We start from the raw sequence: 55,947 nt of genomic DNA on the forward strand, positions 1-55,947 counted from the left end.
ATCGTTTTCTGAGCTTCTGTAATCTTCTCTTTCAGAAGGGCGTCGATACTGTTCCCATCCTGTAATGACCATACCCTGTCGTCCGTGGGTTTTAGAGTATATTCTCTTTCTTTTAAATCTCTTATGTTTTCGTTGAAATCTTTCGTAAGTTTCTCAATCGTCGTGTCCAGAGGAAGAGCGTGATACAATTTTTTTCTTTCATGAAATGAAATTAGTAATAACCCTTTATCGGCGAGCCGGTTCAGGACTTCATAAACTTTAGATTTAGGGACACCTGAATATTTCACGACAGATGTGGCATCTAAAGGGAGAGCACTGCTGGTCAACACTTCAAAGACCTGGCTTTCGTATTGGGTAAACCCGAATTTTTGCAGCATAAGTTGAACTTCCTTCCGTCTAAACTCTAAGGTAAGAATACATGTTTTTAATTGAACAGTAAATTGTCTTGTCAAAAGTCTTTAATTAGGTTACCTTTATAGTGGTAACCTAATTAAAGGGAGTAGTTGTAGATGAATAAAAAAGTATATATGCTCGCTATAGTTTCGTTTGTAGTTGGAACTGTAGAATTAATAATCGGAGGGACCCTTGACTTAATAGCGGTAGACCTCGGAGTTACGTTGGGTCAAGCGGGGTTGTTGATAACGATTTTCTCATTAGTTTTCGCTATTGCCTCTCCTTTATTGTTAACAGTAACGGCGAAGTATGAAAGAAAACAACTGACTCTTGTTGCATTATTTGTTTTTTTCCTTGGGAATTTGCTGGCTTTTTGGAGTCCTACTTATACCGTTATACTTATTGCGAGAATTATTTCAGCGGCTAGTGGTTCTCTTCTCGTTGTTCTGGGAATCACAATGGCCTCAGCCATCGTACAGAAAGAGTACAAGGCAAGAGCGATCGGTATCATTTATATGGGGATCAGTGGATCATTAGTGCTAGGGGTGCCTATTGGACTTACAATAGGAAATGCGTTTGGGTGGCGTGCGCCTTTTCTGCTAATTGCCATTCTTACTCTCGTTTCTATGGTTGGAGTAGCTTTATTTCTGGAAAAGATCGAACCGAAACCTGGTCTGCCGTTAAGGCAGCAGATACGAACGTTGAAAGATAATAAAATTTTTACTGCGCAGTTGACCTCCTTTTTGTTCCTAACCGGTCATTTAACTTTATATGCCTATTTAACACCTTTTTTAAAAACAACGATGGGCTTAGATGGAACTTGGGTCAGTATAGTCTATTTCATATTCGGAGTTGCAGCTGTACTTGGTGGTGGAGCAGGAGGTTTGATATCTGATAAATGGGGCGCTGAGCGCAGTATTCCAGTGATCATCACTGCGTTTGCCATTTCTATATTCATCATTCCATTTGTCACGTTCTCGTTACCACTGTTTTTGACTGTAATGGTTATGTGGAGCATGTTAAGTTGGGCGATTACCCCAGCTCAGCAAAGCTACTTGATTGCTTCAGCGCCTGAGACTTCAGATATTCAGCAAAGTTTGAATAATTCAGCCTTACACTTTGGCATAGCATTTGGGTCTACAATTGGAGCTATAGTGATTGAACAGTCATCGGTGATCCATAACGCTTCTGTAGGCGGAGTTTTTGTTCTGTTTGCTTTGGTTACAGCCGTTTATTCAATCACGAGGTCAAGTGGAGTAGTTTCCGCGAAAACGTCACAATCTTCATAGGGATATTAACAACCGGAGAAATCCGGTTGTTTTTTTTATGAGAGGGCTTGCATTATTGTCAGAATTGTTTTAACCTAAGGTACAAGATGGATCCGAAACGTTTTGGAGGAAAAATTAATGACAACAATTAAGCATATTGCCAGCCAGGCCGGAGTATCAGTTACTACTGTTTCTCGTGCTCTTAATGGGTATTCAGACGTCAATGCTGAAACACGAAAGAAGATTGAACAAGTTGCTAAGGAATTAAATTATAGTCCTAATTCACTGGCGAGAAGTCTTGTTAAAAACCAATCGGAGACCCTCGGTTTATTAGTTTCAGGTTTTAACAAAGAGAGTGTCAAGGACGGTTTTACAGTAGAAGTCATGTCCGGGATCAACAGCTATATTGCAGAAACTCAATACGATTTAGTGCTGTTCAACACGGATTCTTCCAAACAAAGAAAAAAAACATATACACAACTCTGTAAAGAAAGAAGGGTAGATGGAGTCATATTGCAAGGGATCAAGACAGACGATCCTTACCTTGAAGAAGTAATGGAATCCGATATCCCTTGTGTGTTCATAGATATCCCAGTCAGTTCGAAACATGTTGGGTATGTTTCAACAGATAATGTTGAAGGTGCAAGGAATGCGGTACTTCATTTACTAGAGCTAGGTCATCGCAATATTGGAATGATCAATGGTCATAAGCAGGCTTTCGTAAGTAAAGAGAGGTTAGAAGGTTACAAACAAGCTCTTCTAGAATATGGCATCAGTTTTAAAGACCAACTTGTCAAGGATGGTTCTTTCGGAGAAAAAGAGGCTTACAGAGAAACAATGTCCTTACTTAAAGAACAGCCCGATGTGACCAGCGTTTTCTGTGCAAGTGACTTAATGGCAATTGGAGCGATCTCAGCAGCCAAACAATTGAATTATTGTGTCCCTGAAGATCTTTCTGTAGTCGGTTACGATGACATCCCCTTATCCAGCTACATATCACCTTCTTTAACAACTATCTCGCAAGATAAATTTGCTCTAGGCTATAATGCAGCCGAAATGTTAGTGAAAATGCTGAAATATCAGCAGCCGCCTGAGCAATGCATCTTGAAAACCGAATTAAAAATCAGAAGCTCCACAAGCGCCACATCTTAATTTTTTTAAACAAATCCGAAACGTTTCGGATGAAGAAAAAGTATTTGATAGGAGGAGAGTAATAATGGATTATCGAGCAATAAAAGAAAATAACATGTTTTTACTTACAAGCCCTGACGGAAATATTTACCCAGGTGGATCGAACGGGCTCGGACTATACATAAATGACACGAGGTTCTTAAGCAGTTTAGAGCTCTTTATAAATGGTGAAGCACCTATTTTGATAGATTCAGATGGTTCCAGCAACTATGTTTCCAGAATGATACTTACGAATCCTCATCAAGAGCAGGACGGAAGCATCGAGTTATGGCGAGAATCGGTAGAAATATCTCGTGAACAATTTATATATGAAGAAGTATTTTATGAAAAGATCATATTGAAGAACTACAGCCCGCAGCCTATCGATTTTACTTTCAGCTTAAAAGCTGGAGCGGACTTTAAAGACATGTTTTTAATTAGAGGCTTCCAGTCAGGGAACATCGGCAGAATATCAGGAATAGATTCTGAACAAGATTACGTGAAGTTCAGCTATGAGGGAGCGGACCAACTAGAAAGGTCTACTAAATTGCAATGGAGCAAGGCAGCCGATGCAGATGCATTTGACCAGCAGCTATACCATTTCCCTATTTCCTTAAAACCCCAGGAGCAAGAAGAACTTATAATCAAAACGTCCGTCGAAATCAAAGGTCAGCTTAAGGGGCTGCCTCTTGATTATGAAAAAGCTTTTACACTACTCAGTCAATCGCATGAGAGCTGGAATAATCAATTGCCGACCATACATTCAGATTCCGAAGCTTTAAATAATTCGTTTCGTCAGGGGCTGAAGGACTTAAGAGTGCTGCTTACAAATCTCGGTCATGGGCAGTTTCCTGTAGCAGGTTTACCATGGTTCGGAGTGCCTTTTGGTAGAGATAGTCTAATTGCCGCGTGGCAGCTGCTCCCTTATTACCCCGAATCTGCTCGGGGAACTTTATATACGTTAGCTGATCAGCAAGGTACAAAAGAGGATGAGTGGAGAGACGAGCAACCAGGTAAAATCATGCATGAAATAAGATACGGAGAGCTTGCGAACACGAACCAGGTTCCGTTCACTCCTTATTTTGGAACGATCGACGCTACACCATTGTTTTTAGTTTTACTTTGCGAATATGTGAAATGGACTGGAGATCTTGAGACTTTCGAACAATTACAGCCAAATGTAGAGCGAGCGCTGGAATGGATAGATAAATTTGGGGATAGAGATAGTGATGGATTTGTTGAATATTTCCAGGAATCTTCTAAAGGAATTGCCAATCAAGGGTGGAAAGACTCTGCCGATTCAATCGTTCATCGGGATGGACATTATGCGGAACCACCTATTGCATTATCAGAGGTACAAGGATATGTATACCATGCCAAAACGGGTCTTGCAGAAATTTACGATAGAAACAATCAAATGAAGAAAGCTGATTCTTTAAGGAACGAAGCTGATGAACTAAAGGTCAAATTTGAAAACGCTTTCTGGATGGAGGATGAGCAATTTTATGCTGTTGCTCTTGATCAGGATAAAGCACAAGTAGGATCGATAACATCGAATCCTGGTCACACCTTGATTTCGGGAATCACAAGTTCTGTTAGAAGCCGGGCTGTTGTCGATAAGCTTTTATCTGAACCTATGTTTTCCGGTTATGGTATACGGACGATGGCGGCAACAGAGAAAGCGTATAATCCGATGAGTTATCACGATGGAAGTGTATGGCCGCATGATAATAGTATCGCCCTGTTAGGCATGAGTAAATTAGGATTTTCTAAAGAAGTAGGAATAACAGCTGATGCGTTATTAAAATCAGCCTCCCAGTTTGAACATTACAGGCTGCCGGAATTATTTTGCGGCTATGACGAAAAGCGTGGCCGATTAATCGAATATCCTGTCGCGTGTTCTCCTCAAGCTTGGGCGGCTGGGACTTCGTTAACGATAGTGCAATCGCTGTTGGGAATTTTCCCTAATGTTTTACAAGGTGAAATCCATTTGAATCCTGCACTTCCAAAGGGAGTGGAGTATTTAAAGATAGAGCGTTTGCCAGTGGGTAAGGGTTATTTGAGTATAAAAGTAGTTACGCAAGAAAATGGAGTCGAAGTGGATGTGTTAGAAAATACTACAGGTTTAAATATTGTCTTCACACAGCCTGTAGAATCTAAATAAAATTTTAAGGAGGAAATTAAGTATGAAAAGAAAAGCATGGGTGTTTTGGAGTGCATTAATGTTTCTTTTATTTGTGGCTGCAGGGTGTTCAGGGAATGACGGTACGACTTCTGGTGATGGTGGTGGAGAATCAGAGGATGGTACAACAGAACTGACCCTCGCAGGATGGGCTTCTTCACCTGAGGAAGAAAGTTTACTTAACACTCAACTGGAAGAATTTGAAGAGGAAAATCCAGACATTACAGTAAAACATGAAGCAATTGCTGATCAATATATGGATGTTATAAAAACAAGGTTAGTGGGCGGAGAAGGCCCTGATGTATTTTACTTAGATGCTGTTGAAGCACCAGCTATAATTGAAACCGGTGTTTTGGAACCGCTGAATAGCTATGTGGACGATGAGTTCGATACCGGTGATTTCGAAGACACATTAATTGAAGCTTTTCAGGATGAAGAGGGAGAAACTTATGGATTTCCTAAAGGATATTCTACGCTTGGGCTATTTTACAATAAAGAAATGTTAGATGAAGCAGGTGTGGATGTTCCTACAAATTGGGAGGAGCTAGAAGAAGCCGCTATTGAACTGACTACAGAGGATACTGTCGGATTAGGAGTAGCGCCACAAATGGCCCGTCTCCAGTTTATCGGTGAATCTGCTGGTGGAGATATGGTTGAAGATAATCAGGCGGCTTTTGGCAGTGAGGAAGTCGTACAAGGATTGCAGCCATTAGTTGATCTGCGTACAGAGGAAGGAGCAGCTGCCGCTCCTTCAGAATTGGGATCTGAATCAACAGGTGAAATGTTAGGCCAAGGGCGTGCTGCTATGGTTATGGAAGGTAACTGGAATGTACCGTACTTTGAAGAAACGTTCCCGGAATTGGAATATGGCGTAGCTGAAATTCCTGAAATAAACGGAACGCAGGGAACAATGGCTTTTACAGTTTCTTATGTTATGAATCAAGCCTCAGAAAAAAAGGAAGCGGCTTGGAAGCTGATCTCTTATTTGACAGGTAAAGAAGGTATGAAAACTTGGACAGAAACTGGAATTGAGCTGCCGGCTCGTCAGTCTGTTGCGGAGGAACTAGGGTTTGAAGATGATGAGCTTCGCGGACCGCTAGTTTCTGGAGCTGAATATGCTACGACGTGGTCAGACGGCCCCAACCTGCCGACGATCTACAACAACTTCGATAATGAATTTTTGTCCGCTTTCTTAGGAGAGAAATCTCTCGAAGACGCACTTGATACAGGAGAAGAAGTCGCTAACGATGAAATCGGTGACTAATTGATTGATCAGGATAGCCTAAAGGCCGTTGATTAATGGCGGTCTTTAGGAAAAATATTAAAGGAGGGCCTCTTATGGAACGGGCTGAAACCTCAAGCACTTCTAAAGTGAAAGAGAGTAAAAAGAAACGAAGAAGCAATAAACGTCTGCTGAGGGACATCATTCAAGGCTATGGATTTATGCTGCCGACTATATTAGTGTTATTGACCTTTATCTTAGGCCCGGTTCTATATGCGGTCTTTTTATCCTTTTTTGATGTCACTTTACTCGGCGGCACCGTTTTAGACTTCACGGGTGTAGACAATTACTTAAGGTTAATGGATGATGCAAGAGCGAAACGGGCTTTACTGAACACAGGTCTATATGTTGGAATCGTTGTTCCTGTTCAAACCTTTTTAGCTCTGTTCTTAGCAGCAACACTCAATGCGGGATTAAAGGGAGAAAAAATATTCAGGATCATTTATTTCCTGCCAACTTTAACTTCTTCAGCTGTACTTACTCTTATATTTATGTGGATGTACAACCAAAATGGTCTTATTAATAACATGCTGGAGACTGTAAATCTACCTACTTACAATTGGATTGGGGATCCTAATATTGCCCTTTACTCCATCATGATTATGAACATATGGGCAACAGCTCCACTATTTATGGTGATATACTTAGCAGCTCTTCAAGGCGTGCCTAAAAATTTATATGAAGCTGCTGAGCTTGATGGAGCCAATGTGATACAAAGGTTCTGGTATATAACAGTTCCGCAACTGCGCCCGATCACATCCTTTGTTGTCATCATGGGGTTAATCGGAACTTTTCAATTGTTCGACCAGTCGTATATTTTCTCAGGCGGATCTGGGGGACCTTCAAACTCTACTTTGACTGTGGTTCTGTTGATTTATCAGTATGCTTTTAAATCGTTAGGCACCATGGGGTATGCCACAGCTATCGCCTTTATGTTAGCTCTGATTATACTGGTCGCTAGTATTTTACAGCGTGTGTTGTCTAAGGAAGAACAATTCAATTGATGGAGGGATTCTAATGAACAACAAAAAAGAATGGTCAAAGAAGTTACTGTATGTCGTTTTAATTACTTACGCAGTCATTACATTAGTGCCCTTCGTCTGGGCTCTCTCTTCCTCATTCAAAACATTCGCTGAAATATCTAGTGGAGTAATGAGTTTCATTCCGAATGAATTTACGTTTGAAAATTATAGGCAAATCTTTATCGAAGAAGAGCTATTCTTTAGATGGCTGCTCAACTCTGTTGTTATAGCCGGGGGAGGGACCGCTCTCAATTTGATATTCAATTCGATGGCTGGCTATGCTCTGGCCAGAATCAGCTTCCCGGGGAAGAAAGTTTGGTTTATGCTCATTCTTGCTGTCATCATGATTCCGGTCCAAGTTACTATGATTCCTAATTATTTGATCCTCAAAGAGCTTGGATGGCTGAACAGTTATCAAGGAATGATTGTTCCAGCAATGATAAACGCCACCTTTATCTTCATGATGAGACAATTCTTCATCAATTTCCCTAAAGAACTGGAGGAAGCCGCATCATTAGATGGTCTGGGTCGTTTTGGAATGTTTATAAGAGTTGTCCTTCCATTAGCTAAGCCGGCTTTAGCTGCACAAGCAATATTTGTTTTTATGGGATTCTGGAATGACTTTATGCGTCCTTTGATCATTATGACTGATGCGGATATGTACACGTTGACAGTCGGACTTAATTCTTTCAAAGGTCAATACGTCACTTACTGGAATTATATTATGGCAGCTTCCATGGTGTTCACTTTACCTGTTCTGGTCATCTACATGTTCTTCAATAAATTTTTCATGAAGGGAATGTCTTTCACAGCCGATAAGTAAATAGATTCCCAACCTTCTAAATGATAGAATGGTTCAAAGAGGAGGGGGAACCATGTTTAAAAAGATGGCTACAGACGCACTAGGTTTAAGTGATATTGGAAGTGTTATCCAGCCGGAGGATTATGATAAGGTGGACGCTGATGATTATGTCATGCATGAAGATGGCGAAAAAATCTACTTCCTTATAAAATCGAAAGCGGATGAATACTGCTTTACGAACAAAGCCCTCATTCATGTGGATGGAACGAGTGCTACAAGCAAAAAACGCACACTTCGCAGATATTCTTATCATAAGAATGATTTTGTCAATATCGAATTAGAAACCGCAGGCACAATTGATTTAGATGTAGAAATCAAATTCCAATTAGGCAATGAAGAATTTGATATCGATGTTCATAAGAAATTTATTGAAGAAGTGAAGGATTTATATAAATCCCTTCTGAAAATTTCAGAGATTACTGAAGAAAACAAGATGTTTACGGAGTACGCGAACCAAAGTCTGCACACCGCATCAACTACTTTGCAGAACAGCCGTACCAACGAAACCCGTTTATCTCATGAATTCAGAGATATAAATGAGACGTCTTTTAACTGGCTTCTTGAAACAAAGAATCAGTACCATATCAAAGATTTCGGTTATGTATTTGAATTGTTCATAAAAAACTGAAGCAGAAAAGCACCGCTTTGTCTTTTGCAGACGGCGGTGCTTTTTTGGATAAGCACTGTTAAATTTCATTGTTGGTATTCATATAAGCTATTTTATGTTGAAGACTTAGTTTCGAGACAAAGTGGGAGTTTAGGGGCGGAAGGAAACGGTTCGCTTTCCGTGGGGCGGGCGCTGAGCTTTCTCGAGCTTTCGCTCTGCGGGGTCTCACCTGTCCCGCTCATCCCGCAGGAGTCTCACCTTTTCCTTCCGCACCTCTGCCAAAAAAGCATCTCAAAACCGCTTCAAGAAAAAGCAAACATTTGCAGATTTTCTTACCAAGTTTCCTTTGTTAAAAACCTTGATGTAAAGCGCTATTTCTGACCGGACAGGCATTTAAAAGGCCCTTCCCCTATCCTGCCATATTGGTGAATAACTTTTTATGAGAAATCAACAACGAGATTAACATAGCTATTCGATAAGCTTTAATCCGACTGCTGAAGCTATAATTAGGAAGACGCAAAACACTCTTTTCCATTCTGCAGATTCTTGGAAAAAGATCATCCCCATAAGTGCTCCGCCTGCCGCACCTGTCCCTGTCCATACTGCGTAAGCAGTACCCATTGGCAGGTTCTCGAGGGCCAAGGATAAAAACAAGAAACTGAGTAGAAAAGCGAGGATGAGTAATGCTAATGAAACGATGGACTTTGCCCGGTGATATATATTAATCATTAGCACTCCGGTCATTTCAAATAATCCCGCTGCTACTAAATAAAACCAGCTCATTGAACTTCTGCCTCCTTCCCTTCAGATACAAACTTCAGACCGATCACACCGCTTAAAAGGAAAGTGATAAGAAATAGCTTGAGCCATTGAAAGGGAACACCAAAAAATAATACTTCTGCAGCTACGGTACCAGCTGTCCCAAGGCCAGTAAATACGGCATAGGCGGTACCAACAGGTAACTTTTTACCAGAAGCGATCAGCAGGTGGAAGCTGATATAAATAGCAATAACAGTGGCCGTCCAGTGAGTTAGAGACTCTGCGTGATTTAAACCGATCACCCAGCCAACCTCAAAAATTGCCGCAATAAAAATCTTCATCCATTCCTTATTCAATTTCATATCCTCTCCCCCTATAAAAAAAGGAGATATTCTTTTACGAATATCTCCCGGGCTTTTGTCCCTCCGTGTCATAGCTTTCTGCTACGTGTCTTCTCTCGGACCAGTCCTCTTCTCAAAAAAAAGAGCGGAACCCTAGAAGAGCCATTTGCTAAATTATGCTCATTATAGAATAAGAATTTTATTGTAGCAAATCCTAAACGTAATTCTTGAAGGAGGTCAATAACATGGGAAGAGATGAACATAAACATTCAAATCCAAAGAAAAAACAAAAGTTGTCTCAAACTCCTGGTCACGCTAAGTTTGACGGCTTTGACGTGGAATTTTCACAGGATATGGCTGATCATGATGATTTAGAAGCGATCAGAAGAAGCGAAGCAGCAGACCGCAGAGCAAATCACGAAAATAAAACAAAAAGATAAGCATAATAAAACCATCTTCATATGAAGATGGTTTTATTCCCATACATGATGAATGTGTTGTACAATTTTGAGCTTTCGACAGAATGTGATATAATTTGTAATTGAAATGCAATTCCCGTGTAATTTTTTTTAATACTTTTGAAATGGAGGAATGTTTATGAAACATACACGTATTTGGCTCACAGCTCTGATGCTTGGCGCATTACTGGTGCTAGCTGCTTGTGGAGGAACGGATTCTTCCGAAGAGGGTTCCTCGGACGAGGGTTCTTCTGAAGATAAAGAAGTGAGTATCGGTATGAATAACTGGGCAGAAAATATAGCAGTTTCTAATATGTGGAAAGTTGTCCTTGAAGAAGAAGGCTACGATGTTGAACTTCAAAATGTTGAAAAAGGGGTTCTTTACGAAGGGCTAGAAGCTGGCGACATTGACATCGGAATGGAAATTTGGCTGCCTAATACTGATGCATCATTCTATGAAGAGTATGAAGAAGATATTGACTGGCGTGAAACTTGGTATGAAGGAACAACTCTAGGTCTTGTCGTCCCTTCTTACATGGAAGATATTAATACGATAGAAGATTTAAACGAAAACGTTGATCAATTTGATGATGGACAGATTTACGGTATCGACTCCGGAGCAAGTATTATGTCTTTAACGGATGAGGCTATCGATACGTATGATTTAGATTATTCTTTAGCAGCTTCTTCTGAAGGTTCTATGATGACTGAACTAACAGGGGCTGTTGAAAATGAAGAGCCTATCGTGGTAACGCTATGGACGCCACACTGGGCATTTTCAGAAATGGATTTGAAGTTCCTTGAAGATACAGAAAATGTCTATGGTGATTCTGAGAACATCTCCTACGCAGCTCGTTTAGGTTTAGAAGATGATCAACCAGAATTAGTTGAGATGTTTGATAAGTTTATGCTGGATGACCAGCAGCTTGGTGAATTGATGGCTTCTATTAACGAAGCAGATTCTGAAGAAGAAGGCGCTCAGGCTTGGGTTGACGAGAACCAAGACGTTATTGATGAATGGATTCAATAATAAGCAAGGTATGATTTCATAAAAAACCAGAGGGACGGGGAAATTGTCGTCACCTCTGGTTTTTTTTCAAGTGTTTTATTAAAATTAAAGATTCTAAATATTATAGAGTTATTCAACGTTATAGCAGGATTGTTGAAGACTTGAATTCGAGATACGTGGTGAGTAGATCAAGGCGGCGGGGAGGCTCGCTTTCCGTGGGAGCATAAGGGAGCTTATATGGAAATCAATACGGAAATTTCACAGGACTTATGAAAAATGTATGGCGCTTCTTAAAATAAGTCTAGTTGCAGGCTGCTCCGTAGATAGCGAAATTTTAATTTAATAGCTCTTTAACCAATTAAGTAATATTTAACAAAATGCTATTGCAAAGGAATAAAAAACATGTAATTTCTCTAATTGTTTAAATCATAAGTTTAACAAGCCGCTTTAGCGGAAACATACAGACTAGAATAGAAATATTATTCTAATAAAAGGAGTAGATGTAGCTTATGGATTTAAACAAGGAAATTAAGAAATTAGAGAATGTTCACCTGGAAAAACCCCAGCGTGTTTTTACTATGTATTTAAATACGGATCCTTCTGATCCTGATCAGCAAGGCGGCGAGTGGAAAATACACTTGAAGAACGGTTTAAATAATTTTGAAACTTATTTAAAAGAAGACGGAGATCCAGACGAAAAAAGGAATTATTGGGCTGTGAAAGAAAAAGTCCAAAACTACATTGAAGAAAATGAGCAGAACTTTGCTAAAAGTGTAGTTATCATCGCTTCTGGAGATGATACTGTTTGGTTCGCGGAGCGTTTCCAAATGCCAGTGGAAAGTGAATTTTACTGGGAAGAATCACCTGTGCTTGATCAGCTTAAGCAAATGAGAGAAAAATTCCCTAAAACGGGTATTATTCTTACTCAAAAGGAACAAATCAAGTGTATCGATGCACAATTAGGGATGGTAAACGATACACAGTTGTTTGAACTGGACTTGAACACAGAAGATTGGAAACAACATCAGGGTCCTCACCAAGGAGATGCATCTATGGGATCTGGTGGTGCGAAAAGCTCTAAAAAAGATGAGTATAAAGAGCGTTTCGAGGAAAACCGTTACCGCTGGTACAAGAGCGTAGCTCCGAAGCTTGACAAGCTGGCCAAAGAGTATGAATGGGAACGTATTTATATGGTCGGTGATAAAGAAGAACTCAAGGATTTAGATGATAATATGAATAAGCCTGTAGATGAGTTTGTAAATAAGAACATGCTTGATCATGAAGAAACAAAAATTGTCAATGAAGTAGCCTTTAAATAACTTCATTGCTTACAGTATAAGATATGAGGGAAGCTGGTTTATACCAGTTTCCCTTTTTTGTATTTACTAATAAAAGCCTGGAATTTATATAATCAGTAAAAAGATTAATTATGAGTTTTGAATTATGGTCATACTGCATCCATCCTTTACCCTAGTCGAGAGAGATAGTCTTTCTGGTTATACAACTTCTTTATTAATATGATAGAATACTATTTAGTAAAAATAATTGAAGAGGAGCATTGTATTATGTATATTGTCGATTCAACCGTTGTTGTTCCAGAACATAAAGCGGATGAATTAATTTCTATTTATCAAAATCGCTCCCGCCTCGTGGATGAGGCCGAAGGCTTTTTAACGTTTCAACTACTTCAAAATGAACGTAAGCTTGGTGAATTGACTGTTCATATGGAATGGGAGGATAAAGCTTCTTATTTGAATTGGGCGCGCAGTGATCAATTTAAAAAAATCCACGAATTAGAGAAGAATTATCCAGATCAGGAATTACAGGGAATTGTACCGCAAGTGAAGAGATATGAGGTAGTAGCTCAGTGAATAATAAGGAAAAGAATCAAATCGCTCAACAAGTTACAGAAGAAATTTATGAGGCTTATCCAGCACTCTGGTCCAGGTTCGGACAGAACGGTCGAGACCGTACAGAGGAAGATAACCATCATCACCTGGACCATCTGTATGCAGCTCATGAAATGAAGAACGCCTCTTTTTTTCTTGATTATACCGTTTGGTTGAATACTTTACTTACATCACGAGGGGTAGGTACGAACCTAATTATCGATAATTTTCAACGATTGATCGAAAATTTGGAGAAATTCCAGTGGGAAGATGAAATAGAAAAAGAATCGTTCATCCGCTATCTTACTTTAGCAATCGATCAATTACGCAAGCTCCCGCAATGAGAGGTGAATTCATTTGACTCCACATCATAAAACGTTAGCCCGCTTTTTTCTCGAAGGAGACGAAAAAGGGGCAATTGAATATATCGAAAACTTAATAAGCGAGTATCCTAGATTATATTTGTATGAAGATATTATTACTCCTGCCATGTATTATGTTGGGGAGCTCTGGGAAAATAATAAAATTTCAGTAGCTGATGAACATTTAGCCACTGCCATTTGTGACTTTGTTCTATCAAGAATTGAGGCACAAACGAAAAAAATAAGTGGCGAGCATCAAACCACTTTTAAAGCCATGCTTTTTGGAGTAGAAGAGGAGCAGCACTATATAGGTTTGAAAATGGTTGCTGCCACATTTAAAGAACACGGGTGGCGTGTGCGTTACTTAGGCCCTAACTTGGGGTTACAGCATTCATATTCGCAAGTGCACAGTTATAAGCCTCATGTCATCGGTTTATCTGCATCGCTCTCCTATAGGCTCCCGACTTTAAAGAAGCTTGTCGAACATTTCCGAACGTTAGAATGGAATCCTTTGATTATGATTGGAGGACGAATGGCCAAGAAATTTGAGCTCGAAGAGTTGGAATCAGACCAAGTAATGATTGTAAAGGACTTAAATCATTTGAATCAATGGTTTAATGAGGGAAGGGAAGGCGCCATAAATGAAACAAGCTGACCGGACATTTCCTTTACCTTTTTTTACGATTAATAAAAATTTTACTATCCTGACTTTTTCACAAGAAGCAGAAAAACTGTGTGGAACACCTGCAAGCTTATTAGAGGTATTCGATCAGGGAAGTTTAGAAAAAGTTAAAAAATGGGTGACTCCCGAATTGCATAAAGCAGCTTTAGAGGTCCATTTGAAGCCGGTTGCTGAGGGAGTAGAACCGTTGACAGTTGATCTCTATGTGACATGGGATAACGATTTATATGCTCAAGCCCTTATAATACCTAAAGATGACAAGTTGACAAAAGTAACAAAAACCTTGAATCAGCTTAGGGGAAGGTTAAATGATACGAACTTTGAACTATTGGATGAAAAAGAAAAACTGGAAAATGCCATTAGTCAAAATAATCGTCTCTCTGCTCCTTTTATTCGTTTGACTGAAGATACTGCTCTGATTCCGCTATTTGGAGATTTAACTCAAGTGAAAATGCAGGCTGTTGAGGATAACCTTTTGAAATCGTCTCAAAATGACGATATTGATCGAATGCTGTTCGATTTTACCGCTGTCGGAGAAATGAACAGAGAGGGAATTCAAGTGCTGACTAACATGATGACCTCTCTGTTTTATATGGGTGCTGAGATCGTTATTATTGGAGTAAAGCCGAAGCAAGTGAAGGTACTACATGAAATGGTCATTCCTTCTCAAATAAGGTTTATGAATTCTTTGCAGCAGGCTATCCATAAATATTGTGTCGAGTAAAGCGTGATAAACCCATAAGGAAAGCGGAGTCTACTGCAGGCTCCGCTTATTAGCTTTGTTCCCCTATACAGTTGACTTTTTCAGAAGAGAATTATTCAATAATATGGCAGGATAGTGGAAGACTTGATTTCGAGACATTTGATGAGTGGATAAGGGCGGCGGGGAATGGCTCGCTTTCCGTGGGAGCGCGGTGAGCTTCCTCGGACGTCCCGTCCTGCGGGATCTCACCAAGCACTCTCTTCCCACAGGAGTCTCCCCATTCCCCGCCGCCCCTCACTAAAGATGTGCCTTCTCGAAATCATTTGAAAAAGACTTTGATAATACTAATAGGAGCATCAAACTCCAGTGGTCTAGGTATAGCATTTTCAGTTCTAAGATCCTCTGCACTTTAAGGTAATATCAAGCACCTTTGCATACAAAAGTCTCACTGGTTATTATTCAAAAGCCGTTATTTATTATGTGAAGCAGCGCATATGATGTTTCCGTTATCCTCACAAAAGCAAGAAGGGCCGGGAAATTGCGAGACTCCTATGGGATGACAGTACATGGTGAGATCCCGGAGGGCGTTAGCCCGAGGAAGCTCACCGTACGCCCATGGAAAGCGAGTGATTTCCCGGCCCTTCACGCTCTATTTTTGTGGCGGAAACAGCACGGATGTCTCGAAACTGAGTCTTCCACTATAGGGAGCTTATGTGAATATCATCTCTCAGAACTTTTTATTTAATTCCTTAGGATGAGACTCTATATTACATCTAAAACAGGATGATTACATAGCATCCAGAGATCGTTACTACAACAGAACTAATCATATAGAACGCAGCTTTTGCGTGATATTTTTTCTGTATCAGTTCAATCACTTCGTAGCTGAACGTAGAAAATGTAGTGTAAGAGCCGCAGAAGCCTACGCCAAGCAGAAGCCATAACCACTCGGGAATCATTGGTTCATTACGAATGAGCAGCCCGAGCAATAGGCCACCTGTTGCATTAGCTATGAACGTACCCCATGGGAGAACACGTAAACGATTCAGTCGGCTGAGTTCAAATCTCATGATGGCTCCGATCATACCACCTAATAGCACACTCAGAGTCATCATAAGAACATTCTCCTTCCCGCCTTCATACCGGCGATTGTAAATAATAATCCGGCTGCTACTGTAAGGATAAGATAGGTGAAAGAAAGAACTATGGACTGCTGAGTAAGGGAAACAACTTCTATTGATAAAGTTGAGAACGTAGTAAGTGACCCAATCAGACCAGTAGCCAATCCTTTTTTTACGAACTCTGATAATTTCTTAGATGTAAACCACGTATATAAAAAGCTTAGAAAAAAACACCCTATAAGATTGGCAAGCAGCGTCCCCCAGGGGAAACCGGTACTCGAGTTAAAAGTCAGGGCTATGCCATATCTCATAATAGAGCCTAACCCTCCTCCACCAGCAATACCTGTATATATATGAATTCTCATGAGAGACTTTCCTTTCTTTTGGTTCTAAAATAGATGGAATCTTCATTGAATCCATACCAGAATACTATTGTATCATTAATTTTTAAACAGCTTTTTTGAATACCTTACAGGGGTATGGTAAAATCATCTTATCAATATGAACAGGATGTGAGAGTATGGATGATACACTTCCGGAAAACAGTGGGAAAGAACCAGTAAAAAAAAGGTCTGATCATGAGAAAACTCAAATGATCAACCGTTTAAAAAGAATTGAAGGTCAGGTACGTGGAATTCAAAATATGGTAGAAAACGATCGGTATTGTGTGGATATTCTCGTCCAAATTTCAGCTATTGATTCTGCGCTGCAAAAAGTCGGTTACTCTTTAATGGAGAGACACGCAAAGCATTGCGTAAGTGACGCTGTAAAGTCAGGCAATGGTGATGAGGCTATGGACGAATTAATTAAAGTCATGAAACAATTTTCTAAGTAAAGGAGGGGTCAGCATGCAGCGACATGTATCATTCCCTATATCTGGAATGACCTGCGCTTCCTGTTCTTCTCGAATCGAAAAAGTATTGAACAAAAAAGAAGGCGTGAAGGCACAAGTTAATTTAGCTATAGAGAAAGCGGACATAACGTATGATGATGAGCTGCTTTCAGCTTCACACTTAGTAGAAGAAGTCCACCGGCTCGGGTATGAAGTACCAAATGAACGTAAAGAATTTGATGTATTTGGTATGACCTGTGCGGCTTGTTCGACAAGAGTTGAAAAAGTGCTTCAGAAAACGGAAGGTGTACAGTCGGCTAATGTTAATTTAGCGAACGAAACGGCAACTGTATCTTATAAGGAAGGCTTTTTGAACGAAGAGAAAATCATAGAGAAAGTTCGCCATTTAGGGTACGATGCTTCCGTGAGAAAAGGGGAGGAAGCAAAAGCTGTAAGGAAAGAGAAAGACCTTAAGAAGAAACAAATCCAATTGATTGGGGCCACAATTCTTTCTTTACCTCTTTTACTGACGATGCTTGACCATTTATTTGGTCTTCCTGTACCTATGCTATTTATGAACCCCTGGTTCCAGTTTCTATTAGCGACTCCTGTTCAGTTTATTATAGGCTGGCAGTTTTATCGAGGAGCGTACCATAGCTTAAAAAATAAAAGTGCGAATATGGATGTGCTTATTGCTTTGGGCACAAGTGCAGCGTATTTCTACAGTTTGAGCGAAACGCTGAGATATACTTTTGGCCGTCATGACGAGGTTCACTTATACTTTGAAACGAGTGCGATTCTTATTACATTAGTTCTGTTAGGTAAGTATTTTGAAACGAGGGCAAAGGGGAGAACGACCGAGGCACTATCAGCCTTATTAAATCTTCAGGCTAAAGAGGCGACTGTAATCCGAGAAGGGAAGGAAACAACCATCCCTTTGGAAGAAGTGGCCCAAGAAGATATTCTCGTAGTAAAACCGGGAGAAAAAATACCAGTTGACGGTGTCGTTATATCCGGGCAGTCTTATGTAGATGAATCGATGATTACTGGGGAGTCTATGCCTGTAGGCAAAGAGACTGGTGATGAAATCATAGGTGCGACCATCAATAAACAGGGACACTTGAGAATGAAAGCCACTAAAGTCGGTAAAGACACCGCGCTGGCAGGCATCATTAAAATAGTCGAAGAAGCTCAAGGTTCCAAAGCTCCGATCCAGCGTATGGCTGATGTGATATCGGGGTACTTTGTTCCGATAGTTGTCGCCATCTCTGCACTTACTTTTATAGGCTGGTTTACTGTAGCATCTCCTGGGGTCTTTACCACTGCGCTTGTGGCAGCCATCGCTGTTCTAGTCATCGCCTGTCCATGCGCCCTCGGCCTGGCGACCCCCACTTCTATCATGGTTGGAACAGGAAAAGGGGCTGAGCTTGGCATTCTATTTAAGAGTGGAGAGCACTTAGAAAAGGCGCAGAGTATCGACACCATAGTGTTTGATAAAACAGGGACGATAACACAGGGAAGACCAGAGGTTACGGACTTCACTGCCGATTTCGACACATTGAGCTTGGCGGCAAGTGCAGAACACTTATCTGAACATCCATTGGCTGAAGCAATTACAGCCTATGCAAAATCTCAATCAGTTCCTATATTGGAAGTAAGTGATTTTTCAGCAGTGGCTGGTCATGGAATTAATGCTTCTATACAAGGAAATTCTGTATTAATTGGTACAAGGAAGTTATTAAAGGAAGAAAATGTGGAATACAGTTCATATGACCCAAAAATGACTGAGCTTGAAAGTGAAGGTAAAACCGTCATGCTAATAGCAGTCAATGCTCGTGTCAAAGGGATTGTAGCAGTGATGGACACCATTAAGGATTCGGCAAAACAAGCTTTAAATGACCTCAAGTCTGAAGGCATAAAACTTGTTATGCTGACAGGAGATAATGAGAGGACAGCTCGCCACATTGCAAATGAAGCAGGGATCGATGAAGTGACTGCTGAAGTACTTCCTGAAGAAAAAGCCGAAGAAATCAAGAAGCTTCAAGCAAAAGGTCACCGGGTAGCTATGGTAGGGGACGGTATAAATGATGCTCCAGCATTGGCCGTCAGTGACATCGGGATAGCGATCGGCACAGGGGCGGATGTAGCGATTGAAGCTGCTGACCTTACCATTTTGCGAGGAGACCTGACGCTTATTCCGAAAGCCCTCTTGTTAAGTAAAAAAACAATGAAAAATATCCGCCAAAATCTTTTCTGGGCCCTCGCTTATAATACAGCTGGCATCCCGATAGCGGCATTAGGGTTATTAGCTCCATGGGTTGCAGGAGCCGCGATGGCATTCAGTTCAGTAAGCGTAGTATCAAATTCATTAAGGTTGAAAAGAATGAAATTATAATAGCGAAAGGATGAAAATTATGCAACTGACATTAGAAGTAAATGGGATGACTTGCGAACATTGTGAAAAAGCTGTTAAAAACGCACTGAATACGCTTGAGGGAGTTCATGGTGTGAATGTAGATATTACAAGTGGTAAAGTAGATGTCACTTATGATGATGCTTATGTGACTAAAGCAATGATGAAAGAAGCAATTGAGGCTCAAGGGTATGAGCCGGTAGGATAAGCATTGAAAAGCCTGGTCTTTTAAAGACCAGGCTTTTTTGCAGCTTTATGAAAAAGTTGTTTTATTGAACAGCATAAGGCAGTTGATTTTTGTACCCTGAGAATTGCTGGTAGGCATTCTGAACTTTCGGCTGCTCAGCTTGATCTACAGCATACCAGCCATTTTTGAACATAAGGTTGTACAGGTTTCTCTGGCAGTCCTGAGTTTCCTTGAATATAGTGGCTAAATCTTGATACAGTGTTTGGTTGCTAGCTTCATTTAATGCAACATTATAAGAACCAGTCATGTATTTCTCAGTAGTCAGCATATCATTCAAAAAATCTCTTTCATTCATTTCCGGTGTTTTTGGGACACTTGTTTCTGGGTTTTGGATCTTGTTGGTCGGTTGGTTTTGCGGCATTTGTAATCCTCCTTAATTCATTCTCTGACTAGATGTGTTCAAATGTTCAAGTATCTTATCATAATGTCTTTGATGCATTTGACCTGCGTCCTCCAACGCTTGCTGAAGTTCTGGAGTCTGGCACTGCTGGGCAAAGAAGTGAGCTTTTTTACAAGCATTCAAATTCCAAGACAGCATATCTGTAATATAAAGCTCGTCTTTTGTGCTGACGATATTAGGGACTTGCTCCATAGGCTTCGGCTGCTGGATGTTCGGGTTTTGCTGATTTTGTTCTTGCTGCATAAGTTACGTCCTCCTTCATTAAAATCAAACTTAGTATGACCAATTTGAAAGAAATTACTAATTTCATGGGCAATAAATAACTGAAATCATACCCATTTTTATTAACAAATGATAAAATAAAAATGTGTTATCGATTACAGTTTGTAATTTTTATAATATTATTTAGAATCTGTTAAATCACCGGGTTGATTATGCTCCCTGATTTGGCAGATTGCTTTCGGTGGTCACTGGGGGAAATATAGGTTTCATGAACGAATTCATACCTTTCGCAAGTCGAAAATAAGCAAGCAAAGTCTTCCCGAATAAACATGATATAAAATGATTGAATAAGTTTTGAAAGTCAATACCAGCGTTTAACATAATTATTATTTAAATAGTTTAATGGCCGAAACAAATACACATTAAACTAGGGGGCAGGAGGCCTTTTTATGGAACAAGTTCTACGTAATTTCTTTTTGTTCTTATCAAAAAACAAGTTTTTCACAAAGTTGGCTAGACGGTATGGCCTTCGTTTTGGCGCTGCTCGTTTCGTGGCAGGCGAAACGATCCCGAGTGCTGTCGAGACGATTCAGAAGCTCAATGAGCAGGGATTGAGTGTGACCATCGATCATTTAGGTGAGTTCATCGATAGTGAAGAGGAGGCAAAAAAAGCTGCCGATGAGTGTATTGAGGCGGTAAAAGCCATTGCTGGTCACAAGTTGGATTCCCAGCTTTCACTTAAATTGACTTCGATGGGGCTGGATATCTCATATGACCTTGCCCTGGATAATATGAGAAGAATTCTTCAGGTAGCTGAACAGAAAAATGTATTCATTACAATAGATATGGAAGATCATGAACGTTGTCAAACGACATTAGACCTATTTAAAGAATTACGTAAGGATTATGAAAATATAGGGACTGTCATTCAATCTTATTTATATCGCGCAGTTGAAGATATTGAAGATCTGGACCAATATAGTCCCAATCTAAGATTAGTAAAGGGCGCTTATAAGGAATCACCAAAGGTCGCTTTCCCTGATAAAAAAGATGTAGATGAGAATTACAAAAAAATTATAAAGATGCACCTGTTAAATGGGAATTATACAGCAGTTGCTACCCATGACGATGCGATGATCGAGTATACCATGAATATTGTGAAAGAAAATGATATACCACTGGAGCAATTCGAATTTCAGATGCTGTACGGTATCCGTGTTGAGCGTCAGGAAGAGTTAGTGAAGGAAGGCTATAAAATGCGAGTGTATGTACCTTATGGAGATGATTGGTACGGTTATTTCATGCGCCGTTTGGCTGAAAGACCGGCAAACGTGGCTTTTGTTTTAAAAGGTGTAGTCGGCAAATAAGAGGGCTGGAGATTAATTCTCCGCCTTTAAGTTTTTTCAAGTCTTTTTTTGTTTTCAATTTATTTATGAAAACGATTGCGAAATATCTGAATATATTTTATAGTAAGTATAGATACCAAATATTGCTCAGCAATATTTTTTTACATGTAAAATGAATGAGTATTCATTCAAAAGTGATAGGGGGATAAATATATGAAACGAAGAATCAAGCGTGCCGCGGTTTTAGGCTCTGGCGTTATGGGGGCTGGAATTGCTGCTCACTTGGCGAATGTCGGGATACCAACATTAATGCTGGACATTGTACCTCGTGAACTGACTGATGAAGAAAAACATAAAGGTTTGACGCTGGATGATGGAGTTGTAAGGAACCGAATTGCTGCTGCTAATAAAGCGGCATTAAAAAAACAAAAACCATCACCTTTAAGTAGTAAAGCAAGTCTGGATCTCATTGAAACAGGTAATTTCACTGACGATATGGAAAAACTCAGTGAAGTTGACTGGGTCATCGAAGTCGTGGTTGAAAACCTTGAAGTGAAAAAGAAAGTCTTTGCCCAGGTCGATCAGTACAGGAAAGCAGGAAGCATCATAAGTTCCAATACTTCAGGAATATCGATAGAAGCTATGTCAGAAGACTGCAGCGAAGATTTTCGTTCTCACTTCCTTGGAACGCATTTTTTCAACCCGCCGCGTTACTTAAAGCTATTGGAAGTCATACCTGCTAAGCGTACTTCTTCTGAAGTTTTACAATTCATGAAGAAATTTGGAGAAGACGTTCTCGGCAAAGGGGTAGTAGAGGCAAAGGATACGCCTAACTTCATTGCTAATCGAATAGGTACCTATGGTCTGCTTATTACTGTACAGGAAATGTTGAAAGGCGGTTTTAGTGTTGGTGAGGTGGATTCAGTAAGCGGTCCGCTAATCGGAAGACCAAAGAGCGCTACATTCAGGACACTTGATGTTGTAGGATTAGATACGTTTATACATGTAGCTAACAATGTATATGATCAAGTGGAAGGTTCAGAGAAAGATGCTTTTGAAGTCCCTTCCTTTATGAAAGCGATGCTGGATAAAGGATGGTTAGGATCGAAAAGCGGTCAAGGGTTTTTCTTGAAGAAAAAAGGGGAGAAAGGCAGTGAAATCCTCCAGCTTAACCCTGAAACTTTAGATTACGAACCACGTCAGAAATTGAAGACAAAAGCGACGGAATTAGCTAAACAGGAAAAAGGAAGTAAAAGAAAGTTGAAAGCCTTAGTTACGGCTAAAGGAGATCGAGCCGGGGACTTCGTCTGGTCTGTCGTCAAACCTGTACTTATTTATTCGGCTGAACTTTATGGAGAGATAGCTGATGATGTGCCATCTATTGATGAAGCGATGCGCTGGGGCTTTGGCTGGGAGTTAGGTCCTTTTGAAATGTGGGATGCTATCGGAGTGAAAGAATCGGTCGCAAGAATGAAAGAAGAGGGAGAAACTATCCCGGCATGGATCGAAGAAATGCTTGAATCAGGCCATGAACAATTCTACAAACGAGAAAATGGAAACGTTTACTATATTCATAACGGTAAGTACGAAACTCAATCTTTCAACCCAAAAGCCATTCATCTGAAAAGATTAAAAGAAACAAATGAAGTGATCAAAAAGAATGCTGGCGCGAGCTTAGTTGACCTCGGGGATGGAGTGGCCGGACTTGAATTCCATTCTCAAAGCAACGCCATCGGGTTGGATATCATTCAAATGATGAACTACGCAGTGGATGAAGTGGATCAAAATTTTGAAGGGCTTGTCATCGGAAATCAGGGCAAAAACTTCTGTGTAGGCGCGAATTTAGGAATGATTTTAATGGAAGCTCAAGACTTCAACTTCTTTGAAATCGAAATGGTGGTCAAACACTTCCAGGATGCCATGATGAAAATTAAATATGCAGATAAACCTGTCGTCGCTGCACCTTTCGGGATGACATTAGGAGGAGGTGCTGAAGTGTGTCTGCCTGCTTCGGCAACCCAGGCTTCTGCAGAGACATACATGGGATTAGTGGAACCGGGGGTTGGTTTAATTCCTGGTGGAGGCGGAAACAAAGAGCTTTACATTAAACACTTAAGAAACATTCCAGAAGGTGTAGATTTCGACCTTCAGAAAGTTGCTATCAGTGTTTTTGAAAAAATTGCTATGGCTAAAGTTTCCACATCAGGAGAAGAAGCGAAAGAAAATGGATTCTTAGATAGTCGTGATGCCATAAGTGTAAATGGAGATCACCTCCTTCACGATGCCAAACAAAAAGTTCTCGGTTTATCGAGGTCGGGCTACCAGGCTCCTAAGAGGGCAAAGGTTCCTGTCGTAGGTGAACAAGGATATGCCACTATGCTTCTAGGTGCAAAATCCCTTCTTCTAAGCGGTTATGCCAGTGAGCATGACTTGAAAATTGCTGAAAAGCTTGCCTTTGTGTTAGCAGGAGGTCGTGTAAAAGAAGGAACATTAGTAGATGAACAGTATTTGTTGGACCTTGAACGAGAAGCGTTCTTAAGTCTCGTCGGGGAAGCGAAATCACAGCAGCGCATGCAGCACATGCTGATGAAAGGGAAACCATTGCGTAATTAAAAGGGGGAGATCACGTGAAGGAAGCTGTCATTGTAGCTGGAGCCAGGACACCTGTTGCCCGAGCGAAAAAAGGGGCGCTTGCCCATACTCGGCCTGACGATCTAGCTGCGTTAACAATAAAAGAGACTTTAAAAAGAGCTGGAAATTATGAAGGAAACATTGATGACGTAATCATTGGATGTGCCATGCCTGAAGCCGAACAGGGAATGAATATGGCTCGGAACATCGCGGGTTTGGCTGGACTTCATCATAAGGTTCCAGCCATTACGATTAACCGATATTGTTCTTCAGGTCTGCAAAGTATTGCTTATGCAGCAGAGAAGATTATGCTTGGTCATAGCAATGCGGCATTAGCAGGCGGAGCAGAATCAATGAGTCTGATACCGATGGGCGGTCACGTCATTAAACCGAATGTGCAGCTAGTTGAACAGGCCCCAGAATACTATATGTCGATGGGTCACACAGCTGAAGAAGTAGCAAATCGGTTCGGTATTTCGCGAGAAGATCAGGATGTCTTTGCGGCTGTGAGTCACAGGCGTGCCGAGGCAGCTATCAAAGAAGGGAAGTTCCAGGATGAAATTGTACCTGTGGAAGTAACAGATCGCACCTTGGGAGCTGACCACAAAATAAAGGAACATACGAGAACTTTTTCAGTGGATGAAGGTGTACGCCCAGGCACGACAGCAGAAGTGCTGGCGAAGCTGAAGCCTGCATTCTCTGTAAGAGGGTCCGTTACGGCAGGAAACTCTTCCCAAATGAGTGATGGAGCAGCTTCGGTTCTCGTGATGGACCGTGGAAAAGCAGAGGCAGAGGGATTAACCCCGCTCGTTAAATTCCGTTCCTTTGCTGTTGCTGGGGTGGAACCTGAAGTTATGGGAGTAGGTCCGATCGAAGCGGTTCCTAAAGCTTTAAAACAAGCTGGATTACAATTATCAGACATTGGCCTTTTTGAATTGAATGAAGCGTTCGCTTCTCAATCTTTGAAAGTCATTCGTGAACTCGGCCTTGATATCGATAAAGTGAATGTCAATGGGGGCGCAATTGCTTTAGGTCATCCGCTTGGATGTACAGGAACTAAGCTTACGTTAAGTTTGATTCATGAAATGAAAAGAAGAAATGAGCAGTTCGGTGTAGTCACCATGTGTATTGGCGGCGGAATGGGCGCAGCAGGTGTTTTCGAACTTATAAATTAGAGGAGGAACCATAATGAGTGAATTAAAAGAGATGATTAAAGGTGGAGGGTTTTTAGTAGAGGATTTAACTGCAGATGATGTCATTACACCTGAAGATTTCACAGATGAGCATTTGATGATTGCCAAAACGACTGAAGATTTCGTGTTAGGGGAAGTTGTACCTAAAATCGATAATCTGGAAAACCATGAGTTCGAACATTCAGTAGAACTTTTGAAAAAGGCGGGCGAATTAGGATTGCTGGGAGCGGATGTTCCAGAAGAATACGGCGGACTCCAGCTCGATAAGATCAGCTCCTCCCTCATCACTGAAAAGTTTTCCAGGGCGGGTGGTTTCTCTGTCACCCATGGAGCTCACGTAGGCATCGGCTCTCTTCCTATTGTCTTCTTCGGTAATGAAGAACAGAAACAAAAATACCTACCTGTATTGGCAACTGGTGAAAAAATAGCTGCTTACGCTCTTACAGAACCAGGATCAGGTTCAGATGCTTTAGGTGCGAAAACTACCGCCAAACTGAACGAAGCGGGTACTCATTATGTGTTAAACGGAGAGAAACAATGGATCACTAACTCCGCTTTTGCTGACGTATTTGTTGTTTACGCTAAGATTGATGGGGATAAATTCACAGCATTTATTGTAGAGAGAGATTACAATGGCGTCTCCACCGGGCCGGAAGAGAAGAAGATGGGGATTAAGAGTTCTTCTACTCGTACACTAGTCCTTGAAGATGCTGAAGTACCTGTTGATAATGTGCTCGGGGAAATAGGAAAAGGACACGTAATCGCATTTAACATATTGAATGTAGGACGTTATAAATTAGCAATTGGCGGAGTTGGAGGTTCTAAACGTGCGCTTGAATTAGCTGTTAAATATGCAAATGAACGCAAACAATTCAAAACACCGATCTCTCAATTTCCATTAATTCAAGAAAAGATGGCCACAATTGCTGCTAATACGTATGCGAATGAGAGCTCCGTGTATCGCACAGTCGGACTGTTTGAGCAAAGTATGGGGAAACTTTCTGAAGAAGAATTAAAAGACGGGAAAGCAGTAGCTAAAGTTATTGCTGAGTATGCTATCGAGTGTTCCCTCAATAAAGTCTTCGGTACTGAGCTATTAGATTTTGCAGTTGATGAAGCCGTGCAAATCCATGGTGGTTACGGTTTTATGCAGGAATATGAAGTGGAACGTATTTATCGTGACTCCAGAATCAACCGAATTTTCGAAGGGACAAACGAAATCAATCGCATGATTGTTCCGGGAACTTTGCTTAAAAAAGCAATGAAGGGTGAACTTCCACTGCTGCAAAAAGCTCAAGCCCTGCAAGAAGAAATCATGACGCTTATGCCTGAGGAGCCAGGGGATGGTGCCCTGGAACAAGAAAAGTATTTACTGAAAAATGCTAAGAAAATTGCTTTGTTAGCAGCAGGATTAGCTGCACAAAAATTCGGTGAGAAATTAGAAAATGAGCAAGAAATCCTTGTCAACATTGCTGATATCACGGGCGAAATTTACAATATGGAATCCGCTATCCTGAGAACTGATAAAGCTATTCAAAAAGGCGGGGAAGAAAAGAATTATCAAAAACTTCTTTACACCCAGGTTTATACTCAAGAAGCTTTCAATCGTATCGAAGCCCATGCGAAAGAAACTCTGATTGCTGCAGAATCCGGCGATTCACTTCGAATGATGCTTGGGGCTCTTCGTAAGCTAACGCGTCACACACCTACGAATGTTATTGCTAAGAAACGTGAAGTGGCTAAAACGCTTATTACTTCTCAAAAGTATATCGTTTAAATCATAACAAGCCGTGATCTAATGATCGCGGCTGTTTTTTGTAAAGTCATTATTGGGCAAAACCTTTATGAAAAATTCTTCACCATTAATGAATGATAAGTAAGAGCGGAGTATGGTAGAATAAGAATCAATAAGTGAGGAAGGGGGAATGATAGGAATGCCAGTGACTTTTTATTGGTACCCGAATTGCGGGACATGTAAGAAGGCAAAAAAATGGTTAGACGATCATAGTGTGGATTATAACGCTGTACATATCGTTGAAGAGACACCCAGTGAAGATGAATTAGCTTCTATCATTCGTACCAGTGACTTGCCCGCAAGGAAATTTTTCAATACGAGCGGAAAAAAATACAGAGAACTGAATATGAAAGAAAAGCTGAAAAATGCATCTGAAGAAGACATGATCAAATGGCTTGCAGCTGATGGTATGTTGATCAAGAGACCCATTGTCACAGATGGGGAGCGTGTCACTGTAGGTTTTAAAGAGGATCAATTCGAGCAAATTTGGAATTGATGAGCAGAACGTTGGCAATAAAAGCACAAAGCTTTTATGTTTATATTGTTGTAAATTATATCAATTTTAATCTGGAGGGGTTACCATGAGTTTACCAAAAGACTTACTTTATTCTGAAGAACACGAATGGGTTAAAAAAGAGGGCGAGAAAGTCCGTATAGGGATTACAGATTTTGCTCAATCCGAGTTAGGCGACATTGTATTTGTTGAACTACCGGAAGAAGGCGATACGGTTGAAGCAGACGAGCCATTCGGCAGTGTGGAATCCGTGAAAACTGTCTCAGAACTTTATGCACCCGTTACTGGTAAAGTAGTGGAAGTTAACGAAGAACTGGAAGACAGTCCGGAATATGTTAACGAGTCTCCATATGAGAAAGCCTGGATGATCGTCGTGGAGCCTAATGATACTTCTGAATTAGACGAGCTTATGTCTGCGGCAGATTACGAAGAAATGATTGACGAAGACTAAGCAAAGCCACAGTCATGCCCTGTTTACATAGGTACATGGCTTACATGATCACAGCTTTATATTAATCATGTACAGGCCGTGCTTCTCAGCATGGTCTGTTTCTATATAGTAGGTGATGACTTGAATGAGCGAATATTGATTGTAGAGGGCATTACGGATAAAAAGAAAATCAACAAAGTTTTAAAAACACCCGTTGAAATTCTGTGCACCCATGGGACTCTCGGAGTGGAGCGTATGGAAGAACTAATACTAGATCATAACCTCGACCATCGGCCTGTCTTTATCTTAGTAGATGAGGATGACTCTGGTAACAAACTGAGAAAACAACTCACTTCAGAGCTGCCTCATGCAGCCCATATTTACGTAGATAAAGCGTTTCGAGAAGTCGCTGCTACTCCAGAACACGAGTTGGCCAGGGCTTTATTAAGTCATCATTTTCAAGTGAAGCCTGTCTATCTTATCTGATTGTAGGAGGATTACCTTGCGTGGTTTAGAGGAGATCAATATCCCAGAAAAATTAAATTCGATGGAGTTAGGATTCATTTACATTTATTCGCCTTTCTGTGCGACTTGTCATCTGGCCCATACCATGCTGGAGACAATTGAGCACACTATGGAAGGTCAGATGTTTTGGGAATTGAATGCTTCTCTCCATCCAAAGTTTATGCAAAATTATCAAATAAAAAGTGTTCCCTGTCTATTAATTACTAATAATGGGGAAATTAAAGAAAAGATCTACGCTTTTCACTCTGTTCCATACATGTATGATAAGGTGAGAACTCATGTAAAAAAATAGCGGGTTCCCCCGTGAATTGACGAGAGATTTTCCTGGTTTTTAAAAGGGAATGCCTCCTTTGCTGCCGAAAAGTTAAGTAAGGCACAAAGGGGGTTTTTCTATGGAAAGCATAACTCATTGGATGAGAGAAGTTAATAATCGCAAAGATTTATTGAAAAAGTGGAAAGAGCGACCCATTGTGTTATTTATTTATGATAATGAAGATAGGATCCCCGTTACCATTGATTCTCAGCAGGTGCGTATCGATTTTGATTATGATTTCCACTGTCAGGTTCATATTGATGCCGATCCTGAAATCATGGAGCAAATTATCGAGGGGGAAGTAAAGCTGACTTCGCTTCCCTCTGCCAATGTCCATGTGGAAGGAAAGCTCAGAGATCTTCTGTACGTAGAGTCCTTATTCCTATTAGCTAGATAAGTTCTCCTATAGCTTGTACGATTTCCATGAAAGAGGCTTGATCACCGAATTGATAAGCTATATTGCCTTCCTGGTTAATGATGATTGTCGAAGGCACCCCTTGAGCTTTGTATAGGTTGTAAGTCTCAACGCCACTATCAGAAAGTGTCGGTTGTTTTAAAAATTTCTTCACATATTGTTTAGCGTCTTCTTCATTTCTTTCACGACCTGTTACGTTTATCGTGAGCATAGAAACCTTTTGATTATCCATAGTTCGATAAAGTTGTTCTTTCTTTGGAAGATCAACTCCGCAGTCCGGACACCAGGAAGTCCAAAACGTAAGAATGATAACTTTTCCTAAGTCTTGTTTTAAATCGTATAATTCTTCAGATTGAATATAAGGAAGTTGAAAACCGGGCGCTTTTCTCATTTTTTGCCCTCCTATTTTTGATTTGACGTATTACGATAACCATGCTAACATAAAATCTAATTTCATAGCGACATCTTCACTTATCCAGAGTGGCAGAGGGGACTGGCCCAATGAAGCCCGGCAACCGATTTTTTAAAATACGGTGCTACTTCCAGCAAAGCGAGAGCTTTGAGAGATGAGAAGAGGAACCAAAACTGTCTCTTCAATTTGTGAAGAGTTTTTTTATGGATGAAAATAGACTTCTCAGTTGACAGTTAGATATAGTCGGTGCTAGAATCCATCTTGGACCTTAAATGGTTTAGTGTATTAAACTGTTAAAAATATATCCTCTTATCTAGAGAGGCGGAGGGACTGGCCCGTTGATGCCCGGCAACCGTCATTTGATTCGTTCATTTGAATAGGTGCCAATTCCTGCAAAGTTTCGACTTTGGCAGATGAGAGAACAGATTCGAAAGTATAAAAGCTTTTCTGTTCTTATGCAGAAAAGCTTTTTTAGTTAGGAGGAAAAGCTTATGATATCGATTAAAGATTTAACTAAGGTATTTAAAACAAAAGATCAAGACGTACTTGCTGTCGACAAGTTGAATCTTTCCATAGACAAAGGTGAGATTTATGGGGTCATCGGTTACAGCGGTGCTGGAAAGAGTACGTTCATACGCCTTCTTAATCGCTTAGAAGAGCCTACCAGCGGTGAGATCGAGCTTAATGATCAAAATTTGACCGGATTAAGCAAAAGTAAATTAAGAGTGGCAAGACAGGAAATCGGCATGATTTTTCAGCACTTTAATTTATTATGGTCTCGTACTGTTTTTGATAATATCGCTTTTCCTTTAGAAATTGCGGGTGTTCCTAAGCAAAAGAGGGAGTCACGTGTTAATGAGTTAATTGATTTAGTAGGGCTGAGCGGACGCGGCAAGTCCTACCCATCGCAATTAAGTGGAGGACAAAAGCAGCGTGTAGGTATTGCCCGCGCCCTCGCTAATAATCCAAAAGTTCTGCTCTGTGATGAGGCAACTTCAGCCTTGGATCCGGAAACGACCGATTCAATCTTGGATCTGCTGGTAGATATCAATGAAAAGTTAGGGTTAACCATCGTACTGATCACTCATGAAATGCATGTTATTCGAAAAATATGCCACCGTGTAGCCGTCATGGAAAGTGGTAAAGTCGTGGAATCAGGAGATGTTCTTGATGTTTTCCTTCATCCTAAAGAAAAAGTAACGAAACGGTTTGTCGATCAGGTGATGGGAGATCCGGACCGTGAGAATTCGCTGGACGTGATTAATGAAAATTACCGAGCGGGTGAAGTCATACAACTTCATTTTGTCGGAGAGAATACTAACCAAGCGCTGATAAGTGATGTCTCTCGCAGATTTGCTGTAAATGTAAATATACTGCACGGTAAAATCACCCAGACTCAAAAAGGTGCATATGGTACTATGCTAGTGCAGATTGATGGAGAAGAAACTGAAGTCAAACAAGCTATCGCATATATGAAAACAACCTCAGTAGAAGTGGAGGTGAGTCCGGATGTTTGAGCAGTTATTTCCTAACGTAGAAATGGAAGATATGGTGGAAGCTACAAATGAAACATTGTATATGACATCAGTATCCGTAGCCGGAACGTTCATTCTAGGACTTGTACTCGGACTGCTTTTGTACTTATCCGGACCAGGAGGCATCTGGCAGAATAAACCTCTGAATTGGGTTACTGCCGCTTTCGTTAATGTGTTCCGTGCTATACCATTTATCATTTTGATTTTGCTATTATTTCCTTTTACTGACTTCCTTATGGGAACAATACGTGGTCCGGGAGCGGCCTTGCCTGCATTAATAATCGGCGGAGCCCCTTTCTATGCAAGGTTAGTGGAGATTGCACTGAAAGAAGTGGACAAAGGAGTGATAGAAGCAGCTAAATCTATGGGAGCCAGGAACCGAACAATTATATTTAAAGTATTGCTTCCTGAATCTATGCCAGCACTTATCTCTGGAATAACAGTGACGGCTATTGCCTTAATTAGTTACACGGCAGTTGCTGGCGTAATTGGCGCAGGCGGACTTGGAGACTTTGCTTATTTCTATGGTTTCCAGCGAAGAGCGTTCGATGTCGTAGCATTTTGTACAATTCTTATCATCATAATTGTATTTGTATTTCAATTTATCGGAGACTTCCTCTCACGTAAATTGGACAAAAGATAATTAATTATATAAAGGGGTAATCAAAAATGAGAAAAATATGGACAAGCTTATTATTCACTGCATTAGTGTTAGTGCTAGCCGCTTGTGGGTCTTCCGATGAAGGAAACTCCTCGGAGGAAGAAGGTGAAGGAGGACAGTCAGAAATTACAGTAGGTGCCTCCAGTACACCACACGCTGAAATATTACAAGAAGCACAGCCTTTACTTGAAGAAGAGGGCGTAACATTGGAAATTGAACAATATCAAGATTATATCTTCCCAAACCAGGATCTGAACGAGGGAACGATTGATGCTAACTACTTTCAGCACATTCCATATCTAGAAGATCAGCAAGCAGAAAATGAAGACTATGATTTCGTCAACTTAGGTGGTATTCACATTGAGCCGATGGGAATCTACTCTAAAGATTTTGAAAGCATTGATGAAGTGGAAGACGGTACGACTGTCTTGATGAGTAATTCAGTAGCCGATCACGGCCGTATTTTGTCACTTCTTGAAACTGAAGGTTTGATCACTTTAGATGAAGACGTAGAAAAAGTAGAAGCGACAGTGGACGATATTGCTGAAAACCCGAAAAATCTTGAATTTGATGCAGGTATTGATGCGGCACTTCTTCCAGAGAACTATGAGCGCGAAGATAACGTGCTAGTGGCGATTAACACAAACTATGCGATTGAAGCTGACTTGAATCCTAGTGAAGACGCTCTTATCCTAGAAGGATCAGAATCCCCTTATGTTAATGTGATCGCTGCAAACAGCGAAGATGAAGATAATGAAGCATTAAATACGTTGGTGGAAGTACTTCGTTCCGAAGAAATACAGTCTTTCATTGAAGAAGAATATGATGGAGCGGTTGTCCCGGTAAACGAATAATTATGAATGAAATGCGTTCTGCAGTTGATACTAACTTCAGAACGCATTTTTCTTTTATGAAAGGGGTAGTAATAAAATGAATCATCATGAAACGAATCATGACGTAAATCTTTCACAAGCATACTTACAGGAGTACAAGCATGGTATCGGGGTGTTTTCAGAAAAGATGCCGGAAGTAGCTCACGCATTCAGTGAGTTCTCAGAAGCGTGTTTTAAAGAGGGTGAGCTTTCAAAAAAATCCAAACAGCTGATAGCACTAGGGATTAGTATTGTTGCTCAAGATGAGTACTGTATGATTTATCATACAAAAGGCTGTATTGATCAAGGGGCTACAGAGCAAGAAGTGATGGAAGCTTGCAGTGTGGCAGCAGCATTCGGTGGAGGTGCAGCCCTTAGCCAAGCAGCAACCATTGTTCAGGACACCTTTAATGATTTAAAGGAACACTAACAAATAGATAGAAAATTAACGCAAATTGAATTAATCAGAATTAATCGATTGAAATAAGCGCTTACATTAAAATAAATAACTAAAAATAAAGTCATTCAGGTTTATTTGCTTTTTGGTTTGGGGTATTTACTATGGTAAGCTAAATAATGTAAAAATTCTGAAAGGATTGATTTATTATTACTGACCCATTAAGTTTGAATTATACTCCGGAGATGGAAAAGGCGATGCACCAAACGCATAATATGAGTTATGCAGAATACGGAAGCAACATAGATTACATGATGAATGTAGAAAAGAAACGCCAAAAAGAATTCGAACAAAGTCAGAAAATCATTGCCAGTCTCGATCGTCAATTGCATAAATAAATTGTAGAAAAATCAGGAAGTCTATAAGGGCTCCTGATTTTTTTAATTCCATAATGTTTGTTATCATAATAAGGAAGAAAATCAGCTGCTAAATCGTACTGGTTTTCTTGTCGAATCGTATAACTAAGGTCGTGAAATCAATGGAAATGAGTTGATATCACTTTCGAAATGATATAAGATTGTAATGAGAATAAATTGAGAATGGTTTTTGATCAATATCAACAACTGTAACAATCAAAATAGATACTGGAGGTAATATTTATGGCAGGATCAACTCTAGAAATTAAAGATCTTCACGTAGAAATCGAAGGTCAGGAAATTTTAAAAGGTGTAAATTTAACAGTAAACGGCGGAGAATTTCACGCTGTTATGGGACCGAACGGAACTGGTAAATCTACACTAGCATCAGCAGTTATGGGGCACCCTAAGTATGAAGTAACTCAAGGTCAAGTTTTCTTGGACGGGGAAAACGTGCTCGAAATGGAAGTTGATGAACGTGCGCAAGCTGGTCTATTCCTAGCAATGCAATATCCAAGTGAGATCAGCGGGGTCACTAACTCTGATTTCTTGAGATCCTCCATCAACGCCCGCCGCGAAGAAGGTGATGAAATTTCATTAATGAAATTCATCAAAGAGATGGATGAAGCTATGGATACTTTGGATATGGACAAAAACATGGCTCAGCGTTACTTGAATGAAGGTTTCTCAGGCGGTGAGAAAAAGCGTAATGAAATTTTACAATTAATGATGATCAAACCAGCGATTGCCATCTTGGATGAAATCGATTCTGGTCTTGATATTGACGCACTTAAAGTAGTAGCAAAAGGGATTAATGAAATGCGTAATGAGAACTTCGGCTGCTTAACTATCACTCACTACCAGCGCCTATTGAACTATATTACTCCAGATAAGGTTCACGTTATGATGCAAGGTCGTGTAGTGAAGACTGGCGGACCTGAGCTGGCTCAGCGTCTGGAAGCAGAAGGCTATGACTGGATTAAGCAAGAGCTAGGCATTGAGGACGAAACAATCGGTCAAAAAGCGTAATTAAGATAGGAGGGATACAATGACTGTAAAAGTCTCACTACCATTCGACAAAGATTATGTAACACAATTCTCTCAAGGCTTAAATGAACCAGACTGGATGAAAACCCTTCGTCTGAATGCATTTGATAAAGCAGAGTCTTTAGAAATGCCTAAGCCTGATAAAACGAACATCAAAGATTGGAACTTCACTGAATTCAAACACCATGCAGAAGGTGAAAAGATTGAATCCATTCATGATTTACCTTTTGAATTGATGAACCTGCTTGATCATGAAAAAGAACAGCAGAACTTGATCATTCAGCGGAACCATACAGTAGCTTTCTCAAGCTTCGATAAGAAACTTGAGGAGCAAGGTGTCATTTTCACTGATATACAATCTGCCATTCGTAACCACGGCAATTTAGTGGAAAAGTACTACATGACTGATGCTGTTCATGTGGATGAGCATAGATTAACAGCACTCCATGCTGCCCTAATGAACGGAGGAGTATTTGTTTACGTTCCTAAAAACGTAAACATTTCAGAACCTTTGCAAACGATTTTCTGGCAGGAAGATCCAGAGGCAGCATTGATCAACCATGTACTTGTTGTAGCTGAAGAAAATAGTTCAGTGACTTATGTTGAGAACTATACTTCTAATAACAAGGATGTTAAATCGTCTGCGAACAACGTTACAGAAGTGATTGCAAAAGCAGGCGCAAAGGTTTCATTCGGTGCCGTCGACAATTTTGAAGCGGGTACTACGGTATACACGAATAGACGTGGACTTGCTGACCGTGATGCGACGATCGAGTGGGCTCTTGGCCAAATGAACGAGGGAGATACCGTGTCAGAGAACATTACCCACCTTCTTGGTGATAACTCTCACTCTAACGCCAAAACCGTAGCCATTGGCAGAGGTACTCAAAAACAGAATTTCACAGCTAACATTACTCACTTTGGTAAAGGTTCTGACGGTTATATTCTGCAGCACGGCGTAATGAGAGATAAATCTTCGGGCATTTTCAATGGTATCGGAAAAATTGAACACGGCGCTTCAAAATCAAACGCAGAGCAAGAATCTCGTGTGCTCATGCTCAGTAAAGATGCACGCGGTGATGCGAATCCGATTTTACTCATTGATGAAGATGATGTGACGGCTGGCCACGCTGCTTCTGTTGGACGTGTAGATCCAATGCAGCTTTACTATCTGATGAGTAGAGGAATTTCCAAGTTTGAAGCTGAACGTTTGATCATTCATGGTTTCCTAGCGCCCGTCGTTAACCAACTTCCTGTAGAAGCTGTGAAACAGCAGATGAAACAGTTGATTGAAAGGAAAGTATATTAGTATGGATGTAAAAGCCGTTCGTGATGCTTTCCCGATTCTTCATCAGGAAGTGAATGGACATCCGCTAGTATACCTTGATTCCTCTGCAACTTCTCAGAAGCCTGCAAGCGTCATTGATAAAATCTCTGAATACTATCGTGGATATAATTCCAATGTTCACCGAGGTGTACACACCTTAGGAACTATTGCAACTGACGAATATGAAGGCGCACGTGAAAAAGTGCGTAAATTCATAAACGCTCATAGTACTCAGGAAGTCATTTTCACAAGGGGAACGACTACTTCCATTAATACAGTGGCAGCCAGCTATGGGCGTGCAAACCTCCAGGAGGATGATGAAATCGTCATTACCCCAATGGAGCATCACAGCAATATCATCCCATGGCAGCAGATAGCTAAGGAAACGGGAGCTTCCCTTAAATATATTCCGTTACAGCCAGATGGAACTATTTCTTTAGAGGATGCAGAGACAACTATTACAGAAAAAACAAAAATAGTTGCTATCATGCACGTATCTAACGTGCTTGGAACTATTAACCCTGTCAAAGAACTTGCAGCGATCGCCCATAAAAACGATGCAGTCATGTTAGTTGATGGAGCTCAAGGAGCTCCGCATATGAAAATTGATGTGCAGGACTTAGATTGTGACTTTTATGCTTTTTCTGGACATAAAATGTGCGGTCCTACTGGAATAGGTGTTCTTTATGGAAAGAAAGAGCTGCTGAAAGAAATGGAGCCTGTCGAATTCGGCGGTGAAATGATTGATTTCGTCAATTTGTATGATTCTACTTGGAAAGAGCTCCCTTGGAAATTTGAAGGAGGGACCCCGATTATAGCTGGCGCTGTTGGACTTGGCGCTGCAATTGATTTTCTTAATGAAATCGGACTTGATGAAATTGAAGAACATGAGCATAAACTTGTTCAATATGCTCAAAAGCAAATGAGCACCATAGAGGGATTGACCATTTATGGTCCTGAGCAAAGAGCTGGACTAGTGACGTTCAATATATCAGATGTCCATCCTCATGATTTAGCTACGGTCCTTGATGCAGAAGGTATTGCCGTAAGGGCTGGTCACCATTGCGCTCAGCCTCTTATGAGATGGCTCGATGTAACAGCGACAGCGAGAGCGAGCTTCTATCTGTATAACACGGAAGAAGATGTAGATCGCCTTGTGCAGGGATTACAAACAACAAAGGAGTATTTTGGCGATGTCTTTTAATAATTTAGATACGCTATACCGCCAAGTTATTATGGATCATTATAAAAATCCTCGTAACCGCGGTGCAGTTGAGGGTGATCATTTGACCGTAGACATGAACAATCCTACGTGCGGTGACCGAATCCAATTGCAGCTGCAAGTTGAAGACGGTATCGTTGAAGATGCCAAGTTTGATGGTGAAGGATGCTCCATCAGTATGTCTTCAGCATCAATGATGACACAGGCGATAAAAGGTAAATCCGTTGATGAAGCCTTGAAAATGTCACATGTTTTTTCTGAAATGATGTTGGGAAATGATGTAGAGAATGATAATCTTGACTTAGGGGATATTGAAGCCCTGCAAGGTGTGGCAAAATTCCCTGCGAGAATTAAATGTGCAACATTAGCATGGAAGGCAATGGAAAAAGGTGTCGACGAAGAGGAAGCTTAATTGCTTGATATACCAAAAGGAGGTATTTAACCATGGCTAAGAAAGCGCCAGAAGTCGGAGAGTATCAATATGGTTTCCATGAAAGAGATGTTTCCATTTTCCGTACTCAAAAAGGCTTGACTAAAGAAGTTGTTAAACAAATTTCTGATTATAAAGAAGAACCTAAATGGATGCTCGATTTTCGTTTGAAAGCACTCGAGCAATTTTATAAAATGCCTATGCCTCAGTGGGGCGGCGATTTATCTGAACTTCACTTTGATGAAATCACCTACTATGTCAAACCGTCTGAGCGTTCCGAACGTTCTTGGGATGAAGTACCTGAGGAAATTAAAAATACGTTCGATCGTCTAGGTATTCCAGAAGCGGAGCAAAAATACCTTTCAGGTGTTTCTGCGCAATACGAATCTGAAGTAGTTTATCATAACATGGAGAAAGACCTGGAAGATTTAGGTGTTATCTTTAAAGATACGGATTCTGCACTTAAAGAGAACGAAGATATCTTTAGAGAATATTTCGCTAAAGTCATTCCAGCTTCAGATAATAAGTTTTCTGCATTAAACTCTGCAGTTTGGTCCGGCGGCTCTTTCATATATGTGCCAAAGGATACAAAAGTAGCAACACCGCTGCAAGCTTATTTCCGAATTAACTCAGAGAATATGGGACAGTTCGAAAGAACCCTGATTATCGCTGATGAAGGGTCTTCTGTACACTATGTTGAGGGTTGTACAGCTCCGACATATTCTTCAAGTTCTCTGCATAGTGCAGTTGTTGAAATTTTTGTTAAGAAAAATGCTTATTGCCGTTACACGACTATTCAGAACTGGGCAAACAATGTGTATAACCTGGTAACGAAGCGTGCTGTGGCTGATGAGAATGCGACAATGGAATGGGTAGATGGCAACCTTGGTTCCAAATTGACGATGAAGTATCCTGCTGTCATCCTTAAAGGCGAAGGTGCACGTGGAATGACTTTATCCATTGCACTTGCCGGAAAAGGCCAGCACCAGGATGCGGGAGCTAAAATGCACCACTTAGCACCTAACACTTCATCCACCATTGTGTCGAAGTCTATTTCTAAGCATGGCGGTAAAGTGACGTACCGAGGAATTGTTCAATTCGGACGTAAAGCAGAAGGAGCAAGATCCAATATTGAGTGTGATACTCTGATTATGGATAATAAGTCTACTTCTGATACAATTCCTTACAATGAAATAATGAATGAAAATATTTCACTGGAGCACGAAGCGAAAGTATCCAAGGTTTCTGAAGAGCAGCTCTTCTACTTGATGAGCCGCGGACTTTCAGAAGAGGAAGCTACGGAAATGATCGTAATGGGCTTCATCGAACCATTTACGAAAGAGCTTCCAATGGAATACGCTGTAGAAATGAACCGCCTGATCAAGTTCGAAATGGAAGGTTCAATCGGATAGTTTTTCTTTTAAAGAACCGTACAGGTGCACTTAGCCTGTACGGTTTCTTCTTGTTTCTTAATGGAAATACTATGTTTTGGGTGGTTTTTATGTCCCAGAATCGTCTTTCAATAATATGTATTTTAAATTAAAGGCTATGTTAAAGCTGGTTGTTGATGGTCATAAGAGAGTTATTCATTAATATGGCAGGATAGTGCAAGACTTGATTTCGAGACATTGGGTGAGTGGATCAGGGCGGCGGGAAATGGCTCGCCCGTGGGAGTGAAGTGAGCCTCCTCGGGCTGTGGGATATCTGCTGTTCCGTCATCATGACGAGTAGAAGGTGGTTTTAGGAATGGACTCGCTTTCCGTGGGAGTGCAGTGAGCTTCCTCAGGCTGCCGCCTTCCGGGATCTCACCAATCACTCTCATCCCACAGGAGTCTCGCCCATTCCTAAAACCACCTAACTTATATTAAGAGACGGAACTAAGAAAAGAGAAGCAAAAAACTCTCTTGTACCAACGTTTCCGCCGCCCCTCACTATAGATGTGCTTCTCGAAAACGCCTGTATAAGAACTTTCTTACTTAAAGTGGGAACATTAAACTCCAGTTCTATAGTTATTACATTTTAGTTTTAAAATTACTGCACGCACTTTAAGGTAGTTTCAAGCATCTTCTCACTTACACAGTCTCGCTAGTTATCACTCAAAAGCAGTTATTTACTATATGAAGCACCACAAACGCAAGAAGGTCCGGGAAATTGCGAGACTCCTATGGGATGACAGTACAGGGTGAGATCACACAGGGCGTTAGCCCGAGGAAGCTCACCGTACGCCCATGGAAAGCGAGTGATTTTCCGGACATTCAAGCACTATTTTTATGGCGAAAACAGGACGGACTTCTCGAAACTGAGTCTTCCACTAAAGGGACCATATATGAATAACACACGGAAATTTACCAGAGCCAAATAAAAAAATATCGAAGAGCCCTTACTGAGCTGTTGAAAAAACAAGGATCCTGAAATACCTGAAGATGAGAATAGTACTTCATATTACAAGGATGTTTTCGTCATAGAAAACGTGATACTATAATAATATCTTAAATATAGATAGAAGGTTACGTATGTTAATTGCACTTTCATTACTCATAGGATTTATATCAGCATTCATAGGAAGTGTAGCAGGTCTAGGCGGCGGAGTGATTTTAGTTCCTATACTGCTATTCCTTGCAGATCATTTAGAATCATTTCACTGGGCAACCCCGCAGACTATAGTCGGGGTGTCTCTAGTCGTGATGGTATTTACGGGACTGTCTTCGGCGCTTTCCTACCTTAAACATAATCGAGTGGATTTGAAATTAGGATTTATTTTAATGTTGGGAAGTATTCCAGGCGGGATAGCGGGATCCTGGCTGAACCAGTTTTTCCAAACGGACTTGTTTGCTTTACTTTTCGGGGCCGTTATGATTGGGGTATCCCTCGTTTTCTTTCTGCCAAGGAAGGAGCCTGAAGCTGAGGGTGAAACGGGCGGATTTTCTAGAAAAAAAGTGATTGATGGACAGACTTTCCAGTATAGCTTTCCTCTAACCTTAAGCATATTATTTGCCTTTGGAGTAGGAATACTTTCAGGCTTACTTGGTATAGGGGGAGGATCGCTTATTGTGCCTGCTTTGATTCTCATGTTCCAAATCCCTCCGCATATCGCCACAGCTACATCCATGTTCATTATATTTTTCTCAAGTATTACAAGTTCAGCAACCCATGTGTTTTTAGGGCATGTAGATTGGATAAATACTTTGTTATTTATTCCTGGTGCTTACCTCGGGGGGACTGCAGGGGCTATGCTGAACAGAAAGTTAAATAGTAATGCAGTCGAATGGTTTTTAAGAGTCTTACTTATCTTAATAGGAATTCGGTTAATTTGGCAGGGAATTGGATAAGGAGAAATGAATATGAAAGAAAAAATCTTTTTATACTACACAAGTGACCTGCACAGCCATTTTGAAAATTGGCCGCAGATTGTGGGTTATTTCAACAAGAAAAAGAGCAAGCACGAAGAACGGAATGAAACGTATTGGCTCCTCGATAATGGGGATCATGCGGACCGTTTTCATCCTATTACTGAGGGACTCATGGGAAAAGGAAATGTGGAGTTATTGAATGAGGCAGGCTATAGCTTCGCAAACCTTGGAAACAATGAAGGAATCACACTCTCTCATGATGATTTATACCATTTATATGACGAAGCTGATTTTGATGTCGTTTGCTCAAACCTCCATATGCTGCAAGGAGAAAAACCAAATTGGCTGAAACCTTATGTAATAAAAGAAACAGTAAAAGGCACAAAAGTAGGTGTCCTTGGACTCACTGCTCCATTTGAAACATTTTATAAAATGCTTGGCTGGTCGATCGAGCCGCCCCTTGAAGCTCTTGAGCGCTATTATAAAGAGATTCTTGAGCAAGCGGATATTTTTGTGCTGCTTTCCCACTTAGGAATCCACGATGATGAAAATATTGCACAGAACTATCCAGGAATCGATGTCATTATAGGGGGACATACTCATCACCTTTTTCAAAATGGTGAACATTATGGTGACTCGATTCTCACCGCAGCTGGAAAGTATGGAACTCATCTAGGCGAGGTAATCCTTGAATGGGATCATATTGACCAAAAGCTTACAAAAAAAGAAGCTTACGCCGTATCTACGGAAAGCTTATCAAAGGATCATAAGGTGATGAAAGACGTTGAAATGATGAAGGACAGAGCTGTAAAACACCTACAGGAAGTTGTAACGACTTTATCGAGTCCACTGCACGTTGCCTGGTTCAAACAAACACCTCTCATGAAAAGCTTGACTGAAGAATTGCAGCGATGGACAGGCGCAGACATCGGAATGTTAAATGCCGGTGTTCTGCTTGATAATCTTGGCGAGGGAGAAGTCACTTACGAAGATGTCCATCGCATATGTCCACATCCCATGAATCCGTGTAAAGTGGAAGTAACCGGAGAAGAGCTTCTAGAAATCATAAGAGTGGGTCATACAAAAAAATTGACAGAAATACGGTTAAAAGGGCTAGGTTTCCGGGGAGAAGTGATCGGTTCGATGATATTTACTGGAGTAGATATTGAAACTATCGCTTCGACAGACGGGGAAGTCAGAGTGCGCAAAGTAACATTCGGTGGGCAGCCTCTGAACCGTAAGGAAATGTACACTTTAGCAACGGCGGACACTTTTACTTTCGGAAGGCTATTTCCCGAAATTGCTTACTCGAAAAAGAAAGTTTATTATATGCCGGAGTTGTTAAGAGATGTATTGGCCAAAGCTTTGACCGATTATCAAACCGAAACGGAAAGGTAATAAGCATTTAGAATTTTAGATAAAACGAATTTCAAAAGCGTTAGTTGTAAACCCCTTTGACTTATCATATAGATAGGTCAGGAGGGGTTGTTTAATGAGCAAATATAGGGGGCGTGCTCCTTCGTTCGGTAAAAGGTTATTATTAACCTTTGTATTTTTTATATTGTTCACAGGTGTCTGTTTAGTTATTGTTGATCGCGGTATTACTCCGACGTTGGAAGAAATTGCAGAAACGAAAGCTCAACAGCTTGCTAGAGATGCGATTAATGAAGCAGTCAGCAAACAGATTTCTGAAGAAATACAATTCGATGACCTCGTTAGGATGGAGAAAGATAATGAAGGAAACATAGTATATATGGGCTGGAACTCAGTGGTCGTAAACAGAACTTTGAGAAATACCACGCTGAGGGTGCAGAATTTCCTTAAGCGTATGGAATTGAATGAGCTGCCTCTTGAAGATACCACCTTGGATGCGGACGTGTTTCCAGGTGAGGAAACGAGTGAGGAATTGGGAGAAGAACCGGCTACTCTCATAGAAATTCCGGTTGGTCTTGCTACAAATAATTCGATTCTCTCCAACTTGGGTCCTAAAATCCCCGTACAATTGAGAGTTATTGGAGATGTCCAGTCGCAGTTCAAAAATGAAATTACGGAGTATGGTATAAACTCCGCACATTTTCAACTATCCATTAATTTTACAGTCAGTTTGAGAGTGGTCATCCCATTTTCCACTGAAACTACAGTTGTTAGTAATGATATTCCTATCGATTCTAGCACCATAATGGGAGAAGTACCTCAATTTTTCAATGAGACAGGTGAAACTGGAAAATCACCAACTTTTTCTTACCCAATGGAACCCTTGCAATAAAGGGTTTCACCTGATAGAATGTTTAAGAATTAAATATGCGTGACCTTATCAGATCGGTGAGGTAGAGGCGCAGGCTTCATTAGTATTCAGTGGGAGCGGGCAGCTAAGATCACATGAAGAAAGGGAAGACTTGCCGAAGTTTATTTGAGTCGTCAGCTCTTATAAACTGGTATATGTCTGAAGAAGAGATATACTGTCATGCAGCTTTTCGGGTGCATGGTGCGCTACTGATCGAAATGGAGGATAATCCAATTGCTTACAAGGCAATGGTAGATTATTTTCTATCATTGTCTTTTTGTATGCATTTTTATCTATTAGGTTTAGCCCCTGTGTCATGAAGACACGCCGCTGTACTTAACATTCCCCATTTTTTCACAGTAGATTCCACACGACCCGTCATCATCATTAGATTTTACGGAGGGGAACCACATGGAAGGAACGATTTATTCACTTATTCCTGCAGTACTCATGCTTATTCTTGTCATAGCTACAAGAAAAGTCATTTTATCACTGGGTGCCGGAATTATTTTAGGTGCCTTAATGTTATCTCAGTTCAATATATTAGAAGGAGCTCAAGCGATTTGGTCTAATTTTTACTCCATATTCATTAGTGAAGGTGCGTTGAATACTGGAAATTTATATTTATTGACCTTTTTACTTTTGTTAGGTGTAACGACCGCGTTTATGACGGCTTCAGGAGGCAGCAGAGCTTTCGGCCGCTGGGCGGTACAACGAATCCAAACTCGCAGAGGAGCTAAGCTGGTCCCGGCTTTATTAGGAATCATCATTTTTATAGATGATTACTTTAATGCGTTAGCGGTTGGCCAAGTGGCTAGACCTGTAACTGACCGCTATAAAATCTCCCGGGCTAAGCTTGCTTATTATATTGATTCGACTTCAGCTCCTATTACGGTCATATCCCCGATTTCGAGCTGGGGAGCCTATATCATCGGTACGATCGGAAGTATATTAGCAGCTAATGAAATTGTGCAATATCAAGCATTAGAAGCTTTTGTCAAAATGATCCCTGCAAATCTGTACGTTTTTGCCGCTTTATTATTAGTTTTTTTAACTATTTTCTTAAAATTGGATCTCGGGGCTATGCGTACTCATGAAAGAAGAGCAGTGTCTACTGGTGAGTTGACTAATCCGAAGAATGGTGTAGCTCCTGGAGATTTAAATAATGAATTCAAAGAGCATGAGCACGGTCGAATTTCACACTTAGTAATGCCGATTGCCGCTCTGATTCTTGGAACAGTGGGGTCAATGATCGTCACTGGTATGCAAAATACTGAAGGAAATGTAAGCCTTCTAAGCATATTTGAAAATACCAATGTCAATATTTCCTTATTTATCGGTGGTCTGGTTGCTGTCCTTGTATCTGCTGGATTGTATATTAAACAGCCGGAGCCTAAATCCGGTATGGGCCATGTAACTTTTGAAGGATTCAAAGCTATGCTTCCAGCTATTTATATTTTAATTTTCGCCTGGATGATTGGGGATGTTATCGGGCAATTGGAAACAGGAGAATATTTGGCAGAACAAGTGGAACGTTCTTCGATCAGTAACGCATACCTGCCACTACTTCTATTTATTGTTTCAGGATTCATGGCCTTATCCACAGGTACATCATGGGGTACTTTTGGAATTATGCTTCCAATAGCCGGAGAGATTGCTGCAGTTACTGATGTTACATTGATCTTACCGGCATTATCTGCTGTGCTTGCTGGCGCTGTGTTCGGAGATCACTGTTCCCCTATTTCGGATACGACGATTTTGTCGTCAACTGGTGCAGGTTCAAACCATATTGATCACGTAATAACACAGTTGCCTTATGCTTTGATTGCGGCGTTTGCAGCTTCAGTAGGATATATTGTCCTAGGGTTCACTGGGCAAATCCTGCTTCCGCTCATTGTCACATTAGCTATTGTAATTTTAATAAGTCTATTGACCCACATAGTATTACGTAGTAAAACGATAAAGGATTAAACAAAGGACAAAGAAGTGCGACAAATGTACTTCTTTGTCTTTTTTATTGATTTTTTTGGAAAATTAATAATTTTATAATATTACTTTGACAAGCCTATGGGGTATGGTTATAATTTAAACAGCAATAATCAGAAAAAAACAAATATTTGAAACATTCTTTTCCCTGTCCCATCATATTTTTAGTAAGGTAAAGAATGATTTTAAAGGGAGGTCTTATTCACATGGAAAATCGTGCACAATGGGGGTCAAGAGTCGGTTTCTTATTAGCCGCAATGGGTTCAGCTATTGGACTAGGTAATATTTGGCGTTTTCCGGCAGTCGCTTATGAAAGCGGGGGAGGAGCATTCATTGTACCCTATCTATTCGCTTTGCTGACGGCAGGGATACCTATTCTGATTTTAGAGTATACCATCGGTCATAAGTATCGAGGCTCTGCTCCGAAATCACTTGGTCGAGTCAGTAAAGGGTTTGAATGGATCGGCTGGTGGCAGGTTACTATTGCATTTGTCATCTCTACTTACTATTCGGTGATTATTGCCTGGGCAATCATGTATTCATATTATTCTATTAACTTAACTTGGGGGGACGACCCCACTTCTTTCTTCGTAGGTGATTTTCTTAATCTTGCCGATCCAGGTGTGTTCGGCGGTTTCGTACCGAAAATATTGTTACCATTACTCATTGTTTGGGTTATAACACTCGGCGTGCTCTCAAAAGGAGTTAAGAAAGGGATAGAGGTTGCTAACAAAATCTTTATACCAACGCTTGTCGTTCTATTTCTGATTATTGTTATTCGCGCAGTGACACTTGAAGGGGCAGCGGATGGTTTATCTTCATTCTTTACACCGGACTGGTCAAGGATAGGAGACGCTGAAGTATGGGTAGCTGCTTATGGACAGATCTTCTTCAGCCTTTCCATCGCTTTTGCTATTATGATTACGTATGCATCCTACTTGCCTAAGAAATCGGACATCACAAACAATGCTTTCATTACAGGTTTTGCTAACTCATCTTTTGAAGTGCTAGCTGGTATTGGGGTGTTTGCAGCGGTTGGATTCATGGCATTCACTTATAATACTTCTGTAACGGATCTTGCGGCTGAAAAAGGCGTAGGCGGTATCGGTCTGGCGTTCATGGTATTCCCTGAAATTGTCAGTCAAATACCTGTGCTTCCTGGACTTTTTGGCTTCTTATTTTTTGCTTCACTGGTATTAGCTGGTTTGTCATCATTGATTTCCATCACGGAAACATACGTGGCAGCGGTTTCAGAGAAGTTTAATATTTCACGTGTGAAATCCGTGGTATTTGGGGGCGGCCTTGCAGCACTGATTTCACTTGCTTATGCTACTCGAGGAGGTCTAAACTTACTAGACACTGTTGACCATTTTATCAATAACTTTGGGATAGCTTTATCAGGCCTTTTCCAGGTCGTTGCGCTTGCTTGGTTTGCAAGAGGACTTAAGAGCTACCAGTCTCACGCGAACAGTGTGTCAGACATCGCTCTAGGAGCCTGGTGGCGTATCAGCCTTGGTGTTATCACGCCAATCGTACTTGGTTATATGATGCTTCAAAACTTGAATAATAGGATATCGGAAGCCTATGCTGGTTATCCTATGGACTTTCTATTTAATTTCGGTTGGCTCGTAGCGGTCGGTGCCATTTTTGTTGGAGCACTGATGTCAGTGAAAAAATGGCCGAATAATGAATTGGACGTTGACGAAGACGATAAGGAGGGACTAAGCTAATGGCCATTGTAATGTTTATAATTATCACAGGTATCATTTGGGGTGGCCTGGCACTTAGTATCACCCATGCTGTACGAAAGTCGAAGAGCTCGTAAAAACAAATCCGCAGTGATCAACAGATCACTGCGGGTTTTATTTGTTCTCTGCTTCATTTTCCCACCTTTTCAAATAAGGATACGGGTCGAATGACCATTCTCTATTTCCATTGTCTTGATACATTCCATAATGAAGATGTGGCGGGAACTTGCCGGATGTACCAGGGGGACCATAGCCGGATGAACCTACACTTCCTACAACGTCTCCAGGCTGCACAACATCTCCTACTTTGATGTCCTCACTGAAACCGCTAAGATGGGCGTAATAATGATAAATATTGTAAATATCCCGAATGCCTACCCGCCAGCCTCCGAACTTATTCCAACCCTTCATCTCTACTACTCCATACGTTGTCGACTTAACCGGAACGCCGTAATTGGCAAATATGTCTGTTCCTTCATGCATCCTTCGTCCTCCAAAGCCTCTTGCGTCCCCCCAAGTATTGTTATAGCTGAAATTCGCTTCAATCGGTAGGGGGAAATCCCTGTCTCTTAACATGACCGTTTGAAATTTATCGAAAACTTTTTCAGTGTTCATGATGGTTTGCACGGTCAAGTCGCGTTTGTAATAATTCCACAGGGCGATTCGGATATCATCTTCTGTTGTGCCATAAGACTGCAAGTAACTTCCTAAACTCCATAGTATATCTTCATCATTCGTTTGATCTATTTCGTTATTCCCGTCCCCATTATCGCCCCATCCATTAGGAAAGAAACCTGGTTCAGCTTTAATTCCTTCCCAGAATAGAGGATCAGGACGAAAAGCGGTCACCCGGTTCTCTGGTTTACCTTCATGAATTTGACGCTCATATTGATCAATAGCGGCAAAAAAAGTCCAGGATATGCCCGTGACTGCTTCCGTCTTTTTATAAAGAGCCATCCTCTCTATATCACTTTCTTGTTCAGTCGAAACGGCTCCACTGACAGAAGGGAAAAACCAAACAGAAAATAGAATGAACAGTAAACCATAACCTAATTTCATTGTTTTACCCTCCTTGTAAAAAATGATGAGTTGATATTTCAGCTTTCTTCGACGTTTTCACTCGTTGTAGAACCTTGTGGGGATTTTTTCATTTTATCTACAATTCGACTAATGCCTTCATTGTAATTTTCGTCATAGACAGTGGAATTACTTAAGCTTTGTATGTCTCCATAAGCTGTGGGCTCGTCCGAAACATATACATGATAAAAGCTTGGGACAAGAGAATAAGCCGTTTTCTTTACGATATCTGCATTCTGGTTCTTGTCTTTATCTTCCGGACCTTTATAGGCTACAAGTATTTCGTTATCAGTGACCAGCGTAGCTACATCATCGAAATCTTCGTAACGAAGGATCATTCGGCTGATCATATCAGCCATCTGTTCGCGGTTAACCTTAATCTTATGGTTGCGTTCAGATTCCTGGTCTAACTGATCTTTCTGAAACCGGACATAGCCTACCTGGCCGTCTGCAGGTTCTTCGTTATAGTTATCCATAGCATTTCCAGGGATCGAGTGATCTTTATCTGGTTGAGTGTTCTCGTTTTCTTCTGTGTTGCAGCCTGCTAAAAGCGCAGCAGTTAACCCGAAAAGGATAAAGCCCTTTAATAAATTGTCCATTATTCATCTTCCTTTATAGTTTATACTTTACAGTTAGCTTGGACGAAAATTTGATTATGATACAATTTTTTATCATCTATTTCCTCGTCATATACCAAATATGGTACACTTGAATCAATAAGGTAAGGTGATTTCAGTTGATTGAATTATTCGGAAAAAATTATGAGCTCATTGAAGATTATAGAGAAGCATTCAATGAAGAAGATCTAGAAGGACGTTTCAGTGACATATTGAGCAAGTACGATTTTATTGTCGGAGACTGGGGTTACGGTCAGCTTCGTTTAAAAGGATTCTATGATGATCAAAATACGAAAGCTACATTTGATACAAAGATCAGTACCCTTGAAGATTATTTGTATGAGTACTGTAACTTTGGGTGTGCCTATTTTGTATTGAAACGCGTAGAACAATAAACCGACGTGCCATGATAAGCACGTCGGTTTATTATTAGTTTTTTTCTTCGGACGGTTTCATATTGGTATGCTCTTCATCATGCGTAGGGTGGGCTCCTGGGAATTTTCTTGGAATGTCGTGATGGAGACCCTTATACTCATAGTTGAAAGCACTATAGTAGCGCTGTTTTTCTGTCCACGGAGCACTTTTACGATTAGACACAGGTTCTTCCTTATTACGTGGGGAACCATAGGGCCCTTCAGGCAATTGTTCCGGAGTCAGATAATTTCGCCCGGCCTCTACATTGGCAAAATCAGTGTAAATATCTTTTTGTTTTTTATCCACAAAAAACCCTCCTTGGTTTTAGTGTATCCAAAGAGGGATTAGCTATGTCGATTAAAGGAATTTGTGTAAACAGTTTCTTAGTTGATCAGCTTCCATTTGATTGATGTGAAAAACGTGCTCAATATGACCTTTCTTATCAAGCGTTTCATGATTAAGTAAAAAATTATGGTTGCCGAGAAGGTCTACGACTAGTGTGTCACTCTTAAAGTAAGAAGCCTTCATAAAAACGAATTCGTACCGGCGATTTCCTGCGGTAAAGCTGACAAAGCGTGATGGTACTTGTTCTTCTTGATCTTTTAAAACTTTTATATCACCCAAATTGTCATCTCCTTTCATAGGTATGGCGGGTTAACCTAACTTCATTTTAGCAAAAGGATATCATTGTAGTAAAATGGTAATTGGACTAAGCAAGAATTTATACGGTCAGAAAGTCAAAGGAGGTAGGATCATGTATTTTGTAGATAGACGAAAAATCGAGCAAATTCTTGAATATATGGAAAGGCTTCTCGATGAATCTAAGAAGCAGCAAGCACAAACTTTCGCCGAACGCCTTGCTTTCGAAAGAAAGGTTCACATAACGGTTGAAGCTATCATTGATGCAGGAAATCAAATGATTGATGGCTTCATTATGAGAGATCCCGGCAGTTATGAGGATATTATTGATATTTTAACGGATGAAAAAGTTCTCCCTGAGAGCGAAAAATCTGGTTACAAAGACATCATAAGACTTAGAAAAGAGGTTGTACAAAATTATACAAATATTGATCATGAAGCAGTCATGAGAGTGTGGGAAGTCAATAAAGACTCGCTGCTCAAATTTCCAATTCGGGTCCGGACTTATTTGGATGAAGAATTAGGTCCTGTGTCTGCTTTTTCAAGCAATAAGGAGTGAAGCTGACAGTTATGGTGCACTATAAAGCTTATTTAATTGATTTGGATGGAACAATGTACAGAGGAAATGAAAAGATCCCAGGTGCCGCAGAGTTTATTAAAGAATTAAACCAAGAAGGGATTCCTCATTTGTTCGTTACGAATAATTCAGCTACAGTCCCTGAGAAAGTAGCTGAGAAATTAATGAAAATGGGGATTGATGCTCGCGAAGAACAAATATTCAACTCAAGCATGGCGGCTGCCAAATATATACGATTAATGGAACATCATGCGAAGGCGTATGTCATAGGAGAAGAAGGACTGTATTCTGCACTTGAAAACGAAAACATTCAAATCGTAGACGATAACGCCGATTATGTGGTAATAGGCATCGACCGCGGTCTCACCTATGAAAAACTGGCAAAAGCCTGTTTGCAAATTAGAAATGGAGCCAAGTTAATAAGTACGAATAAGGACGTCGCTATTCCTACTGAAAGAGGCATGGTGCCCGGTAATGGAGCCATAACTTCAGTTATATCTGTAAGCACGGGCATAGATCCTGTCTTTGCAGGTAAGCCTGAACCTATCCTCATGGAGCAAGCCATCGAAAAGTTAGGTTTTTCAAAAAAAGATGTGCTAATGGTCGGGGATAATTATGATACAGATATTCTGGCGGGTATCCACTCGGGTATAGATACACTAATGGTGGAAACAGGGGTCAGTACTTTTGAAAGTATTAAACATTATGATGAACAACCTACTTATAAAATCACCGATTTATATAAATGGAAATTAGATAGAAAATGACGCTATTGAGATCCATAGCGTCATTTTCTCTTTTTTCTTGACTTCAGCATTTTCCATATTCCTCTCGAAAAGTCCAGATTCACAATTAACAAGAGCAATGTAAGGTAAAAGGAAATTGAAAGTTTATTTAATAAACCAAGACTGAGATTGAAGAGGCTTATAATAAGTAGGGACCGAAAAATATGGTGATGAACAATAAATGAATGCCTATGAAATAAGAGAGTCTGATTGATACGGACCAATCAAGCTTCTTGGCACTAAGCGCAATAATAGCATAGGTGATAAGTGCGAATATACTGATGAAAACGAAAGGGCTGGCTAAAAAGCTTAGATAATCAGGTGCTCTGGCCATCAAGGTCGAAGTGAACACTCGATCGTTAAAAATAAAAGCGGCAGCTAAATATATTCCAGCTCCTGAGAAGAATATCCAGGGTTTGTCGTGATCAATCGCATTTCCAGGTCCAAACATGATAAATGCTAAAAATAACATCGGCCAGATAAACCAAATGACGCCTACAAGTAAGGTGAAGAAGCTGTAGGATAACATACCAAGTGTTTTGCCTAACGTATTTAAAAAATAATTAATTGTCATTTGATTAGACTGTTTTATAATTTGCTCATCTGACGAGGCCAGAAGCATTCGGTTGGCGTCCCCTTTTAAGTCAAACCATAGGATAGTTTCTGAATCGATCCAGTAAGGGTGACCTGAAGAGTCTGGAGTATTGCTCAGTCTGGAGACATTTGAGGCTTCATCTTCGCTTATCCACGCTTCATAGATGTTAAACTGCCTTTCATTTCTATACATTGTTTCTGTAGACCCTAATGCTTTAAAAGTAATATGAGTTTGATCATCGGCGGATGAAAATTCAATATCCGATATGTCAGTCAGGTTACCTTTACTATTTGGATCATACAGTTCCAGAAGTTCCAGCTCAGGGTTCTCATTCATGCTTTCCTGGGCGAAGTAGTAAAAATTGACGGGAGAGCCCGACATCGTTTGTTTTTGATTCGTAGTGAGCAGGAGGGAGTACTGGTCTTCTTGAATGGAGAAATTAATATCTTCTACTACTTCAGAGTTTCTGACAGTGAATTCGATCGTGCCGAGTTCCTCAGCCCCATCAAAGGTAATATCGTAAAAAGTGAGTTGGTTGTTTCCGCCTCCATTGTAATAGGTGAGTATATAAATGCTGCCGTTGTCTTCAACGACCGATAGTTCAGTTTCTTTTTCATCTAGTGTAATCAAAGGAGTAGGTTCAAGGGTGTCGGGGTCAAGGAGCATGACTTCAAGTTCTTCCTGATAAATAATCTGCTTTTGTAAAGGGAAGAAACGTGTTATGTCTGAGATTTTTTCACCGGTTTCCCCATCATACATTCCATAATAATCCGAATATATTAGATTCTCTTCATCCTGGTAAAACTGAGTCCATTTGTCGTAAGGGATTTCGTATGTATGTTCATTTTCAATAGTGAAAGATTCATCAAGGAAAAGTTTAGTGACTCCATTTTCATCTAAATAGGAAATATCCATACCACTTTCTTTTTTTTGTACGACAGGGTCCGCGGTCGAAGAGGTGGAGGCAAGTTCAATTTCGCGACTCCAGTTTTGTTTTGGAGGCTCCGTGACTTCCTGATAATTTTCATAAAATAATAATGCAATTCCCATCAGCATGATGAACGATGGAAGAAGCCAAATCAATTTTTTTCTCATTGCCGTGTTGTACACCTCTTTCTTATATTTTGTAGTTCACTTTGATTATACGAATTGATTTGGATAAAGTTTCAAAAAAAGTAAGAAACCGCCCCAAAAATGGAGCGGTTTCTCAGTAGGTTCTGCTTAATATTCTTCGCCTACCGCACTATGGGCTAACCGGCTTGATGCCGCGGCTGCAATGGCACCTACAATGTCATCTAGAAAAGTATGGCAATCACCAGAAGATTTATCGTTCAATTTCTTTAGAATTCCTGGTTTTTGTTTATCAATATAGCCGTAATTTGTAAAACCGATTGAACCATATACGTTTACAATGGAAAACGCGATGATTTCATCCACCCCATACAAACCTTCATCTGCTTCTATAGTCGCTTGAAGCGGCTCCTCAAGCGCTTTTGTCTCAGCAAGTTTATCAAGCTGAATTCCGGTTAATATCGCATTTTGAACTTCTCTTTTTTTCAACACCTGGTGAACATTAAAGCGACAGTCCTCCATCGATAAATTGGGGTGATATTTAGATTGAAGGTAATGGACAAGTTCAGCCATATCATCAATCGTGACACCTCGGTCACTAAGCCAATCTCTGGCTGTTTTTTCTAATACGGAAATTTTTCTGTTTTCTTCTCTCAAGATAAAGACCTCCCTGTTAACAGTTGCTGCTTACTCTATAGCATATTATTGAAAAATTAAAGCGTTAGTTGTATTATACCAGATGGTCGTTCACGTATCTTAAAATGTGTAGTCCTCCTTCATTTCTATTATAATAAACTAGAGGTGATTTTAAAATGAACAAACCCTATGTTTACTCCACAAGGAAACTCCCAGAACACTTAACTGCCCGTTATAAAAATAATTTGAACCTTTACATGTGGGAGAGTGAAACGGAACCTGTCCCTCCTGAGGTACTCAAGCAGGAGCTCGAGAAAGCAGATGGGGTTCTTACGACACTCACAGATCAAGTGGATGACCAACTATTAGATCATTCCTCTCATTTAAAAATTGTAGCCAACATGGCAGTAGGCTTTGATAACATTGATGTAGATAGCGCTGAAAAAAGGAATGTCATTGTTACGAATACGCCCGATGTTCTCACGGACACTACAGCGGACCTGGCCTTTACTCTATTGACAGCCGCAGCAAGACGAGTTGTTGAAGCCGCAGAGTATGTTAAAGAGGGGCAGTGGGGAAAGTGGTCTCCTTTTTTATTGGCAGGTTCAGATGTACATCACAAGAAATTAGGAATTGTAGGAATGGGGAGGATTGGAGAAGCGGTAGCCAAACGAGCGAAAGGCTTCGACATGGATGTCGCATACTATAACCGAACAAGAAAAGCAGAAGCCGAAGAAGCAATCGGCGTTCGTTATGAATCCTTCGATAATTTGATAGAATCGAGTGATTTCGTAATGTGTCTCGTCCCGCTTACGAAAGAAACGACTAAGCTTTTCAACACAGAAGTGTTTAAAAAGATGAAGCACAGCTCCATTTTCATCAATGTTTCCAGGGGAGCGACAGTAGACGAAGATGCCTTATATGCTGCGCTTCAATCTGGGGAAATTAAAGGAGCGGGTTTAGATGTATTTGAAAATGAACCTATTTCTCCTTCTCATCCGCTGCTGTCCCTTAAACAGGTCGTCTGTCTGCCTCATATTGGCTCGGCCAGTATTGAGACGAGGGAAGCTATGATTACATTGTGTCTGGAAAACCTGTCAAACGTGCTGAGCGGTAAGGAAGCAGTGACCCCCGTTAATTAAAGGGCATTGTTAAAAGTGATTTTTCAAATAAGCTCCCTATTCTTGAAAGCTCAGTTTCGAGACATAGTGGGAGCTTAGGGGCTGAAGGAAAAGGTTCGCTTTCCGTGGGGCGGGCGCTGAGCCTCCTCAAGCTTTCGCTCTGCGGGGGCTCACCTGTCCCGCTGCTCCCACAGGAAAGCGAGTAGCTTCCCAACCACCCCTGGCTCTTAACAGGGTAACGAACTCCGGTTATCTCAAAACCAAGTATTCCGCAATCCTGCCATATTGTTGAATAACTTGTAATGAAAAACCAGCAAAGTTTAGAGCAGCCATTAAAAAATCCGCACACATAGGTGTACGGATTTGAATGCAGTCTGGCGATTTATTAAAATACCTGCTCTACTTCGTAGATCCCAGGAACTTCTTGTGCAAGGGCACGTTCAATACCTGCTTTTAGAGTGATTGTAGAACTTGGGCAGTTCCCGCATGCACCCATAAGACGAAGACGTACAATTCCGTCTTCAACGTCTACTAATTCAACGTCTCCTCCGTCACGAAGTAAAAATGGGCGAAGTTTATTCAGTACTTCTTGAACTTGAGCTTCCATGTTCAATCTTCCCCTTTCATTGATCTAATTATAAATCCAATTTCAATAAAAATCTATGATCGTCTCACTAAAAAAAATAAATTGAGAACCATTTTCATTTTATCTTTTTTTCGAGGTTTTGTAAACTGTAGGTACCTACAAATAAACGTTACAGGAGGACAAGGGATGACTGCAGAAAAAATAACACTCACCGTTTATGGAGCTGAAGAAAGATGTGCCAGTTGCGTGAATGCTCCAGGATCAAAAGAAACATATGAATGGCTTCAGGCTGCCGTTGCCAGGAAATTTCATACAGATGGTCTGAAATATCGCTATGTAGATTTGCATGATACAGAGCTTGAGGAAGTAGACCGAAAATATATTGATTGGATAATGGAAGACGAGTTGTTCTACCCACTAGTCGTAATCAACGAAAAAATTGCTGGTGAAGGAAACCCTCGTTTAAAAGAAGTATATGCTGCATTGGAGGAATATGGTTTAGAATACCAGAAAGACGTATAAACATCCAACTGACAATATAAATAAATTGTGAAATATGGTACTATGAGAATGTATCGGGGTTTCATCCAGGATAATGAGGTGAAGCGGATGAATCCAATCATAGAATTTTGCGTTAATAATTTAGTCAGCGGGTCTGATGAAGCAATGGAAAAATTAGAAAAAGACCCTGATCTGGATGTTGTAGAATACGGCTGTCTCAGCCATTGCGGCATTTGTTCTCAAGGACTTTTTGCT

63 protein-coding genes and 4 riboswitches (2 of these 67 cut by a window edge) are annotated in these 55,947 nt (G+C 40.6%); of the genes, 48 read left to right on the top strand and 15 right to left on the bottom strand.

Annotated elements, in window-relative coordinates; translation table 11 throughout:
- Positions 1-377, bottom strand: partial view of a TrmB family transcriptional regulator gene (locus O2Q26_RS10905; RefSeq protein ID WP_289215930.1) — the beginning only. 382 nt of this gene lie to the left of the window's left edge; only the first 377 of its 759 coding nucleotides appear in the window; its start codon is at positions 375-377; its stop codon lies off the left edge, out of view.
- Between the two features lie 132 nt (positions 378-509).
- On the opposite strand from O2Q26_RS10905, the gene O2Q26_RS10910 reads away from it, so the two are divergent.
- The 7 genes from O2Q26_RS10910 (at position 510) to O2Q26_RS10940 (ending at position 8,807) form a co-directional block, all read left to right on the top strand.
- On the top strand, positions 510-1,682 hold the full coding sequence (locus O2Q26_RS10910) for an MFS transporter (protein WP_289215931.1): 1,173 nt from the start codon (positions 510-512) through the stop codon (positions 1,680-1,682).
- A 117-nt stretch (positions 1,683-1,799) separates the two neighbouring features.
- A complete protein-coding gene (locus O2Q26_RS10915; RefSeq protein ID WP_289215932.1) occupies positions 1,800-2,813 on the top strand; it encodes a LacI family DNA-binding transcriptional regulator in 1,014 nt (337 codons plus the stop codon).
- Positions 2,814-2,877: 64 nt separating this feature from the next.
- Positions 2,878-4,995, top strand: coding sequence for an amylo-alpha-1,6-glucosidase (locus O2Q26_RS10920; protein WP_289215933.1), 2,118 nt, complete (start codon positions 2,878-2,880; stop codon positions 4,993-4,995).
- A gap of 22 nt (positions 4,996-5,017) precedes the next feature.
- On the top strand, positions 5,018-6,277 hold the full coding sequence (locus O2Q26_RS10925) for an ABC transporter substrate-binding protein (RefSeq protein WP_289215934.1): 1,260 nt from the start codon (positions 5,018-5,020) through the stop codon (positions 6,275-6,277).
- Positions 6,278-6,456: 179 nt separating this feature from the next.
- Positions 6,457-7,299: a carbohydrate ABC transporter permease gene (locus O2Q26_RS10930; protein WP_289216031.1), complete on the top strand. Its 843-nt coding sequence runs from the start codon at positions 6,457-6,459 to the stop codon at positions 7,297-7,299.
- 13 nt (positions 7,300-7,312) lie between these two features.
- A complete protein-coding gene (locus O2Q26_RS10935; RefSeq protein WP_289215935.1) occupies positions 7,313-8,140 on the top strand; it encodes a carbohydrate ABC transporter permease in 828 nt (275 codons plus the stop codon).
- A gap of 52 nt (positions 8,141-8,192) precedes the next feature.
- Positions 8,193-8,807, top strand: a complete 615-nt coding sequence (locus O2Q26_RS10940) for a PH domain-containing protein (RefSeq protein ID WP_289215936.1) — start codon at positions 8,193-8,195, stop codon at positions 8,805-8,807.
- Between the two features lie 447 nt (positions 8,808-9,254).
- Here the strand turns inward: O2Q26_RS10940 and O2Q26_RS10945 are convergent, their stop codons facing one another.
- Positions 9,255-9,569 carry a DMT family transporter gene (locus tag O2Q26_RS10945; RefSeq protein ID WP_289215937.1) on the bottom strand — a complete coding sequence of 105 codons (315 nt, stop codon included), beginning with the start codon at positions 9,567-9,569 and terminating at the stop codon, positions 9,255-9,257.
- The gene (locus O2Q26_RS10950; RefSeq protein ID WP_289216032.1) at positions 9,566-9,901 is read right to left on the bottom strand and encodes a DMT family transporter; all 336 of its coding nucleotides are present in this window, start codon (positions 9,899-9,901) and stop codon (positions 9,566-9,568) included. The genes O2Q26_RS10945 and O2Q26_RS10950 overlap by 4 nt, the downstream gene beginning before the upstream one ends.
- Positions 9,902-9,949: 48 nt before the next feature.
- Positions 9,950-10,054, bottom strand: a riboswitch (guanidine-I (ykkC/yxkD leader).
- Positions 10,055-10,131: 77 nt separating this feature from the next.
- Here O2Q26_RS10950 and O2Q26_RS10955 point away from each other — a divergent pair.
- From O2Q26_RS10955 to O2Q26_RS10985, 7 genes are all read left to right on the top strand, one after another.
- Positions 10,132-10,326, top strand: a complete 195-nt coding sequence (locus O2Q26_RS10955) for a YfhD family protein (protein WP_253935302.1) — start codon at positions 10,132-10,134, stop codon at positions 10,324-10,326.
- Between the two features lie 157 nt (positions 10,327-10,483).
- Complete coding sequence (locus O2Q26_RS10960) at positions 10,484-11,374, top strand: glycine betaine ABC transporter substrate-binding protein (protein ID WP_289215938.1); 891 nt, start codon at positions 10,484-10,486, stop codon at positions 11,372-11,374.
- 488 nt (positions 11,375-11,862) lie between these two features.
- On the top strand, positions 11,863-12,672 hold the full coding sequence (locus tag O2Q26_RS10965; protein WP_253935300.1) for a VLRF1 family aeRF1-type release factor: 810 nt from the start codon (positions 11,863-11,865) through the stop codon (positions 12,670-12,672).
- A gap of 246 nt (positions 12,673-12,918) precedes the next feature.
- Positions 12,919-13,224, top strand: coding sequence for an antibiotic biosynthesis monooxygenase family protein (locus tag O2Q26_RS10970; RefSeq protein ID WP_289215939.1), 306 nt, complete (start codon positions 12,919-12,921; stop codon positions 13,222-13,224).
- Positions 13,221-13,586: a hypothetical protein gene (locus O2Q26_RS10975; protein WP_289215940.1), complete on the top strand. Its 366-nt coding sequence runs from the start codon at positions 13,221-13,223 to the stop codon at positions 13,584-13,586. The genes O2Q26_RS10970 and O2Q26_RS10975 overlap by 4 nt, the downstream gene beginning before the upstream one ends.
- A 13-nt stretch (positions 13,587-13,599) precedes the next feature.
- Positions 13,600-14,259, top strand: coding sequence for a cobalamin B12-binding domain-containing protein (locus O2Q26_RS10980; protein WP_289215941.1), 660 nt, complete (start codon positions 13,600-13,602; stop codon positions 14,257-14,259).
- Entirely contained in the window at positions 14,246-15,010 is a 765-nt protein-coding gene (locus tag O2Q26_RS10985; RefSeq protein ID WP_289215942.1) for an STAS domain-containing protein, read from the top strand. Before O2Q26_RS10980 ends, O2Q26_RS10985 begins: the two co-directional genes overlap by 14 nt.
- Before the next feature lie 752 nt (positions 15,011-15,762).
- Here O2Q26_RS10985 and crcB read toward each other — a convergent pair.
- Together crcB and O2Q26_RS10995 are read right to left on the bottom strand one after the other, a co-directional pair.
- Complete coding sequence (crcB, locus tag O2Q26_RS10990) at positions 15,763-16,104, bottom strand: fluoride efflux transporter CrcB (protein WP_289215943.1); 342 nt, start codon at positions 16,102-16,104, stop codon at positions 15,763-15,765.
- Positions 16,101-16,475 carry a fluoride efflux transporter FluC gene (locus tag O2Q26_RS10995; RefSeq protein WP_289215944.1) on the bottom strand — a complete coding sequence of 125 codons (375 nt, stop codon included), beginning with the start codon at positions 16,473-16,475 and terminating at the stop codon, positions 16,101-16,103. The genes crcB and O2Q26_RS10995 overlap by 4 nt, the downstream gene beginning before the upstream one ends.
- Positions 16,476-16,630: 155 nt before the next feature.
- On the opposite strand from O2Q26_RS10995, the gene O2Q26_RS11000 reads away from it, so the two are divergent.
- The 3 genes from O2Q26_RS11000 to copZ are packed head-to-tail and all read left to right on the top strand — an operon-like array spanning position 16,631 to position 19,563.
- Positions 16,631-16,945 (top strand): metal-sensing transcriptional repressor, encoded by a 315-nt coding sequence (locus O2Q26_RS11000; RefSeq protein ID WP_289215945.1) that lies wholly within the window; start codon positions 16,631-16,633, stop codon positions 16,943-16,945.
- Positions 16,946-16,958: 13 nt separating this feature from the next.
- Complete coding sequence (locus O2Q26_RS11005; RefSeq protein ID WP_289215946.1) at positions 16,959-19,337, top strand: heavy metal translocating P-type ATPase; 2,379 nt, start codon at positions 16,959-16,961, stop codon at positions 19,335-19,337.
- A 19-nt stretch (positions 19,338-19,356) separates the two neighbouring features.
- On the top strand, positions 19,357-19,563 hold the full coding sequence (gene copZ / locus O2Q26_RS11010) for a copper chaperone CopZ (protein WP_253936808.1): 207 nt from the start codon (positions 19,357-19,359) through the stop codon (positions 19,561-19,563).
- 61 nt (positions 19,564-19,624) lie between these two features.
- Here copZ and O2Q26_RS11015 read toward each other — a convergent pair whose 3' ends face one another.
- Positions 19,625-19,963 (bottom strand): spore coat protein, encoded by a 339-nt coding sequence (locus O2Q26_RS11015; protein WP_289215947.1) that lies wholly within the window; start codon positions 19,961-19,963, stop codon positions 19,625-19,627.
- 12 nt (positions 19,964-19,975) lie between these two features.
- Positions 19,976-20,245, bottom strand: a complete 270-nt coding sequence (locus O2Q26_RS11020) for a hypothetical protein (protein WP_289215948.1) — start codon at positions 20,243-20,245, stop codon at positions 19,976-19,978.
- 428 nt (positions 20,246-20,673) lie between these two features.
- Here O2Q26_RS11020 and O2Q26_RS11025 point away from each other — a divergent pair, with 428 nt between their 5' ends.
- The 9 genes from O2Q26_RS11025 (at position 20,674) to O2Q26_RS11065 (ending at position 29,368) form a co-directional block, all read left to right on the top strand.
- Positions 20,674-21,591 (top strand): proline dehydrogenase family protein, encoded by a 918-nt coding sequence (locus O2Q26_RS11025; RefSeq protein ID WP_289215949.1) that lies wholly within the window; start codon positions 20,674-20,676, stop codon positions 21,589-21,591.
- Positions 21,592-21,783: 192 nt separating this feature from the next.
- Complete coding sequence (locus O2Q26_RS11030; protein WP_289215950.1) at positions 21,784-24,183, top strand: 3-hydroxyacyl-CoA dehydrogenase/enoyl-CoA hydratase family protein; 2,400 nt, start codon at positions 21,784-21,786, stop codon at positions 24,181-24,183.
- Between the two features lie 14 nt (positions 24,184-24,197).
- Positions 24,198-25,376 (top strand): acetyl-CoA C-acetyltransferase, encoded by a 1,179-nt coding sequence (locus tag O2Q26_RS11035; RefSeq protein ID WP_289215951.1) that lies wholly within the window; start codon positions 24,198-24,200, stop codon positions 25,374-25,376.
- Positions 25,377-25,389: 13 nt separating this feature from the next.
- Positions 25,390-27,171: an acyl-CoA dehydrogenase FadE gene (locus O2Q26_RS11040; protein ID WP_289215952.1), complete on the top strand. Its 1,782-nt coding sequence runs from the start codon at positions 25,390-25,392 to the stop codon at positions 27,169-27,171.
- A 157-nt stretch (positions 27,172-27,328) separates the two neighbouring features.
- A complete protein-coding gene (locus O2Q26_RS11045) occupies positions 27,329-27,685 on the top strand; it encodes an arsenate reductase family protein (protein WP_289215953.1) in 357 nt (118 codons plus the stop codon).
- Between the two features lie 85 nt (positions 27,686-27,770).
- Positions 27,771-28,154, top strand: a complete 384-nt coding sequence (gene gcvH, locus O2Q26_RS11050; RefSeq protein WP_289215954.1) for a glycine cleavage system protein GcvH — start codon at positions 27,771-27,773, stop codon at positions 28,152-28,154.
- Between the two features lie 90 nt (positions 28,155-28,244).
- The gene (locus tag O2Q26_RS11055) at positions 28,245-28,619 is read left to right on the top strand and encodes a toprim domain-containing protein (RefSeq protein WP_289215955.1); all 375 of its coding nucleotides are present in this window, start codon (positions 28,245-28,247) and stop codon (positions 28,617-28,619) included.
- Positions 28,620-28,635: 16 nt separating this feature from the next.
- Positions 28,636-28,950 (top strand): thioredoxin family protein, encoded by a 315-nt coding sequence (locus O2Q26_RS11060; protein WP_289215956.1) that lies wholly within the window; start codon positions 28,636-28,638, stop codon positions 28,948-28,950.
- 100 nt (positions 28,951-29,050) lie between these two features.
- A complete protein-coding gene (locus O2Q26_RS11065) occupies positions 29,051-29,368 on the top strand; it encodes a hypothetical protein (protein WP_289215957.1) in 318 nt (105 codons plus the stop codon).
- On the opposite strand, the gene O2Q26_RS11070 is transcribed toward O2Q26_RS11065, so the two are convergent.
- Positions 29,361-29,777, bottom strand: coding sequence for a TlpA family protein disulfide reductase (locus O2Q26_RS11070; protein WP_289215958.1), 417 nt, complete (start codon positions 29,775-29,777; stop codon positions 29,361-29,363). The two genes, O2Q26_RS11065 and O2Q26_RS11070, sit on opposite strands and share 8 nt — an antisense overlap.
- 77 nt (positions 29,778-29,854) lie before the next feature.
- A riboswitch (SAM riboswitch) is annotated at positions 29,855-29,959 on the top strand.
- Positions 29,960-30,104: 145 nt separating this feature from the next.
- Positions 30,105-30,218: riboswitch (SAM riboswitch) on the top strand.
- Positions 30,219-30,289: 71 nt separating this feature from the next.
- Here O2Q26_RS11070 and O2Q26_RS11075 point away from each other — a divergent pair.
- The 16 genes from O2Q26_RS11075 (at position 30,290) to O2Q26_RS11150 (ending at position 47,150) form a co-directional block, all read left to right on the top strand.
- Positions 30,290-31,315 carry a methionine ABC transporter ATP-binding protein gene (locus O2Q26_RS11075; RefSeq protein WP_289215959.1) on the top strand — a complete coding sequence of 342 codons (1,026 nt, stop codon included), beginning with the start codon at positions 30,290-30,292 and terminating at the stop codon, positions 31,313-31,315.
- Entirely contained in the window at positions 31,308-31,976 is a 669-nt protein-coding gene (locus O2Q26_RS11080; RefSeq protein WP_289215960.1) for a methionine ABC transporter permease, read from the top strand. The genes O2Q26_RS11075 and O2Q26_RS11080 overlap by 8 nt, the downstream gene beginning before the upstream one ends.
- A 26-nt stretch (positions 31,977-32,002) precedes the next feature.
- Positions 32,003-32,848 (top strand): MetQ/NlpA family ABC transporter substrate-binding protein, encoded by an 846-nt coding sequence (locus O2Q26_RS11085; RefSeq protein ID WP_289215961.1) that lies wholly within the window; start codon positions 32,003-32,005, stop codon positions 32,846-32,848.
- A gap of 76 nt (positions 32,849-32,924) precedes the next feature.
- Positions 32,925-33,296, top strand: a complete 372-nt coding sequence (locus tag O2Q26_RS11090; protein WP_289215962.1) for a carboxymuconolactone decarboxylase family protein — start codon at positions 32,925-32,927, stop codon at positions 33,294-33,296.
- A 224-nt stretch (positions 33,297-33,520) separates the two neighbouring features.
- The gene (locus O2Q26_RS11095) at positions 33,521-33,661 is read left to right on the top strand and encodes a YuzK family famiily protein (RefSeq protein WP_289215963.1); all 141 of its coding nucleotides are present in this window, start codon (positions 33,521-33,523) and stop codon (positions 33,659-33,661) included.
- Between the two features lie 261 nt (positions 33,662-33,922).
- The gene (gene sufC / locus O2Q26_RS11100; RefSeq protein ID WP_289215964.1) at positions 33,923-34,708 is read left to right on the top strand and encodes a Fe-S cluster assembly ATPase SufC; all 786 of its coding nucleotides are present in this window, start codon (positions 33,923-33,925) and stop codon (positions 34,706-34,708) included.
- 19 nt (positions 34,709-34,727) lie between these two features.
- The gene (gene sufD / locus O2Q26_RS11105) at positions 34,728-36,035 is read left to right on the top strand and encodes a Fe-S cluster assembly protein SufD (RefSeq protein ID WP_289215965.1); all 1,308 of its coding nucleotides are present in this window, start codon (positions 34,728-34,730) and stop codon (positions 36,033-36,035) included.
- 1 nt (position 36,036) lies between these two features.
- Positions 36,037-37,257, top strand: coding sequence for a cysteine desulfurase (locus O2Q26_RS11110; protein ID WP_289215966.1), 1,221 nt, complete (start codon positions 36,037-36,039; stop codon positions 37,255-37,257).
- Positions 37,247-37,687: a Fe-S cluster assembly sulfur transfer protein SufU gene (gene sufU, locus O2Q26_RS11115; RefSeq protein ID WP_289215967.1), complete on the top strand. Its 441-nt coding sequence runs from the start codon at positions 37,247-37,249 to the stop codon at positions 37,685-37,687. Before O2Q26_RS11110 ends, sufU begins: the two co-directional genes overlap by 11 nt.
- A gap of 32 nt (positions 37,688-37,719) precedes the next feature.
- Positions 37,720-39,117, top strand: a complete 1,398-nt coding sequence (gene sufB, locus O2Q26_RS11120) for a Fe-S cluster assembly protein SufB (RefSeq protein WP_289215968.1) — start codon at positions 37,720-37,722, stop codon at positions 39,115-39,117.
- 1,101 nt (positions 39,118-40,218) lie between these two features.
- Positions 40,219-41,034 (top strand): sulfite exporter TauE/SafE family protein, encoded by an 816-nt coding sequence (locus tag O2Q26_RS11125; protein WP_289215969.1) that lies wholly within the window; start codon positions 40,219-40,221, stop codon positions 41,032-41,034.
- A gap of 12 nt (positions 41,035-41,046) precedes the next feature.
- Entirely contained in the window at positions 41,047-42,453 is a 1,407-nt protein-coding gene (locus O2Q26_RS11130) for a bifunctional metallophosphatase/5'-nucleotidase (protein ID WP_289215970.1), read from the top strand.
- A 94-nt stretch (positions 42,454-42,547) separates the two neighbouring features.
- Entirely contained in the window at positions 42,548-43,321 is a 774-nt protein-coding gene (gene yunB / locus O2Q26_RS11135) for a sporulation protein YunB (RefSeq protein ID WP_289215971.1), read from the top strand.
- A gap of 54 nt (positions 43,322-43,375) precedes the next feature.
- Positions 43,376-43,556, top strand: a riboswitch (Lysine riboswitch).
- A gap of 194 nt (positions 43,557-43,750) precedes the next feature.
- Entirely contained in the window at positions 43,751-45,310 is a 1,560-nt protein-coding gene (locus O2Q26_RS11140) for a Na+/H+ antiporter NhaC family protein (RefSeq protein ID WP_289215972.1), read from the top strand.
- Positions 45,311-45,531: 221 nt separating this feature from the next.
- Positions 45,532-47,055, top strand: coding sequence for a sodium-dependent transporter (locus tag O2Q26_RS11145; RefSeq protein ID WP_289215973.1), 1,524 nt, complete (start codon positions 45,532-45,534; stop codon positions 47,053-47,055).
- Positions 47,055-47,150 (top strand): MetS family NSS transporter small subunit, encoded by a 96-nt coding sequence (locus O2Q26_RS11150; protein WP_289215974.1) that lies wholly within the window; start codon positions 47,055-47,057, stop codon positions 47,148-47,150. Before O2Q26_RS11145 ends, O2Q26_RS11150 begins: the two co-directional genes overlap by 1 nt.
- 37 nt (positions 47,151-47,187) lie before the next feature.
- Here O2Q26_RS11150 and O2Q26_RS11155 read toward each other — a convergent pair whose 3' ends face one another.
- The gene (locus O2Q26_RS11155) at positions 47,188-48,132 is read right to left on the bottom strand and encodes a M23 family metallopeptidase (RefSeq protein ID WP_289215975.1); all 945 of its coding nucleotides are present in this window, start codon (positions 48,130-48,132) and stop codon (positions 47,188-47,190) included.
- A 38-nt stretch (positions 48,133-48,170) separates the two neighbouring features.
- The gene (locus O2Q26_RS11160) at positions 48,171-48,749 is read right to left on the bottom strand and encodes a YhcN/YlaJ family sporulation lipoprotein (RefSeq protein WP_253936778.1); all 579 of its coding nucleotides are present in this window, start codon (positions 48,747-48,749) and stop codon (positions 48,171-48,173) included.
- A 137-nt stretch (positions 48,750-48,886) separates the two neighbouring features.
- On the opposite strand from O2Q26_RS11160, the gene O2Q26_RS11165 reads away from it, so the two are divergent.
- Positions 48,887-49,162 (top strand): YutD family protein, encoded by a 276-nt coding sequence (locus O2Q26_RS11165; RefSeq protein WP_253936777.1) that lies wholly within the window; start codon positions 48,887-48,889, stop codon positions 49,160-49,162.
- Between the two features lie 34 nt (positions 49,163-49,196).
- On the opposite strand, the gene O2Q26_RS11170 is transcribed toward O2Q26_RS11165, so the two are convergent.
- Positions 49,197-49,487 carry a cytosolic protein gene (locus O2Q26_RS11170; protein WP_253936776.1) on the bottom strand — a complete coding sequence of 97 codons (291 nt, stop codon included), beginning with the start codon at positions 49,485-49,487 and terminating at the stop codon, positions 49,197-49,199.
- 51 nt (positions 49,488-49,538) lie between these two features.
- Entirely contained in the window at positions 49,539-49,805 is a 267-nt protein-coding gene (locus O2Q26_RS11175; protein ID WP_289215976.1) for an SAV0927 family protein, read from the bottom strand.
- Between the two features lie 130 nt (positions 49,806-49,935).
- Here O2Q26_RS11175 and hepT point away from each other — a divergent pair, with 130 nt between their 5' ends.
- Together hepT and O2Q26_RS11185 are read left to right on the top strand one after the other, a co-directional pair.
- Positions 49,936-50,379 carry a type VII toxin-antitoxin system HepT family RNase toxin gene (gene hepT / locus O2Q26_RS11180; RefSeq protein WP_289215977.1) on the top strand — a complete coding sequence of 148 codons (444 nt, stop codon included), beginning with the start codon at positions 49,936-49,938 and terminating at the stop codon, positions 50,377-50,379.
- An 11-nt stretch (positions 50,380-50,390) separates the two neighbouring features.
- Positions 50,391-51,164 (top strand): TIGR01457 family HAD-type hydrolase, encoded by a 774-nt coding sequence (locus O2Q26_RS11185; protein ID WP_289215978.1) that lies wholly within the window; start codon positions 50,391-50,393, stop codon positions 51,162-51,164.
- 157 nt (positions 51,165-51,321) lie between these two features.
- Here the strand turns inward: O2Q26_RS11185 and O2Q26_RS11190 are convergent, their stop codons facing one another.
- A complete protein-coding gene (locus O2Q26_RS11190; RefSeq protein WP_289215979.1) occupies positions 51,322-52,872 on the bottom strand; it encodes a hypothetical protein in 1,551 nt (516 codons plus the stop codon).
- Between the two features lie 126 nt (positions 52,873-52,998).
- Complete coding sequence (locus O2Q26_RS11195; protein WP_289215980.1) at positions 52,999-53,505, bottom strand: phosphatidylglycerophosphatase A family protein; 507 nt, start codon at positions 53,503-53,505, stop codon at positions 52,999-53,001.
- A 155-nt stretch (positions 53,506-53,660) separates the two neighbouring features.
- On the opposite strand from O2Q26_RS11195, the gene O2Q26_RS11200 reads away from it, so the two are divergent.
- Positions 53,661-54,626 carry a 2-hydroxyacid dehydrogenase gene (locus O2Q26_RS11200; protein WP_289215981.1) on the top strand — a complete coding sequence of 322 codons (966 nt, stop codon included), beginning with the start codon at positions 53,661-53,663 and terminating at the stop codon, positions 54,624-54,626.
- Positions 54,627-54,990: 364 nt separating this feature from the next.
- On the opposite strand, the gene O2Q26_RS11205 is transcribed toward O2Q26_RS11200, so the two are convergent.
- Positions 54,991-55,212, bottom strand: a complete 222-nt coding sequence (locus tag O2Q26_RS11205; protein ID WP_101843185.1) for a NifU family protein — start codon at positions 55,210-55,212, stop codon at positions 54,991-54,993.
- A gap of 165 nt (positions 55,213-55,377) precedes the next feature.
- Here O2Q26_RS11205 and O2Q26_RS11210 point away from each other — a divergent pair, with 165 nt between their 5' ends.
- Entirely contained in the window at positions 55,378-55,713 is a 336-nt protein-coding gene (locus tag O2Q26_RS11210; protein ID WP_289215982.1) for a YuzD family protein, read from the top strand.
- Positions 55,714-55,800: 87 nt separating this feature from the next.
- Positions 55,801-55,947 carry the 5' portion of a YuzB family protein gene (locus O2Q26_RS11215; protein WP_289215983.1) on the top strand. Its footprint extends 90 nt past the window's final position, so only the first 147 of its 237 coding nucleotides appear in the window; the start codon lies at positions 55,801-55,803; its stop codon lies beyond the right edge, outside the window.

Origin of the sequence: Halobacillus campisalis (genome assembly GCF_030345335.1) — a bacterium.
In the GTDB taxonomy this organism is placed as follows: Bacteria; Bacillota; Bacilli; order Bacillales; family Halobacillaceae; genus Halobacillus_A; species Halobacillus_A campisalis.

Bases quoted from the DNA above. Each gene is read 5' to 3' on its own strand.
- O2Q26_RS11015 (WP_289215947.1), bottom strand. From the start codon at position 19,963: ATGCCGCAAAACCAACCGACCAACAAGATCCAAAACCCAGAAACAAGT.
- O2Q26_RS11155 (WP_289215975.1), bottom strand. From the start codon at position 48,132: ATGAAATTAGGTTATGGTTTACTGTTCATTCTATTTTCTGTTTGGTTT.
- O2Q26_RS11145 (WP_289215973.1), top strand. From the start codon at position 45,532: ATGGAAAATCGTGCACAATGGGGGTCAAGAGTCGGTTTCTTATTAGCC.
- O2Q26_RS11005 (WP_289215946.1), top strand. From the start codon at position 16,959: ATGCAGCGACATGTATCATTCCCTATATCTGGAATGACCTGCGCTTCC.
- O2Q26_RS11065 (WP_289215957.1), top strand. From the start codon at position 29,051: ATGGAAAGCATAACTCATTGGATGAGAGAAGTTAATAATCGCAAAGAT.
- O2Q26_RS11185 (WP_289215978.1), top strand. From the start codon at position 50,391: ATGGTGCACTATAAAGCTTATTTAATTGATTTGGATGGAACAATGTAC.
- O2Q26_RS10985 (WP_289215942.1), top strand. From the start codon at position 14,246: ATGAAACAAGCTGACCGGACATTTCCTTTACCTTTTTTTACGATTAAT.
- O2Q26_RS10960 (WP_289215938.1), top strand. From the start codon at position 10,484: ATGAAACATACACGTATTTGGCTCACAGCTCTGATGCTTGGCGCATTA.
- O2Q26_RS10915 (WP_289215932.1), top strand. From the start codon at position 1,800: ATGACAACAATTAAGCATATTGCCAGCCAGGCCGGAGTATCAGTTACT.
- O2Q26_RS11020 (WP_289215948.1), bottom strand. From the start codon at position 20,245: ATGCAGCAAGAACAAAATCAGCAAAACCCGAACATCCAGCAGCCGAAG.
- O2Q26_RS11085 (WP_289215961.1), top strand. From the start codon at position 32,003: ATGAGAAAAATATGGACAAGCTTATTATTCACTGCATTAGTGTTAGTG.
- copZ (WP_253936808.1), top strand. From the start codon at position 19,357: ATGCAACTGACATTAGAAGTAAATGGGATGACTTGCGAACATTGTGAA.
- O2Q26_RS10935 (WP_289215935.1), top strand. From the start codon at position 7,313: ATGAACAACAAAAAAGAATGGTCAAAGAAGTTACTGTATGTCGTTTTA.
- O2Q26_RS10965 (WP_253935300.1), top strand. From the start codon at position 11,863: ATGGATTTAAACAAGGAAATTAAGAAATTAGAGAATGTTCACCTGGAA.
- sufD (WP_289215965.1), top strand. From the start codon at position 34,728: ATGACTGTAAAAGTCTCACTACCATTCGACAAAGATTATGTAACACAA.
- O2Q26_RS11205 (WP_101843185.1), bottom strand. From the start codon at position 55,212: ATGGAAGCTCAAGTTCAAGAAGTACTGAATAAACTTCGCCCATTTTTA.
- O2Q26_RS11110 (WP_289215966.1), top strand. From the start codon at position 36,037: ATGGATGTAAAAGCCGTTCGTGATGCTTTCCCGATTCTTCATCAGGAA.
- O2Q26_RS10925 (WP_289215934.1), top strand. From the start codon at position 5,018: ATGAAAAGAAAAGCATGGGTGTTTTGGAGTGCATTAATGTTTCTTTTA.
- O2Q26_RS11160 (WP_253936778.1), bottom strand. From the start codon at position 48,749: ATGGACAATTTATTAAAGGGCTTTATCCTTTTCGGGTTAACTGCTGCG.
- hepT (WP_289215977.1), top strand. From the start codon at position 49,936: ATGTATTTTGTAGATAGACGAAAAATCGAGCAAATTCTTGAATATATG.
- O2Q26_RS10970 (WP_289215939.1), top strand. From the start codon at position 12,919: ATGTATATTGTCGATTCAACCGTTGTTGTTCCAGAACATAAAGCGGAT.
- yunB (WP_289215971.1), top strand. From the start codon at position 42,548: ATGAGCAAATATAGGGGGCGTGCTCCTTCGTTCGGTAAAAGGTTATTA.
- O2Q26_RS10920 (WP_289215933.1), top strand. From the start codon at position 2,878: ATGGATTATCGAGCAATAAAAGAAAATAACATGTTTTTACTTACAAGC.
- O2Q26_RS11200 (WP_289215981.1), top strand. From the start codon at position 53,661: ATGAACAAACCCTATGTTTACTCCACAAGGAAACTCCCAGAACACTTA.
- O2Q26_RS11095 (WP_289215963.1), top strand. From the start codon at position 33,521: ATGCACCAAACGCATAATATGAGTTATGCAGAATACGGAAGCAACATA.
- O2Q26_RS10945 (WP_289215937.1), bottom strand. From the start codon at position 9,569: ATGAGCTGGTTTTATTTAGTAGCAGCGGGATTATTTGAAATGACCGGA.
- O2Q26_RS10930 (WP_289216031.1), top strand. From the start codon at position 6,457: ATGCTGCCGACTATATTAGTGTTATTGACCTTTATCTTAGGCCCGGTT.
- O2Q26_RS11025 (WP_289215949.1), top strand. From the start codon at position 20,674: ATGGAACAAGTTCTACGTAATTTCTTTTTGTTCTTATCAAAAAACAAG.
- O2Q26_RS11080 (WP_289215960.1), top strand. From the start codon at position 31,308: ATGTTTGAGCAGTTATTTCCTAACGTAGAAATGGAAGATATGGTGGAA.
- O2Q26_RS11030 (WP_289215950.1), top strand. From the start codon at position 21,784: ATGAAACGAAGAATCAAGCGTGCCGCGGTTTTAGGCTCTGGCGTTATG.
- O2Q26_RS11125 (WP_289215969.1), top strand. From the start codon at position 40,219: ATGTTAATTGCACTTTCATTACTCATAGGATTTATATCAGCATTCATA.
- O2Q26_RS11150 (WP_289215974.1), top strand. From the start codon at position 47,055: ATGGCCATTGTAATGTTTATAATTATCACAGGTATCATTTGGGGTGGC.
- O2Q26_RS11055 (WP_289215955.1), top strand. From the start codon at position 28,245: ATGGTCTGTTTCTATATAGTAGGTGATGACTTGAATGAGCGAATATTG.
- O2Q26_RS11070 (WP_289215958.1), bottom strand. From the start codon at position 29,777: ATGAGAAAAGCGCCCGGTTTTCAACTTCCTTATATTCAATCTGAAGAA.
- O2Q26_RS11000 (WP_289215945.1), top strand. From the start codon at position 16,631: ATGGATGATACACTTCCGGAAAACAGTGGGAAAGAACCAGTAAAAAAA.
- O2Q26_RS11210 (WP_289215982.1), top strand. From the start codon at position 55,378: ATGACTGCAGAAAAAATAACACTCACCGTTTATGGAGCTGAAGAAAGA.
- O2Q26_RS11075 (WP_289215959.1), top strand. From the start codon at position 30,290: ATGATATCGATTAAAGATTTAACTAAGGTATTTAAAACAAAAGATCAA.
- O2Q26_RS10940 (WP_289215936.1), top strand. From the start codon at position 8,193: ATGTTTAAAAAGATGGCTACAGACGCACTAGGTTTAAGTGATATTGGA.
- O2Q26_RS11040 (WP_289215952.1), top strand. From the start codon at position 25,390: ATGAGTGAATTAAAAGAGATGATTAAAGGTGGAGGGTTTTTAGTAGAG.
- O2Q26_RS10910 (WP_289215931.1), top strand. From the start codon at position 510: ATGAATAAAAAAGTATATATGCTCGCTATAGTTTCGTTTGTAGTTGGA.
- sufC (WP_289215964.1), top strand. From the start codon at position 33,923: ATGGCAGGATCAACTCTAGAAATTAAAGATCTTCACGTAGAAATCGAA.
- O2Q26_RS11130 (WP_289215970.1), top strand. From the start codon at position 41,047: ATGAAAGAAAAAATCTTTTTATACTACACAAGTGACCTGCACAGCCAT.
- O2Q26_RS10995 (WP_289215944.1), bottom strand. From the start codon at position 16,475: ATGAGAATTCATATATATACAGGTATTGCTGGTGGAGGAGGGTTAGGC.
- O2Q26_RS11045 (WP_289215953.1), top strand. From the start codon at position 27,329: ATGCCAGTGACTTTTTATTGGTACCCGAATTGCGGGACATGTAAGAAG.
- O2Q26_RS11090 (WP_289215962.1), top strand. From the start codon at position 32,925: ATGAATCATCATGAAACGAATCATGACGTAAATCTTTCACAAGCATAC.
- sufB (WP_289215968.1), top strand. From the start codon at position 37,720: ATGGCTAAGAAAGCGCCAGAAGTCGGAGAGTATCAATATGGTTTCCAT.
- crcB (WP_289215943.1), bottom strand. From the start codon at position 16,104: ATGATGACTCTGAGTGTGCTATTAGGTGGTATGATCGGAGCCATCATG.
- O2Q26_RS10955 (WP_253935302.1), top strand. From the start codon at position 10,132: ATGGGAAGAGATGAACATAAACATTCAAATCCAAAGAAAAAACAAAAG.
- sufU (WP_289215967.1), top strand. From the start codon at position 37,247: ATGTCTTTTAATAATTTAGATACGCTATACCGCCAAGTTATTATGGAT.
- O2Q26_RS11190 (WP_289215979.1), bottom strand. From the start codon at position 52,872: ATGAGAAAAAAATTGATTTGGCTTCTTCCATCGTTCATCATGCTGATG.
- gcvH (WP_289215954.1), top strand. From the start codon at position 27,771: ATGAGTTTACCAAAAGACTTACTTTATTCTGAAGAACACGAATGGGTT.
- O2Q26_RS11140 (WP_289215972.1), top strand. From the start codon at position 43,751: ATGGAAGGAACGATTTATTCACTTATTCCTGCAGTACTCATGCTTATT.